At 71.8% G+C, this 57,671-nt stretch carries 48 protein-coding genes and 2 tRNA genes (1 of these 50 running past the window's edge); 26 read left to right on the forward strand and 24 right to left on the reverse strand.

Going from position 1 to position 57,671, the window contains the following annotated elements:
- Window positions 1-18: 18 nt before the first annotated feature.
- Complete coding sequence (locus ABGB10_RS25920; RefSeq protein WP_347663566.1) at window positions 19-438, reverse strand: hypothetical protein; 420 nt, start codon at window positions 436-438, stop codon at window positions 19-21.
- 190 nt (window positions 439-628) lie between these two features.
- Between ABGB10_RS25920 and ABGB10_RS25925 the strand changes: the two genes are divergently transcribed.
- Together ABGB10_RS25925 and ABGB10_RS25930 are read left to right on the forward strand one after the other, a co-directional pair.
- Window positions 629-2,671 carry a glycerophosphodiester phosphodiesterase family protein gene (locus tag ABGB10_RS25925; RefSeq protein WP_347663567.1) on the forward strand — a complete coding sequence of 681 codons (2,043 nt, stop codon included), beginning with the start codon at window positions 629-631 and terminating at the stop codon, window positions 2,669-2,671.
- A 175-nt stretch (window positions 2,672-2,846) separates the two neighbouring features.
- Window positions 2,847-3,221, forward strand: a complete 375-nt coding sequence (locus ABGB10_RS25930; RefSeq protein ID WP_347663568.1) for a hypothetical protein — start codon at window positions 2,847-2,849, stop codon at window positions 3,219-3,221.
- Between the two features lie 68 nt (window positions 3,222-3,289).
- Here the strand turns inward: ABGB10_RS25930 and ABGB10_RS25935 are convergent, their stop codons facing one another.
- From ABGB10_RS25935 to ABGB10_RS25945, 3 genes are all read right to left on the reverse strand, one after another.
- Window positions 3,290-4,240 (reverse strand): sporulation protein, encoded by a 951-nt coding sequence (locus ABGB10_RS25935; RefSeq protein ID WP_347663570.1) that lies wholly within the window; start codon window positions 4,238-4,240, stop codon window positions 3,290-3,292.
- A gap of 63 nt (window positions 4,241-4,303) precedes the next feature.
- A complete protein-coding gene (locus ABGB10_RS25940; protein WP_347663571.1) occupies window positions 4,304-5,203 on the reverse strand; it encodes a HEAT repeat domain-containing protein in 900 nt (299 codons plus the stop codon).
- A gap of 146 nt (window positions 5,204-5,349) precedes the next feature.
- Entirely contained in the window at window positions 5,350-6,507 is a 1,158-nt protein-coding gene (locus ABGB10_RS25945; RefSeq protein WP_347663572.1) for a nucleotide disphospho-sugar-binding domain-containing protein, read from the reverse strand.
- Between the two features lie 40 nt (window positions 6,508-6,547).
- Between ABGB10_RS25945 and ABGB10_RS25950 the strand changes: the two genes are divergently transcribed.
- On the forward strand, window positions 6,548-7,165 hold the full coding sequence (locus tag ABGB10_RS25950) for a TetR/AcrR family transcriptional regulator (RefSeq protein ID WP_347663574.1): 618 nt from the start codon (window positions 6,548-6,550) through the stop codon (window positions 7,163-7,165).
- Here the strand turns inward: ABGB10_RS25950 and ABGB10_RS25955 are convergent.
- Both ABGB10_RS25955 and ABGB10_RS25960 read right to left on the reverse strand, forming a co-directional pair.
- Window positions 7,162-7,371 (reverse strand): DUF397 domain-containing protein, encoded by a 210-nt coding sequence (locus ABGB10_RS25955; protein ID WP_347663575.1) that lies wholly within the window; start codon window positions 7,369-7,371, stop codon window positions 7,162-7,164. The two genes, ABGB10_RS25950 and ABGB10_RS25955, sit on opposite strands and share 4 nt — an antisense overlap.
- A complete protein-coding gene (locus ABGB10_RS25960; RefSeq protein ID WP_347663576.1) occupies window positions 7,368-8,237 on the reverse strand; it encodes a helix-turn-helix transcriptional regulator in 870 nt (289 codons plus the stop codon). Before ABGB10_RS25960 ends, ABGB10_RS25955 begins: the two co-directional genes overlap by 4 nt.
- A gap of 336 nt (window positions 8,238-8,573) precedes the next feature.
- On the opposite strand from ABGB10_RS25960, the gene ABGB10_RS25965 reads away from it, so the two are divergent.
- Both ABGB10_RS25965 and ABGB10_RS25970 read left to right on the forward strand, forming a co-directional pair.
- Complete coding sequence (locus ABGB10_RS25965; protein ID WP_347663577.1) at window positions 8,574-8,846, forward strand: DivIVA domain-containing protein; 273 nt, start codon at window positions 8,574-8,576, stop codon at window positions 8,844-8,846.
- Window positions 8,847-8,944: 98 nt separating this feature from the next.
- Window positions 8,945-9,181 carry a hypothetical protein gene (locus ABGB10_RS25970; protein WP_347663675.1) on the forward strand — a complete coding sequence of 79 codons (237 nt, stop codon included), beginning with the start codon at window positions 8,945-8,947 and terminating at the stop codon, window positions 9,179-9,181.
- A gap of 250 nt (window positions 9,182-9,431) precedes the next feature.
- Here ABGB10_RS25970 and ABGB10_RS25975 read toward each other — a convergent pair whose 3' ends face one another.
- Both ABGB10_RS25975 and ABGB10_RS25980 read right to left on the reverse strand, forming a co-directional pair.
- Window positions 9,432-10,208 carry a DeoR/GlpR family DNA-binding transcription regulator gene (locus tag ABGB10_RS25975; protein ID WP_347663676.1) on the reverse strand — a complete coding sequence of 259 codons (777 nt, stop codon included), beginning with the start codon at window positions 10,206-10,208 and terminating at the stop codon, window positions 9,432-9,434.
- A gap of 37 nt (window positions 10,209-10,245) precedes the next feature.
- A complete protein-coding gene (locus ABGB10_RS25980; protein ID WP_347663578.1) occupies window positions 10,246-12,249 on the reverse strand; it encodes a beta-galactosidase in 2,004 nt (667 codons plus the stop codon).
- Between the two features lie 284 nt (window positions 12,250-12,533).
- On the opposite strand from ABGB10_RS25980, the gene ABGB10_RS25985 reads away from it, so the two are divergent.
- The 7 genes from ABGB10_RS25985 to ABGB10_RS26015 all read left to right on the forward strand — a co-directional run bounded on the left by ABGB10_RS25985 (window position 12,534) and on the right by ABGB10_RS26015 (window position 20,625).
- A complete protein-coding gene (locus ABGB10_RS25985) occupies window positions 12,534-13,862 on the forward strand; it encodes an ABC transporter substrate-binding protein (protein WP_347663580.1) in 1,329 nt (442 codons plus the stop codon).
- 21 nt (window positions 13,863-13,883) lie between these two features.
- On the forward strand, window positions 13,884-14,840 hold the full coding sequence (locus ABGB10_RS25990) for a sugar ABC transporter permease (RefSeq protein WP_347663581.1): 957 nt from the start codon (window positions 13,884-13,886) through the stop codon (window positions 14,838-14,840).
- A complete protein-coding gene (locus ABGB10_RS25995; RefSeq protein ID WP_347663582.1) occupies window positions 14,837-15,718 on the forward strand; it encodes a carbohydrate ABC transporter permease in 882 nt (293 codons plus the stop codon). The genes ABGB10_RS25990 and ABGB10_RS25995 overlap by 4 nt, the downstream gene beginning before the upstream one ends.
- Entirely contained in the window at window positions 15,715-17,850 is a 2,136-nt protein-coding gene (locus tag ABGB10_RS26000; protein WP_347663583.1) for an alpha-galactosidase, read from the forward strand. Before ABGB10_RS25995 ends, ABGB10_RS26000 begins: the two co-directional genes overlap by 4 nt.
- Window positions 17,851-17,945: 95 nt before the next feature.
- Window positions 17,946-18,347 carry a YciI family protein gene (locus ABGB10_RS26005; RefSeq protein WP_282261540.1) on the forward strand — a complete coding sequence of 134 codons (402 nt, stop codon included), beginning with the start codon at window positions 17,946-17,948 and terminating at the stop codon, window positions 18,345-18,347.
- A 3-nt stretch (window positions 18,348-18,350) separates the two neighbouring features.
- Window positions 18,351-19,622 carry a sigma-70 family RNA polymerase sigma factor gene (locus tag ABGB10_RS26010; protein ID WP_347663677.1) on the forward strand — a complete coding sequence of 424 codons (1,272 nt, stop codon included), beginning with the start codon at window positions 18,351-18,353 and terminating at the stop codon, window positions 19,620-19,622.
- A 682-nt stretch (window positions 19,623-20,304) separates the two neighbouring features.
- Window positions 20,305-20,625 (forward strand): multidrug efflux SMR transporter, encoded by a 321-nt coding sequence (locus ABGB10_RS26015; RefSeq protein WP_347663584.1) that lies wholly within the window; start codon window positions 20,305-20,307, stop codon window positions 20,623-20,625.
- 62 nt (window positions 20,626-20,687) lie between these two features.
- Here ABGB10_RS26015 and ABGB10_RS26020 read toward each other — a convergent pair whose 3' ends face one another.
- Both ABGB10_RS26020 and ABGB10_RS26025 read right to left on the reverse strand, forming a co-directional pair.
- Window positions 20,688-22,496, reverse strand: a complete 1,809-nt coding sequence (locus tag ABGB10_RS26020; RefSeq protein ID WP_347663585.1) for an FG-GAP-like repeat-containing protein — start codon at window positions 22,494-22,496, stop codon at window positions 20,688-20,690.
- A gap of 415 nt (window positions 22,497-22,911) precedes the next feature.
- Window positions 22,912-24,273: a cellulase family glycosylhydrolase gene (locus tag ABGB10_RS26025; RefSeq protein ID WP_347663586.1), complete on the reverse strand. Its 1,362-nt coding sequence runs from the start codon at window positions 24,271-24,273 to the stop codon at window positions 22,912-22,914.
- Between the two features lie 376 nt (window positions 24,274-24,649).
- Here ABGB10_RS26025 and ABGB10_RS26030 point away from each other — a divergent pair, with 376 nt between their 5' ends.
- On the forward strand, window positions 24,650-25,612 hold the full coding sequence (locus ABGB10_RS26030) for a TIGR03557 family F420-dependent LLM class oxidoreductase (RefSeq protein ID WP_347663588.1): 963 nt from the start codon (window positions 24,650-24,652) through the stop codon (window positions 25,610-25,612).
- 176 nt (window positions 25,613-25,788) lie between these two features.
- Here the strand turns inward: ABGB10_RS26030 and ABGB10_RS26035 are convergent, their stop codons facing one another.
- From ABGB10_RS26035 to ABGB10_RS26065, 7 genes are all read right to left on the reverse strand, one after another.
- Entirely contained in the window at window positions 25,789-26,829 is a 1,041-nt protein-coding gene (locus ABGB10_RS26035; RefSeq protein WP_347663590.1) for a hypothetical protein, read from the reverse strand.
- Window positions 26,830-26,877: 48 nt separating this feature from the next.
- Window positions 26,878-27,678, reverse strand: coding sequence for an endonuclease/exonuclease/phosphatase family protein (locus ABGB10_RS26040; RefSeq protein WP_347663591.1), 801 nt, complete (start codon window positions 27,676-27,678; stop codon window positions 26,878-26,880).
- Window positions 27,679-27,686: 8 nt separating this feature from the next.
- Window positions 27,687-29,177, reverse strand: coding sequence for a phosphatase PAP2 family protein (locus tag ABGB10_RS26045; protein ID WP_347663592.1), 1,491 nt, complete (start codon window positions 29,175-29,177; stop codon window positions 27,687-27,689).
- Window positions 29,178-29,247: 70 nt separating this feature from the next.
- A complete protein-coding gene (locus ABGB10_RS26050) occupies window positions 29,248-30,249 on the reverse strand; it encodes a YihY/virulence factor BrkB family protein (protein ID WP_347663593.1) in 1,002 nt (333 codons plus the stop codon).
- Window positions 30,242-31,246: a diacylglycerol kinase family protein gene (locus ABGB10_RS26055; RefSeq protein ID WP_347663594.1), complete on the reverse strand. Its 1,005-nt coding sequence runs from the start codon at window positions 31,244-31,246 to the stop codon at window positions 30,242-30,244. Before ABGB10_RS26055 ends, ABGB10_RS26050 begins: the two co-directional genes overlap by 8 nt.
- Window positions 31,247-31,339: 93 nt before the next feature.
- A complete protein-coding gene (locus ABGB10_RS26060) occupies window positions 31,340-31,918 on the reverse strand; it encodes a Clp protease N-terminal domain-containing protein (RefSeq protein ID WP_347663595.1) in 579 nt (192 codons plus the stop codon).
- Entirely contained in the window at window positions 31,918-32,154 is a 237-nt protein-coding gene (locus ABGB10_RS26065; RefSeq protein ID WP_007457155.1) for an HTH domain-containing protein, read from the reverse strand. Before ABGB10_RS26065 ends, ABGB10_RS26060 begins: the two co-directional genes overlap by 1 nt.
- 309 nt (window positions 32,155-32,463) lie before the next feature.
- On the opposite strand from ABGB10_RS26065, the gene ABGB10_RS26070 reads away from it, so the two are divergent.
- The 4 genes from ABGB10_RS26070 (at window position 32,464) to ABGB10_RS26085 (ending at window position 38,505) form a co-directional block, all read left to right on the forward strand.
- Window positions 32,464-34,227, forward strand: coding sequence for an FtsX-like permease family protein (locus tag ABGB10_RS26070; protein WP_347663597.1), 1,764 nt, complete (start codon window positions 32,464-32,466; stop codon window positions 34,225-34,227).
- Between the two features lie 102 nt (window positions 34,228-34,329).
- On the forward strand, window positions 34,330-35,190 hold the full coding sequence (locus ABGB10_RS26075) for a universal stress protein (RefSeq protein ID WP_347663598.1): 861 nt from the start codon (window positions 34,330-34,332) through the stop codon (window positions 35,188-35,190).
- Window positions 35,191-35,254: 64 nt separating this feature from the next.
- A complete protein-coding gene (locus ABGB10_RS26080) occupies window positions 35,255-37,648 on the forward strand; it encodes a phosphoketolase family protein (protein WP_347663599.1) in 2,394 nt (797 codons plus the stop codon).
- Window positions 37,649-37,659: 11 nt separating this feature from the next.
- The gene (locus ABGB10_RS26085) at window positions 37,660-38,505 is read left to right on the forward strand and encodes a universal stress protein (protein ID WP_347663600.1); all 846 of its coding nucleotides are present in this window, start codon (window positions 37,660-37,662) and stop codon (window positions 38,503-38,505) included.
- Between the two features lie 40 nt (window positions 38,506-38,545).
- Here ABGB10_RS26085 and ABGB10_RS26090 read toward each other — a convergent pair whose 3' ends face one another.
- On the reverse strand, window positions 38,546-40,891 hold the full coding sequence (locus tag ABGB10_RS26090; protein ID WP_347663602.1) for a heavy metal translocating P-type ATPase: 2,346 nt from the start codon (window positions 40,889-40,891) through the stop codon (window positions 38,546-38,548).
- A 263-nt stretch (window positions 40,892-41,154) separates the two neighbouring features.
- Between ABGB10_RS26090 and ABGB10_RS26095 the strand changes: the two genes are divergently transcribed.
- Both ABGB10_RS26095 and ABGB10_RS26100 read left to right on the forward strand, forming a co-directional pair.
- The gene (locus tag ABGB10_RS26095; protein ID WP_347663603.1) at window positions 41,155-42,165 is read left to right on the forward strand and encodes a nitroreductase; all 1,011 of its coding nucleotides are present in this window, start codon (window positions 41,155-41,157) and stop codon (window positions 42,163-42,165) included.
- A gap of 97 nt (window positions 42,166-42,262) precedes the next feature.
- Entirely contained in the window at window positions 42,263-43,939 is a 1,677-nt protein-coding gene (locus tag ABGB10_RS26100) for a GAF domain-containing sensor histidine kinase (RefSeq protein WP_347663678.1), read from the forward strand.
- A 41-nt stretch (window positions 43,940-43,980) separates the two neighbouring features.
- Here ABGB10_RS26100 and ABGB10_RS26105 read toward each other — a convergent pair whose 3' ends face one another.
- A complete protein-coding gene (locus ABGB10_RS26105; protein ID WP_347663604.1) occupies window positions 43,981-44,619 on the reverse strand; it encodes a response regulator transcription factor in 639 nt (212 codons plus the stop codon).
- Between the two features lie 196 nt (window positions 44,620-44,815).
- Here ABGB10_RS26105 and ABGB10_RS26110 point away from each other — a divergent pair, with 196 nt between their 5' ends.
- A complete protein-coding gene (locus tag ABGB10_RS26110) occupies window positions 44,816-45,790 on the forward strand; it encodes a nitroreductase (protein WP_347663679.1) in 975 nt (324 codons plus the stop codon).
- 16 nt (window positions 45,791-45,806) lie between these two features.
- On the opposite strand, the gene ABGB10_RS26115 is transcribed toward ABGB10_RS26110, so the two are convergent.
- Complete coding sequence (locus ABGB10_RS26115; RefSeq protein ID WP_347663606.1) at window positions 45,807-46,799, reverse strand: NAD-dependent epimerase/dehydratase family protein; 993 nt, start codon at window positions 46,797-46,799, stop codon at window positions 45,807-45,809.
- Window positions 46,800-47,092: 293 nt separating this feature from the next.
- Between ABGB10_RS26115 and ABGB10_RS26120 the strand changes: the two genes are divergently transcribed.
- The 4 genes from ABGB10_RS26120 to ABGB10_RS26135 are packed head-to-tail and all read left to right on the forward strand — an operon-like array spanning window position 47,093 to window position 54,663.
- Window positions 47,093-48,025 carry an ABC transporter ATP-binding protein gene (locus ABGB10_RS26120; protein WP_347663607.1) on the forward strand — a complete coding sequence of 311 codons (933 nt, stop codon included), beginning with the start codon at window positions 47,093-47,095 and terminating at the stop codon, window positions 48,023-48,025.
- Window positions 48,022-48,744 carry an ABC transporter ATP-binding protein gene (locus tag ABGB10_RS26125; protein ID WP_347663608.1) on the forward strand — a complete coding sequence of 241 codons (723 nt, stop codon included), beginning with the start codon at window positions 48,022-48,024 and terminating at the stop codon, window positions 48,742-48,744. Before ABGB10_RS26120 ends, ABGB10_RS26125 begins: the two co-directional genes overlap by 4 nt.
- Window positions 48,745-48,751: 7 nt before the next feature.
- The gene (locus tag ABGB10_RS26130; protein ID WP_347663610.1) at window positions 48,752-51,919 is read left to right on the forward strand and encodes an FtsX-like permease family protein; all 3,168 of its coding nucleotides are present in this window, start codon (window positions 48,752-48,754) and stop codon (window positions 51,917-51,919) included.
- Window positions 51,916-54,663 carry an FtsX-like permease family protein gene (locus ABGB10_RS26135; protein ID WP_347663611.1) on the forward strand — a complete coding sequence of 916 codons (2,748 nt, stop codon included), beginning with the start codon at window positions 51,916-51,918 and terminating at the stop codon, window positions 54,661-54,663. Before ABGB10_RS26130 ends, ABGB10_RS26135 begins: the two co-directional genes overlap by 4 nt.
- Window positions 54,664-54,748: 85 nt before the next feature.
- On the opposite strand, the gene ABGB10_RS26140 is transcribed toward ABGB10_RS26135, so the two are convergent.
- A tRNA-Val gene (locus ABGB10_RS26140) sits at window positions 54,749-54,823 on the reverse strand.
- Between the two features lie 48 nt (window positions 54,824-54,871).
- A tRNA-Gly gene (locus tag ABGB10_RS26145) sits at window positions 54,872-54,944 on the reverse strand.
- Window positions 54,945-55,091: 147 nt separating this feature from the next.
- Between ABGB10_RS26145 and ABGB10_RS26150 the strand changes: the two genes are divergently transcribed.
- Window positions 55,092-55,334: a DUF6458 family protein gene (locus tag ABGB10_RS26150; RefSeq protein WP_347663612.1), complete on the forward strand. Its 243-nt coding sequence runs from the start codon at window positions 55,092-55,094 to the stop codon at window positions 55,332-55,334.
- Between the two features lie 105 nt (window positions 55,335-55,439).
- On the opposite strand, the gene ABGB10_RS26155 is transcribed toward ABGB10_RS26150, so the two are convergent.
- Both ABGB10_RS26155 and ABGB10_RS26160 read right to left on the reverse strand, forming a co-directional pair.
- Complete coding sequence (locus tag ABGB10_RS26155) at window positions 55,440-56,396, reverse strand: NADP-dependent oxidoreductase (protein ID WP_347663613.1); 957 nt, start codon at window positions 56,394-56,396, stop codon at window positions 55,440-55,442.
- Between the two features lie 49 nt (window positions 56,397-56,445).
- A complete protein-coding gene (locus tag ABGB10_RS26160; protein ID WP_347663614.1) occupies window positions 56,446-57,027 on the reverse strand; it encodes a TetR family transcriptional regulator in 582 nt (193 codons plus the stop codon).
- A gap of 102 nt (window positions 57,028-57,129) precedes the next feature.
- On the opposite strand from ABGB10_RS26160, the gene ABGB10_RS26165 reads away from it, so the two are divergent.
- Window positions 57,130-57,671: the 5' portion of a GNAT family N-acetyltransferase gene (locus ABGB10_RS26165; protein ID WP_347663615.1), read on the forward strand. 193 nt of this gene lie beyond the right edge of the window; 542 of the gene's 735 nt are visible here — the first part of the coding sequence; the start codon lies at window positions 57,130-57,132; the stop codon falls past the right edge of the window.

Genomic DNA, 57,671 nt, shown 5'->3' on the forward strand with positions numbered 1-57,671 from the left:
GGGGGCGGGTGGGTGGGGTTAGTCGTTGGATTTGTCCCTGATGGACTTTGCTGGGCCGGTTGCTGAGGTGGACTGATCGCTGGTGCCGCCGCCCATCGGGGTGCTCAGGCCGCCGGTGGTGGCGTCGCCGTTGGTGGTCGGGGCGGCCTTGCCCGGATGCCGTTCGGGTTGGCGGGCCACTCGGCGCACGCTCGCCGGCCCGGCGGTGCCACCGGTGGTGGTCACCGCGCCCTGCCCACCGACGGGGCCGCCGTCGCGCAGCACCTGTGGGTCGATCCGTTCCTTCGCCGGATCGAACGGGTCGTCGCGCTGGATCTGGCTCTCCACATCGGTGCGGGGCACGGTCACCTCGTCGAGGGCGCCCTTGCCGTACACGCCGCCGGCGATCCGGTCCTCGGCCTCGCGGGCGGCGTTCTGCCGCATGTCGTCCTCACGCACGTCCATCACCTCGCAGAAGCTGTGGAACTGACTGCGTGCCCGGTCACCGGCCAGCCAAACCCGACCTGACCAGCGGTCGTCCACGGCGGTTCACCGTCGCGCCGTCCGCTGGCCGCCTTCCCGCCGCGCGAGATGTCCATGCTGTCCGGCGACCGGTGGGAGATGCCCGCCGGCAGGAGGGGATGACAGCGTGCGCACAGTACGCCGTACCGCCGTCGCGGCTCTGGTGGCCGCGACGGTGACGACCGGGCTCGCGGTGCCCGCCCAGGCGAAGCCGCGACCGGACCGGACATTCGACGTGCAGGCCCACCGGGGCGGCCTGGGGCTGCGGGTGGAGAACACCCTCGCCTCCTTCGGCAACGCCCTCCAGCTCGGGGTGAGCACCCTCGAACTGGACGTGCAGATCACCGAGGACGGTCAGGCCGTCGTCACCCACGACCGGAAGATCAGCGGCGCCAAGTGCGTCGACACCACCCCGGTGACGCCCGGCGACCCGGAGTTCCCGTACGTCGGGAAGTACATCAACACGCTGACCCTGGCCCAGGTGCGCTCGTTGGACTGCGGGTCGAAGACGCTCGCGGACAAGCCGGGACAGGTTGCCGCCCCGGGTGCCCGGATGCCGTTGCTGCGTGAGGTCTTCGCGCTGGTCAACCGCTACCGGGCGAAGGACGTGAAGCTCAACGTCGAGACCAAGGTCGAGGCCGGGGCGCCCACCGAGACCGCGCCCCGCGAGCAGTTCGTCCGGGTCACCGCGGCCGAGATCCGCGCCGCCGGCCTGCTCAAGCAGGTCACCATCCAGAGCTTCGACTGGGGCGCGCTGATGCGCATGCGTCAGGTCGAGCCGAAGCTGCCGCTGGTCGCCCTGACCAACTACGACTTCCTGCAGACCGGCAAGCCCGGCGCCTCGCCGTGGCTGGGTGGGCTGGACATCGACGACTTCGGCGGCGACCCGATCAAGGCGATCCGCAGCTTCGGCGCCAGCGCCTTCTCGCCGGTGCACGGGATGCCGCAGAACGGCACGGTCACCGACCCGGGCTACCAGCCGTACGTCACCAAGGAGATGGTCGCCCAGGCGCACCGCTACGGGATCAAGGTGATCCCGTGGACCGTCGACGACGTGCCGACCATGGCCAAGCTCATCGACGACGGCGTGGACGGCATCATCACCGACTACCCGGACCGGTTGCGCGGCCTGCTGGCGCAGCGCGGCTACCGGCTGCCGAAGGCGTACACGTCGCCGTTCGACATCCAGGCGCACCGCGGCGGTCGGGCCACCCGGCCGGAGAACACCCTGCCGGCGTTCGCGAACGCGCTGTCCAACCGGGCCATCTCGACGCTGGAGCTGGACACCGGTGTGACCGCCGACGGCAAGCTCGTGGTGCTGCACGACCGCACGGTCAACGGGTCGCACTGCGTCGACACCAAGCCGGTGCGCCGCGGTGACCGCATGTTCCCGTACGTGGGCAAGCCCGTGCACGAGCTGACCCTCGCGCAGCTCAAGACCGTCGACTGCGGCACGAAGACGCTGCCGGAACTGCCCGCGCAGGTGCCCGCCCCGGGTGCCCGGATCCCGACCCTGGACGAGGTCTTCGCCCTGGTGAAGGCGAGTGGCCGCAGTGACATCGGGATGAACATCGAGACGAAGATCAGCCCGGTGGTGGACGACACCGAGCCGTACCGCAGCTTCACCCGCAAGCTGGTCGACGCGATCCAGCGCGCCGGCTTCACCAACCGGGCCACCATCCAGTCGTTCGACTGGCGCACCATCACCTACGCCCGCCAGCTCGACCGGCGGATCGGCACGGTCGCGCTGGTCTGGCAGTACGGCCCGGCCGAGTGCGCGACCCTCGCCGACGAGTGCTCGTTGCAGGCGGCGTACGGCAACCCGTCGGTGAAGAGCCCGTGGACCGGTGGGCTGGACTGGTGGAAGTACCAGGACCTGGGCAAGCTGACCCGGGCCGCCGGCGCTGGCACGGTGTCGGCCAACTGGCAGGTTCACGACCCGAAGCAGGGCACTGTCGCCTCGGCCGACTGGTACCTGCGGGAGAACCCGGCATACTTCCACGGACCGGACGTCCGGACCCTCCAGACGCGGGACGACCTGAAGGTGATCCCGTACACCGTCGATGACGCCACGGTGATGCAGCGGGTCATCGACCTCGGCGTCGACGGCATCATCACCGACGACCCGGACCTGTTGGTGAGCGTGGCCATCCGCAACGGCCTGCGCTGACCCGCTCGACACCCGATCGCCGGCCGGATTTTTCCGGCCGGCGATCGGTGTTACCTGCTCCGGGGCCTCGGGTAGTCGGGGGTTGTCCCCGCCACGAAAGCGAACCGTGCCGTGGCCGAAACGCGGTAGCGGGGCGAGGGAAGGCTACGACTCATCGCATCCTGAGGAGGACCAGATGAGCACGCAGGCTGCTTCCACCCGGCCGATGAACCGGCCCATGAACGACCCGCAGAACCCCGCGTCGATGCGGGACATGCAGACCCAGCAGATGCCGTCCATGCGGGACGGGCACCGAGACCCGATGCCGTCGCCGGGTACGGAGACCAAGCAGGCGTTCCTGACGACGGAATTCTGGGTCTACGCCGCCGCGGTCGCGCTCGTGGTCATCGCCGCGTTCTGGAAGGGCACCACCGCCAACGGGCTGAACATCAACAACCCGAACCAGGCGTGGCTGTTCCTGACCATCCTGACCGGTGGTTACCTGCTCAGCCGTGGTCTGTCGAAGGCCGGCTCCGCACGCCGGTCCGGCCGGGAGCGCAACAAGCACTGACGCGTCACGCGAAGAACAGTGGCCTCCGGGAGGACTCCCGGAGGCCACTGTCGTCGCTTGTCGACCCGCTACTCGTCGCCACCGAAGTCGCCGAAGTCGCCCTCGAACGCGTCCTCGATCATCTCGCCGGCGATCATGCCGCCGGCGACACCGAGCGCCGCGCCGGCCACCATGCCACCGACGCCCATGCCGCCACGACCGTGGCCGTGGCCGTGGCTCGGGCCGTACTGCGAGCGGAGGCTGCCGTAGCGGGACGTGGTCTCGCGCAGCCAGCCGTCGACGACCTGCGCCCAGTCGACGCGGTCGACGTCGGCGTGCGACACCTGGTAGCGGCCGAACGCGTCGTGCCCGGCGCTGAGGAACCCGCCGCGCTTGTCGCACTCCAGGATGACCTCGACGCCGCGCTGGCTGGTCACGAAGGTCAACTCGACCTCCCGGATGGTGTTCGCGTACTGCGGGGAGGCGAAGAACTCGATCTCCTGGTAGAACGGCAGCGTCTGCTGGACCCCACGGATGTGACCGCGCTCCAGGTCGGCACTCTTGAACTGGAACCCGAGCCGCTGGAACGCCTCCAGGATCCGCTCGTGCACCGGCAACGGGTGCACCGCCACCTGGTCCAGGTCGCTCTTGTCGACCGCGCGGGCCACCGCCAGTTCGGTACGCAGGCCCATCGTCATGCCGCGCAGGCGCTGCCCGTACACGTCGGTGATCGGGGTCTCCCACGGAATCGGCAGCTGGAACGGGATCGAGAGCTGCTGCTTCGGGGCGAGCTGCAACGGGCCGCTGACCACCATCCGGTGGAACTCCATCGTGCCCGCGTACTCGGTGTCGTGTCCTTCGACCTCGACTCGGGTGACCAGGCCGATCACCACCTGCTCGATGGCGGCCTCGGCGTCGCCACCGACGAGGTTGACCTGCCCGTCGAGGGTCAGGCCGGGCCGGGTGTTGGGGTTGGTCAGCACGGTGTCCACGCTGGGACCGCCCACGCCGAACGCGCTCAACATCTTCTTGAAGACCATCGGAACTCCTGTGCGACAGCCGACCGATCCAGGATGGAGTCGGACGTTGACTCGAAGGGCACCCTATCCAGATGCCCTGTGAGGTGGCTGTGAAGCGCGCCGGCGCGGTGGCTTTCCGTGCCAGATCGCCGATATGGCGGTATTCGTCGCGCGGGATACCGCCAGATCGGCGAATGCGGCCACCGAGCATGGATCAGGTCCGGGATCGAAGCCGTCGAGCAGCGGCAGCAGCGACGGGTCCGCCAGGTACGCGGCGGCCTGGAAGGTGAACGTGTGGACCTCGTCCTGCGCGAGCAGATCGCGTACCAGGGGAAGCGCCCTCGGGTCCCGCCGTCGGGCCAACCCCCGCGCGCCTTCTTCGCGTACCTCTGGGTGGGTGTCCTGGGTGCGGTCCCACAGCGTCTGCCGGACGGTGTGGCCGTCCGCGGTGCTCACCCAGCCCAGGCCGAGGGTGGCCCACTCCCGGACCTGCGGGTCGGAGTCGGCGCACAGGTCGACCAACACCGCCTCGCCGGCCGCCACCGGAGGATCATCGAGCACCGCCGGCACGGCGACCGCGACCTGAAAACGCACGTCGGTGTCGGGGCTGCCCGCGAGGGCCACCAGGGTCGGCAGGGCTCGGGCGTCGAAGGTGTTGCCGAGGGCCCGCGCGATCGACCAGTGCACCTCGGGGTCGGGCTCGTGCTCCGCCAGCAGGATCAGGGCGGTCGCCGCCTCCTCGCGCACGTCCATGTACAGGCTGCTGGCCAGGCCGAGCAGGTCGCAGGCCGCCGCGCGAACCACACGCTCGGGATCGGAGAGCTTCTCGACGGCCAGCCCGACGGCCTCCGCGCCCGAGTCGGTAAGGCGGCGAAGGAGGTCAGACCCGTCGTCGGAGTCGGAGTCGACTTCGCCCGACTCGACGACGGCACGCAACCGCTGCACCGCCTGGTCGAACAACTCCGCCACCTCATGCGACTCCACCGCCGGATGGTGCCACGCGCACCGGTCGGCGGCGGGGTCTTATCTCGCCATGATCGACTCGGTTTCATGGAAAACGCGGTGTCCCAAGGCGCCTGGGACACCCCGGCTTCCTTGCAGCCGAGTCGATCATGGCACCCGGGGCGGGTTCAGCCGATGACCTCGGCGCGCAGCCGCTCGGCGACCTCGTCAGGCGACGGCATGGCGGCGATCTCGGCGCTGAGGCGGCGCGCCGCCTCGGTGAACGTCGGCTCGTCGAGCAGCCGGCGCAGCGCCGCCGCGATGGCTGCCGGGTCGGCCTGGCCGGGCATCAGCGCGAGGCCCGCCCCGGACGCCGCGACCCGGTCGGCCTGGAAGAACTGGTCAGCACCCTGGGGTACGACCACCATGGGGATGCCGCGGGCCAGCGTGCCGAGGGTGGTGCCGGCGCCACCGTGGGAGATGACGGCGCTGACGTTCTCCAGCAGCTGCGCGAGCGGCACGAAGGGGCTGAACTCCACCCGGTCGGAGTCGAGCTGGTAGTCCTCCGGCTTGCCGTCGAGGCCGAGCGTGGCCAGCACGTCGACGTCGACGTCGGTGAGGGCCCCCAGCAGTGGGCCGACGACGGCGGGGTCGGCGAAGACCGTACCGAAGCTCACCAGGACCCGGGGCCGGCCACCGGCCGGTGGGGTGCCGCCACCGGCCGGGACGTCGGGCGACTGGTGGGGCTCGGGTCGCAGCGCGATCCGCTCCACACCGGACGGTACGGCGAAGTTGTCGAACTGGAACCCGGGCGGGCAGGTGTCCAGCAGCCACCGGCCGGCGGGGGTGTGCTCGGGTGCGGGCAGCCCGCGCTCCTCGTAGCGGGAGCGGACGACTGCGGTGAGGGCGTCGGTGAACTCGGCCGGCACCGACGGTCCGAAGGCGAGGGTCGCCAGCGGTACGCCGAGGCTGGTGGCGACCAACGGTCCCACGAAGTCGACCATCTCGCTGATGATCAGGTCGGGTTGCCAGCTCTTCGCCTGCGCCAACGCCTCGTCGGCGGTCAGGTCGACCCGCACACCGGCGAAGAACTCGGCGACCGCCTCCGGGGTGGGCTCGGTCGCCGGGTTGAGGCCGAGCTTGCGCCCCACCTCGGCGAAGAGCACGTCCGGCATGGGGCCGGCCGGCAGCACCTCGATCCCCTCGGGGGCGATGAGCGGGGTCATGCCCGCGGCGGTGACGACGGCGACTTCGTGACCCTGGCGACGGAACGCGCGGGCCAGCGGGAGGAGCGGGAGGAAGTGCCCGAAAGCAGGCACATTTGAGAAGAGGACTCGCATAGTCATCAGAATACTCTTCTGATGAACACCCCCGTATAGTGCCCTGATGGCCGCAGCTCACCCCCGCGCCAGCCGGCGCCAGGAGAGCGCCGAGCAGACCCGCAAATTGATCTTGGAGTCGGCCCAGCACCTGTTCCTCGCCCAGGGGTACGCCACGACGACCATCAACGACATCGCCGCGCGCGCCCGAGTGGCCGTGGCAACCGTGTACACCAGCGTCGGTGGCAAGCCGACCCTGCTACGGGCACTGATCGAGGCGGGTGTCAACGATCCCGAGACCACCCGCAACGTGGCGGCCGTCGCGGTCGCCACCGATCCCCGGGAGGTCCTGCGTCTGATCGGCGCCGGGACCCGGTACGGCCACCAGAACCACCACCAGCAGGTACGCCTCATGAAGGCCGCCGCCGGCATGACCCCGAGCGCGGCAACCGTGGCGCGGGACGCGGCGGCGACCTACCGGCAGGCCCTGCGGGTCGGCGCGGTCCGCCTCGACGAGCTGTCCGCCCTGCGGCCGGGCCTCACCGTCGAGCAGGCAACCCAGGTGCTCTGGTTCTACTTCGGCCTGCACTCCTGGCCACAGCTCGTCGACGAAGGCGGCTGGTCGTACGACGAGGCCGAGCGTTGGCTGGTCGAACGGGCCGCCGAGGCACTGCTCAGTCCCTAGCCGAACTCGCCGACCTTGACGCCGAGGACGAACGCCGCCCACCCGTCGGCGGGGTAGACGAGGGTTGCCGCGGCACGATCCTTGCTGTCCCGTACCGCCACTCGACCGGAACCGTCCAGGACGGGCCCCGCCTCGACGCAACTGCCGCCGTTGCTGTTGCTCCGGGTGCTGACGTGCCAGGCCACCGCCGGCAAGGCTGCACTCATGGCAGTTCCTCCTTGATCTTCGCGATCAGCTTGGCCGCCTCGCGCTGATCCAACGCGACATCACGAAGCCGATCGTACGCAAGGGCGTAGCGCTTCGACTTGGGAGATTCCATGAAGCGGCGCCCGCCCAGCGTCTCGGCATACGCAACCTCTGGGTATGGCTTGGGCATCCTGAAGAGCACGAAAGAGCCATCGAGGCCGGCATGCAGCCCGACTCTTGATGGCATCACACGAATATCGATGTTCGGCTGGCTGATCAGCTCACCCAGGTGGTGGAGCTGACCACGCATCACGGCAGGACCGCCGACAGGTCGGCGCAGCACGCTCTCATCGATGATCGCGGCCACACGGACGGTCGGCTCCCGTGTCAGCACGCGTTGGCGGTCAATCCTGAGTTGCAACCACTTGCCGACCGAGAAATCCGTCGACGCCTCCCCCTCCGCGTTACGGATCACCGCCTCCGCGTAGGCCGGCGTCTGCATGAGGCCTGGCATGAGGAAGGCATCCCAGGAACAGATTCGCTCCGCCCTGCTTTCGAGCCAGGGGAAGTCGATGAACGAGGCGTCGACCAACTCGTCGTAGTCGTCGTCCCACCGGTCCGTTCGCCAGGCATCCTCGGCGAGCTGGATGAAGCGATTCCGCTCGCGCCCATCGTGCTCGCCGTAGAGGTCGAGAAGGGACACCACTACACCTCGCCGAAAAGGCCACTCGGCACGCTCCCATCGAGCGATCGAGGAGAAGTCGCGCTCCAGGAACTCGGCGGCCTGCTTGAGCGTGATACCGCGATGCTCCCGCAGTTGCCGCATCTGCTGGCCGAGCCACTGGGCCCGCAGTGTCTGCACGAACGATTCACGCCTGGCGGGCATAGTTCCCCTCTTCTCGCGGACCCTCGAAACGAACTTCGTTGGTGTCGTTGCACCAATACCGAAGCCACTGGAAATGTGGCCTCCGGGTGAGGGTGATCGCCGGCCCCCGGGGACGCCCGGTGCAAACACGGCAACCGCGGCTGTGCCAACAGCCGAGAAGGTGACGAGAGACGGCCTCGCGAGTGGCAGTCGCATACCGGGCTCTCGTCGGGTCTCAACTGGAGCGTCGGGATGTGCGAATCCCGGCTCCGAACCGACTTGACGAATAACTACCACGGGAAAGGGCGCTCCCGCGACCCTGACCCGCCCGCCGATTCACGACGCGCGAGGTGATGAATGACCCGAGGCACGCTCTACGACGGCACGCTCCACGGCAGCGCTCGGCTGGCGCGGCTGCATCCGAGCCAGGTCCGCGACCGGCAGTTCCCCGTCGTCGGTTTCGGCCGACGAGGGCTGGACCCCCGGGAGGTACGACGGTTCCTGCACCGCGTCGCGTTGGAACTGGCGACGCTGCACCACGATGTCGCTCGACTGAGCGAGGAGAACGCGCGGATCAAGCGGGCGCTGCGCGACTGGCAGACCGCCTGGTCCGAGCGGCGTCAGGCGTGAGCCCGGGCTGGGAGCACCAGTACAGCGGGCTCTTCACACCGCTGCCGCGATTCGCCGTCGAGGCGTACACCGAGACGGCGGAGCCGACGCCCCGGTACGTGATCCATCTGCCGGTGGTGGTCGCCGACCTGGTCGGGGCCTTGGACCTGGCCCGGACGCTTGCTCGCGTGCTGGCCTCGATGCCGCAGATTGACGCCGGCGGCATCACTGTCTCGGCCGAGGACGCGCAGCACGTACGGCACTGGGTGTTCTGCGACCGCGTCCTGCCCGACCGCCACCGGTGCGCGCGGCAGGCCGACCACGACGAAGCCTGCTCGCCCGTCGACGATCCCTAGATCGACATCTACCCTCGTGGACGATGAGAACGGGGAGGCGGGCACGTGTAGCCATGGTCGCTGCGGCGGTCGGGCTGCTGGTGGTGGTCGGGTGCGTCACGGCAGTCGTGGTCGCGACGCGAGCCATGCCTCATGCGCTGCCGCATGGTCGACTCGGGTTCCTGGAAACCGCGGTGTCCAGGTGACCGGGACACCCCGGTTTCCAGGAAGCCGAGTCGATCAAGGTTTGGGCACGCGCGAGGTCGGGCTTCTAACCAACCTCCACGACGACCAGTTCGCCGACCTGTTCGCCGATCGTGGTGCGGGCCTCGGCCGGCAGCCCGCCGTCGGTGATCAGGACGTCGGCGGCCTCCAGTGGGGCGATGGTGGCGATGCCGATCGTCTCCCACTTGGTGTGGTCGGCGAGCACCACGAGCCGGCGCGCGGCGCCGATCAGGCATCGGTTGACCCCGGCCTCCAACAGGTTCGGGGTGGTGAAGCCGGTGCGAGGGCTGAGCCCGTGCACACCGAGGAAGAGCAGGTCGACGTTGAGCGCGCTGATCGCCGCCTCGGCGACCGGCCCGGTCAACGCGTCCGACGGGGTACGGATGCCGCCGGTCAACACGACAGTCTGGTCGGCGCGCGGGTTCTGGTAGAGCGCGTCGGCCACCGGGATCGAGTTGGTCACCACGGTCAGCCCGCGTACGTCGGAGAGCAGCGTGGCCAGCGCGGCGGTGGTGGTGCCGGCGGAGAGCGCGATGGCCATCCCCGGCTCCACCATCCGCGCGGCCCGCTCGGCGATGGCCCGCTTCTCCGCCTGCTGCCGGATCGACTTCGCCGCGAAGCCGGGTTCCTCGGCCGAACCCGGCCCGGCGAGCGTCGCGCCGCCGTGCACCTTGTCCACCAGGCCGCGCTCGGCCAGCACCTCGAGGTCACGCCGGATGGTCATGTCGGACACGCCGAATCGGCTGACCAGGTGACTCACCCGCACACCACCGCGCTGGCGGATCAGATCGAGGATGGCGGTCTGCCGCTGCTGGGCGAGCATCTGCGGAACCTCCTTCACGCCGTGGCCGTCGTCGGGGTCAGGCCTGATCGTCGGACCGATCCTCGCGGACGACCGCCACCTCACCGGCCGGCACCGTCAGCTCACCGGCACACCGCGCGCCGGTCAACAACTCGACGCCGCGCACCGGGATGCGTGCCGCCGACTCGGTGTGGTTGAGAACGAACAGCCAGGTGCGATCGCCGTCGCGTCGGCGTACCACCTCCACGCCCGTCGGTGCCGGCGCGGCCGGTCGGACACCGGCCTCGTCGACGAGCCGGGCGACCAGCCGGTCGGTGGCCGGCTCGTCCAGGCGGGTGCCGACGTACCAGGCGGCGCCGTCGCCGACCCGGTGCCGGGTCAGCGCCGGCACACCCGGCAACGGCCCATCGGTGTACGACGCGAGCACCTCCGCGCCCTCGGCGTGCAGCCACTCGGTCCACACGTCAGCGGTGCTCCCGTCGTCCAGTCGGATCTGCTCACCCTCGCGCAGCGGGAAGAACTCCTCGGTCCGTACGCCGAGCAGCTCACGGAACGCGCCGGGGTATCCGCCCAGCCTGATGTGGTCGTTGGCGTCCACGATGCCGCTGAAGTAGGTGACGGCCGCTGTGCCGCCGGCCTCGACGTAGCGGTGCAGGGCCTCGACGTCGGCGTCCCGGACCAGGTAGAGGGTCGGCGCCAGGACCAGCCGGTAACCGCTGAGGTCGGCCGACGGGTGGACGACGTCGGCGGTCACGCCGGCCCGCCACAGTGCGCCGTACAGGGCGTTCAGCCGATCGCTGTAGGTCACGTCGACGCTGGGGTGCGAATCCAGCTCGACGCCCCACCACGCCTCCCAGTCGAACAGGATCGCCACGTCGGCGTCCACCCGGCTGCCGCGTACCTCGGCGAGGGCCTTGAGGTCCGCGCCGAGCTGGCAGACCTCGCGGAACACCTTGGTGTCCGGCCCGGCGTGCGGCACCAGCGCGGAGTGGAACTTCTCCGCGCCGGCCCGGGAGGCGCGCCACTGGAAGAAGAGCACCCCGTCGGCGCCGCGGGCGACGTGCGCCAGGCTGTTGCGGCGCAGCTGCCCGGGCAGCTTGGCCACGTTGCGTGGCTGCCATTGGACGGCGCTTGTGGAGTGCTCCATCAGCAACCACGGGTCGCCGCCGGCGACGCCCCGGGTGTGGTCGGCGGCGAGCGCCAGCCCGAGGTGTGCCTGCGGGTCGGCCGCGGTCAGGTAGTGGTCGTTGGAGACCAGGTCCACGTCGTTCGCCCAGGACTGGTAGTCCATGTGCTTGACGCCCATGCCGATCATGAAGTTGGTGGTGATCGGCTGACGGACCAGTGCCCTCAGCACCTCGCGTTCGGCGCGCAGTTGGGCGCGCAGCTCGTCGGAGGAGAAGCGCAGGAAGTCCAACTGCTGCGTGGGGTTGGCGAAGGCCGTCACCGTGCGAGGCGGGTTGATCTCGGCCCAGTCGCCGTAGCGCTGACTCCAGAACGCGGTGCCCCAGGCGTCGTTGAGCCGGTCCAGGTCGCCGTAGCGCTCGCGCAGCCAGCCGCGGAACGCCTCGGCGCTGACGTCGCAGTAGCAGTGCGCGTTGTGGCAGCCCAACTCGTTGGAGACGTGCCACATCACCACGGCGGGGTGCTCGGCGTACCGGCCGGCGACCGCGCGTACCAGCTCCAGTGACCGCTCCCGGAACACCGGGGAGCTGGGGCAGTACGCCTGTCGTCCACCCGGCCAGAGGATCGCGCCGTCGGCCCGGCGGGGCAGCGTCTCCGGGTGTGCTCGGGCCAGCCAGGGTGGCGGGCTGGCGGTGGCGGTGGCCAGGTCGACCTGAATACCGCCGTCGTGCAGCAGATCCAGCGCCCGGTCCAGCCAGCCGAACTCGAACCGGCCCGGCGTGGGTTCCAGCAGTGCCCAGGAGAAGATGCCGACGGAGACCAGGTTGACCCCGGCCCGGCGCATCAACTCGACGTCTTCCGACCAGGTCTGCTCGGGCCACTGCTCGGGGTTGTAGTCGCCACCGAAAGAGATGCTGTCACCGTGCCATTGCCGCATGACAGCTGAGGGTGCACCGGGTCGAGCACGCAAGTCAACAGGTTCCAACATCGACTTTCTTTCCAACGTTTACCTCGTAACGGCCGTGTCACGACTGGGTTATCAGAGGCGAACATCCCTCTTGACAGTGGCCTGCGGACGAGTAGCTTGATGCCCCAATGGCCGTTCGTGTTCGCCAATGTGGATTCTCGGTGGATCCCGATGTGTGATCACGACGACGGATTCGCCTTCACCACCCCCTGATGGCCCTTGGACTAGCACCTCTTCATCCGCAGGAGGCACAGATGTCCCGTCCCCAATCCCAGGCCGAGTACCTGGCTCGGCTCGTACCGCCCTCCGTTGCCGGCCTCAACCGGCGCTCGCTGCTGGCCGGCGCGGCCGGCACCGGAGCGCTGCTCGGCACCAGCCTGCTCGCCGGCTGCGGCGACGACTCCGGCTCCGGCGGGTCCACGAAGGACGTGTCGCTCGGTTCGAACCAGTCCGACCCGAAGCCCAAGGACGTCCTGGTCAAGGTCACCGACGGGTTCAAGACCTCGTCCGGGGTCCAGGTCGCCATCAACACGGTCGACCACAACACGTTCCAGGAGAACATCAACAACTACCTGCAGGGCAAGCCGGACGACGTGTTCACCTGGTTCGCCGGCTACCGGATGCGCTTCTTCGCCCAGAAGGGTCTGGCCAGCGACATCAGCGACGTGTGGAGCAAGCTCTCCGGCTACTCCGACGCGTTCAAGAAGGCATCCACCGGCGACGACGGCAAGCAGTACTTCGTCCCGGCGACGTACTACCCGTGGGCGGTCTTCTACCGCAAGTCGGTCTGGCAGCAGTACGGCTACCAGGTGCCGAAGACCATCACCGACTTCACCAACCTCGGCGCGCAGATGAAGAGGGACGGGCTGATCCCGATCGCCTTCGCCGACAAGGACGGCTGGCCGGCGATGGGCACCTTCGACATCCTCAACCTGCGGATCAACGGCTACCAGTTCCACATCGACCTGATGGCCGGCAAGGAGGCCTGGACCTCCGACAAGGTCAAGAAGGTCTTCGACACCTGGGCGGGTCTACTCCCCCTGCACCAGCCGGACAGCCTCGGGCGCACCTGGCAGGAGGCCGCGCAGTCGTTGCAGCAGAAGAAGAGCGGCATGTACCTGCTCGGCCTCTTCGTCGGCCAGCAGTTCAGCAACGAGGAACAGGACGACCTCGACTTCTTCACCTTCCCCGAGATCGACCCGGCCATCGGCGCCAAGGCACTGGACGCCCCGATCGACGGCTACATGATGGCCCGCAAGCCCAAGAGCGCGGACAACGCACGCAAGCTGCTGGAGTACCTCGGCGGCAAGGAGTCCGCGGACATCACCCTCACAAACGACCCGGCCATCCTCGTCGCCAACAGCGGCGCGAACGTCGGCGGCTACACCGCGCTGCAGAAGAAGGCAGCCGAACTCGTCGGGTCGGCCACCGAGATCGCCCAGTTCCTCGACCGGGACACCCGGCCGGACTTCGCCTCCACGGTGATCATCCCGGCGATCCAGCAGTTCATCAAGAACCCGAAGGACATCAGCGGGCTCGTCTCGTCCATCGAGAACCAGAAAAAGTCGATCTTCACTGACTGACGGCGGAAGGGGGAGGACATCGTGTCCGACCTGCCCCTGATCCAAGCGGATCGCGCCGTGCCGCCGCCGGCCACGACCACCTCCACTGGTGGTCGTCGTCGGCGGCTACGGCTCCTGTCCCGCACCGACCGCGTGGTCATCACGCTGATGGTGCTCGTGCCGCTGCTGCTCGTCACCGGGTTCGTCTGGTTGCCGGCGGCGGCCACCGTGCTGCTCTCCGGCACCAACTGGGACGGCATCGGCCCACTCAACGAGATCGAGTTCGTCGGCGCGCGCAACTACAGCGACGTGGTGAACATCTACCCGCCCTTCGTGCCGGCGGTCCAGCACAACCTGCTCTGGCTGGCGGCGCTCTTCGTGGTCGCCACCCCGTTCGGCATGTTCCTGGCCGTGCTGTTGGACAAGGAACTGCGCGGCAGCCGCTTCTACCAGACCGCGCTCTACCTGCCGGTGGTGCTCTCGCTGGCGCTCATCGGCTTCGTCTGGCAGCTGCTGTACTCCCGTGACCAGGGCCTGATCAACGCGGTGTTCAACAGCAACGTCGACTGGTACGGCGACTCGAACGTCAACATCTGGGCGGTCCTGGTCGCCTCCGGGTGGCGGCACGTCGGGTACATCATGCTGCTCTACCTGGCCGGGCTCAAGGGCGTCGACCCGTCGCTGCGGGAGGCCGCGGCGGTGGACGGCGCCTCCGACGCCCGCACCTTCTTCCGGGTGGTCTTCCCGGTGCTGCGACCCATCAACATCATCGTGCTGGTGGTGACCGTGATCGAGTCGCTGCGCGCGTTCGACCTGGTCTGGGTGGTCAACAAAGGCCGCAACGGGTTGGAGCTGATCTCCGCGCTGGTCACCCAGAACGTGGTGGGTGAGGCGAGCCGGATCGGGTTCGGCTCGGCGCTGGCGACGATCATGCTGGTCGTCTCGCTGGTCTTCATCACCATCTACCTGGCGACCGTGATGAGGGAGAACCGGGAATGAGCGTCGACACTCCGGTCCGTCGGCGCAAGCTGACCCCACTGCGGCTGCTGCTGCACGGCTTCCTCATCGCCGTCTCGCTGGCCTGGCTCTTCCCGATCGCCTGGGCGGTGCTGACGTCGCTGCGCTCCTACGACTACACCGCCGCCAACGGTTACGTGTCGTTCGGCGGCTGGACCTTCGACAACTACGTCACCGCCTGGCGCACGGCGGAGTTCGGGCAACACTTTCTCAACTCGGTCTACATCACCGTGCCGGCGGTGCTGCTGACCCTCTTCCTCGCGTCCTGCGTGGCGTTCGTGATCGCCCGGTTCAGTTGGAAGCTCAACATCGTCCTGCTCGGGGTGTTCACCGCGGCCAACCTGCTGCCCCAACAGGCGTTGCTCATCCCGCTGTTCCGGTTGTTCACCGAGGTGCCGCTGCCGGAGTTCATGAGCGACTCCGAGTTGCTCTACGACAGCTACTGGGGCCTGATCCTGATCAACGTCGCCTTCCAGTGCGGGTTCTGCGTCTTCGTGCTCAGCAACTACATGAAGGCGCTCCCCCGCGACCTCTACGAGGCGGCGATGGTCGACGGAGCGAGCGTCTGGCGGCAGTACTGGCAGGTAACCATGCCACTGTGCCGGCCGGCCCTGGCCGCGCTGGCGACCCTGGAGGTGACCTGGATCTACAACGAGTTCTTCTGGGCCACCGTCCTGATGCGCACCGGCGACAAGTTCCCGGTGACCAGCTCGCTGAACAACCTGCGAGGCGAGTTCTTCACCGACAACAACCTGGTCTCGGCGGGCAGCGTCCTCGTGGCGATCCCCACGCTCGTGATCTTCTTTATGCTCCAGCGGCACTTCGTTCGGGGCCTGACCTTGGGAGCCTCAAAGGGATGACGATCCTGCACCTGCGCCGCGCGCGGACCAGCCTGGTGCTCGACGCGCGCGGCCCGGGGCTGCCCCGGGTCGTGCACTGGGGCGGCGACGTCGGCGACCTCGACGACGACGGCCTGCGCCAGCTCACCGACGCGACCGTACCGCCGGTGGTGCCGAGCAGCTTCGACGAGCCACCCGTGCTGTCCCTCCTACCGGAGGCGAGCGCCGGCTGGAGTGGTCGCCCAGGTGTGGCCGGGCACCGCGACGGCCGGGACTGGTCCACCTCCTTCCGCCTCGACGGGTGGGACGTGAACGACGACGGGCCCGGCGCGGCGGGGCTGAGCGTGCGGGCGTCGGACCCGGCCGCCAGGCTGGCCCTGACCATCGAGATCATGCTCGACCCGCACGGCCTGCTGACCGTCCGGCACCGGCTGCGCAACGACGGCGACAGCGCGTACGAGCTGCGGGAGCTGACCCCGGTGCTGCCGGTACCGCCGGTCGCGACCGAACTGCTCGACCTGACCGGCCGGTGGTGCCGGGAACGGTCCCCGCAGCGGCACCCGTGGCAGCAGGGCGCCTGGGTCCGCGAGGGCCGGCACGGGCGGACCGGGCACGACGCCACCCTGCTACTGGTCGCCGGCACCCCCGGATTCGGCTTCGGCCACGGTGAGCTGTGGGCGGTGCACACGGCGTGGAGCGGTGATCACGTCACCTTCGCCGAGCGCCGGCCCACCGGCGAGTCGACCCTCGGGGGCGGCGAGCTGCTGGCACCCGGTGAGGTCCGGCTCGGCCCCGGCGAGTCGTACGAGACGCCCCTGCTCTACGCGGTCTGGTCCGACACCGGGCTGGACGGGCTCAGCGAGGTGCTGCACACGCACCTGCGGGCCCGACCCGGGCACCCGCGCTCCCCCCGGCCGGTGACCCTCAACGTCTGGGAAGCGGTCTACTTCGACCACGACCTGGAGCGGCTGCGGGCCCTCGCCGACCGGGCCGCGCAGATCGGTGTGGAGCGGTTCGTGCTCGACGACGGCTGGTTCCGCGGCCGGCGCGACGACACCGCCGGCCTCGGCGACTGGTACGTCGACGAGGGTGTCTGGCCCGACGGCCTGCAACCGCTGATCGACCACGTGACCGGCCGGGGCCTTGAGTTCGGTCTCTGGGTGGAGCCGGAGATGGTCAACCCCGACTCCGACCTGTTCCGCGCGCACCCGGACTGGCTGTTGGCCGTACCGGGGCGGCTGCCGCCGGCGTGGCGCAACCAGCAGGTGCTCGACCTGGGCCGCCCCGAGGCGTACGACCACGTGCTGGAACGTCTCGACGCCCTGCTCACCGAACATCCCGGTATCAGCTACCTGAAGTGGGACCAGAACCGGGACCTCACCGAGGCCGGGCACCACGGCCGACCCGGGGTGCACACGCAGACCCTGGCCGTCTACCGCCTCTTCGACGAACTGCGCAGCCGTCATCCGGGCGTGGAGATCGAGAGCTGCTCGTCCGGCGGGGCCCGAGTGGACCTGGCCATCCTGGCTCGCGCCGACCGCATCTGGGCCAGCGACTGCAACGACGCCCTGGAACGGCTCAGCATCCAGCGCTGGACCGGGCTGCTGCTGCCGCCGGAACTGGTCGGCACACACATCGGACCGCGGCGCTCACACACCACCAACCGCGTGCACGACCTCGGCTTCCGGGCGGCCACCGCGCTCTTCGGCCACCACGGCATCGAGTGGGACATCACCTCGATCAGCACCGCCGAGCAGACCGAGCTGGCCGCCTGGGTGGCACTGCACAAGCGCCTGCGCCCGCTGCTGCACGCCGGCCGGGTGGTCCGGGTCGACCACCCGGACCCGGCCGTCTGGGCACACGGCGTGGTCGACGGCGACAAGACCCGAGCGGTGTACGCCGTGGCGCGGCTGGCCACCTCCGCGACGCAGTCCCCCGGCGCGGTCCGGCTGCCCGGCCTGGATCCGGAGCGCCGTTACCGGGTGCGGCCGGTGTCGGACGTGCCGTTGCCGGCGACCATCGACCGGTCCGCACCGGCCTGGCTGGCGGACGGTGTCGTCCTGACCGGGGCGGCGTTGGCCCGGGTGGGTTTGCAGATGCCCGCGCTGCACCCGGAGCAGAGCCTGATGCTGGAGGTCGCCGAGGCCGGCTAGAAAAATCTTTGCCCGGGGTGTCGAGAACGGGGCCGCCTGCTTCTACCTCAGGGTGAGAGCACCGAGGATGGTGCGCAGGTGTGAGGAGCGAGACGATGAAGTACATGCTGCTGATGCAGTTCAGTGCCGCCGGGACCGACTTCCCGAGCATCGACACCTGGACCCCGGCGGAGGTCCAGGCGCACATCGCGTTCATGGGCGAGGTCAACGAGAAGCTCACCGCCGCCGGGGAATGGGTCGACGGGCAGGGCCTCGGCGGTCCGCAGCAGGCCCGGATCGTCCGCGCCGGTGAGGGCGGTGCGCCCGTCGTCACCGAGGGGCCGTTCGCCGAGACGAAGGAGTTCCTCGCCGGGTTCTGGATCGTCGACTGCGACACCCCGCAGCGGGCGGTGGAGCTGGCGGCGCACATCTCCACCGCGCCCGGCCCGGGTGGCCGCCCGCTGAACATGCCGATCGAGGTGCACCCGGTGATGTCCGCGCCACCGCAGGAGCTGTGAACGCTGACCACCGATCCCCGCGTCGAGGACCTGCTGCGCGAACTTGCGCCGCAGGTCCTCGGCGTGCTCGCCCGCCGCTTCGGTGACTTCGCCACCGCCGAGGACGCGGTGCAGGAGGCGCTGCTGGCCGCCGCGACCCAGTGGCCGGCCGAGGGGGTGCCGGACAATCCACGCGGCTGGCTGATCCAGGTCGGCTACCGCCGGATGATCGAGCTGGTCCGCGGTGAGCAGGCCCGACGCCGCCGGGAGGACCTGGTCGCCCGCCGGAACCCGGACGACCAGCGGTACGCGCCGTCCGCGGACGAGGAGTTGACCGCCGAGCGGGACGACACCCTGGTCCTGCTGATGCTCTGCTGCCACCCGGCGCTCGCCCCGACGGCTGCGGTGGCGCTGACCCTGCGCGCCGTCGGCGGACTCGGCACCGCCGAGATCGCCCGCGCCTTCCTGGTGCCCGAGGCGACCATGGCACAGCGGATCAGCCGGGCCAAGCAGCGCATCCGCGCGTCCGGGCTACCGTTCCGGATGCCCGAGCCGGCCGAGCGCGCCGACCGGTTGACGGCCGTCCGGCAGGTGCTCTACCTGGTCTTCACCGAGGGGCATACCAGCACCACCGGCCCGGACCTGCGCCGGCTCGACCTCGCGGCCGAGGCGATCCGGCTCACCCGCGCGCTGCACGCGCTGCTGCCCGACGACAGCGAGTCGGCCGGGCTGCTGGCGCTGATGCTCCTCACCGAGGCACGCGGTCCAGCGCGGACCGGGCCTTCCGGCGAGCTGATCTCCCTGTCCGACCAGGACCGCAGCCGCTGGGACGCAACGGCGATCGCCGAGGGGGTCGCGTTGGTCACCCGGGCTCTGCCGCGTGGGCCGGTCGGCCCGTACCAGGTGCAGGCCGCCATCGCCGCGCTGCACGACGAGGCACCGAGCACCGACGCGACCGACTGGCCGCAGATCCTGGCGCTCTACGAGGTGCTGGAACGACTCGCCGGCAGCCCGGTCGTGGCGCTCAACCGGGCCGTGGCGACCGCCATGGTGCACGGGCCGGCAGCCGGTCTCGCCGCCGTCGACGCGCTGGCCGACGACCCCCGGCTCGCCGGGCACCACCGGCTGCCCGCCGCCCGCGCGCACCTGCACGAGATGGCCGGTGACCGCGAGCGGGCGATCCTGGACTACCGGGCCGCCGCCGCGCGCACGAACAGCCTGCCCGAGCAGCGCTACCTCACCATGCGAGCGGCAAGGCTCGCTGCCGAGCTCGCACCGGCGCAAACCGGGGACTGACCCGGACCGACCGACCTCGACGGATCCCGCCGGCACGGTCGGTGTGGTGCGTGCGTCGCCGGACGGTGGGCGGTCGGCGGTCGGCGGTCGGCGCGGTCCGCCGAGGAGACGAGCATGGCGTCCCCCGGACTGCCTATGGAGCTGATGTCGTAGACGATTCACCCGCCCGCCGAACATCCACGCTCGACCAGGACGCCCGATCACCGCGCCCACGACGCTTTCCAGCCGCACAGCCCACCGGTGCCCGAAGGGGGTCACCCGGCGGGCCTGGGCGTTCGCGGCCGGCAGCCCGCCAGCGCCGGCCAGTCGCGATGGCAGCGCAAGTGACCTTGGAAAGCGGCCAAACGGTCAAGCAGCCGGGCCGCCGGGCCGCCGGGCCGCCGCGCAGCCGGGCCGCCGCGCAGCCGGGCCGCCGCGCAGCCGGGCCGCCGCGCAGCCGCGCAGCCGGGCTGCCGGGCCGCCGCGCAGCCGGGCATGGATTCACGCCACGAGAGGGCGGCGCGGCTGAATCGTTTGCGACATCAGCTCCAAAGGGGCCCAGTGAGATGTGCCCGGGGTCGTCCGCCGTCCGGCGCGATGGGGCCACGCGACGACGGCGCCTGTTGGATGTCGAGCGGTGCCGGACGCCGACGATAACCTGACCACGGACATCCGCCGTCGAGCATTCAGGACTGAGGACCGCATGGCGTACGTGCTGCTGGGGATCGCCATCCTCGCCGAGGTGCTGGCGACCAGCCTGCTCAAGAGCACCGCGGGGTTCAGCCGGCTCTGGCCGACGGTGGGCTGCCTGACCGGTTACGTGCTGGCGTTCCTGCTGCTGGCGCAGGCGGTCAAGGAGATTCCGGTCGGCGTCGCGTACGCCCTCTGGTCGGGTTTGGGCACCGCGACCATCGTGGCGATCGGAGTGGTGTTCCTGGACGAGCCGGTCGGGCTGGCCAAGCTCGCCGGCATCGCACTGATCATCGCCGGGGTGGTCATCGTGAACCTCACCGGCGAGCACTGACCAGACCGAAGGTCCCCCGCCTCCATCAGGAAGCGGGGGACCCGTGGATCAGGCGGAGACGACTACTCCCCGTCGAACCTCATGTTGACCCACCAACCGAACGTCCGAGGCCGGTTGACCCACGAACCGAACGGCACGTCGAAGCCGCCGCTCGTGGTCGAGGGGAAGGTGTTCATGCTGAGGCCGTCGTCGGCGTACCTGTAGAGGACGGCCAGGTCGTCGCGCTTGTCGCCGTTGTAGTCGCCGGCGGCCAGCTTCATGCTGGCGAAGTGACCGAAGGTGGTCGACGACCAGGATTGGGCGGGCGCGTTGAAGGTCCCGTCCGCCTTGCCCGTGAAGGTGTGCAGGCTGGTGCTGCTGGAACCGACGTACTTGAGGACCGCCACGTCCCCGCGACCATCGCCGTTGAAGTCGCCGGCCATCAGCTTCATGTCGGCGAGTGCGGCAAACGGCTTCTCCTTCGGGGTGGACCAGGAGGTGTACGGGGTGCCGAACTTGCCGTCGGCCTGACCAGGCCAGGTAATGATCGACATGGCCCCACTGTTCGAACCGCTGTACGCGTAGAACAGGGAGGCGTCGGCCCGTCCGTCCCCGTTGACGTCCCCGGCGAAGACGGCGGTGCTGTTCCAGTTGCCGAAGGTGGTCGCCTCCCACACCGTGCTCGGGGCGTCGAACCCGCCGTCCGGTCGGGCGATCCAGTTGATCCAGGCTTCCTTACCGTTGCCCAGCTCATATCCGTAGAAGGCGGTCAGGTCGGCCCGGCCATCACCGTTGATGTCCCCGGAGGCCATCTTCATGCTGGTGATGTGACCCCAGCTGGCACCGGCCGTCCAGGATCGGAGCGGCGCGCCGTACTTACCGTCGGCCTGGGTGATGAACGTGTCGATGGCGAAGCTGCCATCGGCAGCGGTCGACAACGCCACGACGTCCTTGATGCCGTCGCCGTCGAAGTCGTCGTTGAAGACCTTGACCCGGTCCCGGTGGTACCGCTTCTCAGTGCTCTTCCACGAACCGATCGGGCTGCCGAACCCGCCCGTCGACGTCGCCGGGAAGGTGACCGGGGCGCCCTCTCCCGGGTCGTACGTGTACAGGAAGTTGACGTCCTCGTAGGCGTCGGTCGCCGCGCCCTGCGGGATGGTCGAGGTGAACCAGGACGCGAGGTCGTCGACGCGAGTGTCCACCGCGTCGCGACGGGTCTCCGTCTCGGCGTAGCAGCCGCCCTGCCACGAGCTGTAGTGCACGCCGACCAACTGCGGCTTGCCACTGACCATGCGCACGGTGGGGCCGCCGAGGTCGCCCCGGCAGATGCCGGTCTGCCCGGTGCCCAGGATGTTCAGGGTGGAAGCCCCGACCGCCTCGACCGCGAAGGCGCCGCTGTGCAACTGGTCGGGAACCCAGGCGGTCCCGGTGCGACCGAAGCCGGCACCGGTGAGCTGCTCACCGGCCGTGGGTGCGGCGCCGAGTGCCACCGGGGTCACGTCGACCCGGGTGTCCAACCGCACGAGGGCGAGGTCACGGTTGGGATGCGGCACGATCCGGAAGGCGGACACGACCGCGCCCGTCGAGGTGGTGAGGTTGGGTCGCCCGACGGTGACCGTCGTCGGCTTGGGCGGCTTGCCCGCGACCACGGCCTGACCGTCGAAGCTGAAGCAGCTCTTGGCGGTGAGCACCCACCAGGCGTCGACCACCGAACCGCTGCACGTGCGCTCCAGCGAGCCCACGTCGACCTTGGCGACGAAGGCGAACGACGCGTCGGTGACCGCGGTCCCGCCGGTGACAGCCTGGGCGGGCGAGGCGTTGAGGAGCCCCGCCACCAGTGTTGCGGCGAGCAAGCCTGCCTGGGCCGCTCGCCGTCGATAGGACGATGACACTGATGATCCTTTCTGGATCACAAGGCAGGGACGCTGCGCGGCACGCACCATTGGCGACGTGCGTCGGAACGCGGCGAGGACACGCCGTGCCGCGCTCACCTGGCCGGCTGTCGAGCACGGCGCGCTGGCTCCGGGCGTGTTGAAGCGAGTCGTGCCCGTCGATCGTGGGCACGACTGTGCACAGTCGTACATGAAGGACCCCCGTGGCCCCTGCGGGCTGAGCGGTTACCGGAAAGCAACCGCAGGCTCACCTTAGGGATCAATCAATTCATCCACCGCCCCCCATGGATATGGGGAATCCCACAGCACTTCGTCTTGCGGAATTCATCCAAAATACGCTATGCCTTCACCCTCCGCTGGCGGCGAGCGAGTGGCCGGGCCCGCGCGGATCCGGCCACTGTCACACGCTTCCTGGTCAGCCGGCGGTGCAGCTCACCTCCGGTCGGGCGTTGCTACCGGTCCAGCCGCCGATGAAACCGAAGCTGGCGCTGGCACCGGCGGCCAGCCGGCCGTTGTAGTCCACGTTTCGGGCGGTCACCGTGGCTCCGCTGCTGGTCAGCGTCGCGTTCCAGGTCTGGCTGACGCTCTGCCCGTTGGCGAACGTCCACCGGGTGGTCCAGCCCGTGATCGCGGTGGTGCCGGCGGTCACCCGAACCTCACCCTGGAAGCCGCCCTGCCACTGGCCGGTCACCGCGTAGGTCGCCGTGCAGCCGCCAGTCGGCGGCGGCGTGGTCGGTGGCGGCGTGGTCGGTGGCGGCGTGGTGGGCGGCGGCGTGGTGGGCGGAGGAGTGCCGCCGAAGACGCTCGCCTCCCGGGCGGTCTGCCGGATGCCATTGGCGCCGTTGAAGAGCCGCTGACCCCAGGTGGTCAGGTTCGCCGGGTTGAACGAGGTGGCCAGGTCGAGATACTCCACGCCGCCACCGTTGCCGCTCCACGACCAACCCAGCCAGCCGATCCCGTTCGCCTGGCTGTAGGCGAGGATGCTGTCCTCGTCCGGGTCCCCGTCGGAGTGGTTGAAGCCGAACTCACCGACCACGATGGGCAGCCCCGCCGAGCGGAAACGGCCCAGGTAGTCGCTGATCTCGGCGGCGGTGTCGAACACCCCGTACATGTGGATCGAGAAGACGGTGTTGCGGGCCGGGTCCGCGGCGAAGACCGACGCGGCGTTGTCCCGCATGGTGAACGACCAGTCCTGCCCCCAGTTCGGCGCGTCCACCATGATGGTGTGGGTCAGCCCACCGGTACGCAGACGCTTGATCGCGTTGGCGTTGTCGGTGGCCCAGGAGGCGTAGTTCTGGTTGCCGTACGGCTCGTTGCCGATGTTGACGATGACGTATCTCTCCTGGCCGGCGAGGACGTCGGCGAGACTGAGCCAGTAGTCGACCGCGCGGGCGAGGGTGATGGCCCCGCTCTGCTCGCCGTACCCGGTGGTGTCGTGCACCTCGAGCACGCAGATCAGCCGGTTGGCCTTGCACAGTGAGATGACGTTCGCGACGTCGGTGTTGGTGTTGCGGGTCCACCGGTCGCCGCTGGAGAGCACCACCCGCACGGTGTTCGCGCCGAGCGCCTTGACGTCGGCGAACGAGCTGGTCTGCTGTGGATACCAGGTGTGCGCGTGGTTGACGCCGCGCATGACGAATTCGGTGCCGTTGGCGTCGTACAACTTGCCGCCCGCGACGGAGAAGCCGGCGGCGGCGTGCGCCGGCTGGCCGAACGCCAGCACGGCGAGGAGCAACGCGAGCAGCGCCGCGCCGACGGCGGAGAGTCGAGTCTTCATGACCTTCCTCAGGGAGGACCCCCGGTGCCCGACAGGGGTGGGACGAGACAGGGGAAGGCGGCTGCAGCCCGGCAGCCGCGCCCGACTCCCGGAGCGCACGCATCAGCGTAGGACGATGGATGGGCCGTCGCAACCGGTTCAGTAGGAGAGCCCGAGGCCCGAACAGCCGCAACGGCCCACGCAGGCGCAGGCCGTTACGGGGCGATCATCCCCACCACAGGATGTGCGCCACAGCCGGCTCTTAACCGGTTAAGAGCGACGGTAGGTAGGTCGCCGCGATCCGTCAAGCATCACCCGGACCGAACCGGACGGGAGGGTTGACCGCTGCCGACCTGGGTATCCCGGGAACGATCCGTCAGTGGGAAGGGGAACCAGGATGGTAAGCGTCGGCTACACCCTGATGAGCGAGCAGGCCGGTCCCAAGCAACTGGTGGACCACGCCATACGAGCCGAAGCGGCCGGCTTCGACCAACTCGTGATGTCCGATCACTACTACCCCTGGCTGGACTCCCAGGGCCACTCGCCGTACGCCTGGTCGGTGCTCGGCGCGGTCGCCCACGCCACCTCCCGCGCGCAGCTGATGTCGTTCGTGACCTGCCCGATCCGCCGCTACCACCCGGCCGTCGTCGCACAGAAGGCCAGCACGATCGGGGCGCTCTCGGACGGCCGCTTCACCCTGGGCCTCGGGGCGGGCGAGAACCTCAACGAGCATGTGGTCGGTAGCTGGCCCCACGTGCAGCAGCGACACGAGATGTTCGAGGAGGCGTTGCAGATCATCCGGCCGCTGCTCAACGGCGAGACGCTGACGTTCTCCGGCAACCACTTCGACGTGCCCGACGCCTACGTGTGGGACCGGCCGGAGCGGCCGGTGCCGATGGCCGTCGCCGCGTCCGGTCGGCAGTCCGCGACGTTGGCCGCCGAGTACGGCAGCGGCATCATCTCCACCGAACCGGACCGGCACATCATCGAGATGTACGACGACGCCGGGGGCACCGGCCAGCCCCGCTACGGGCAGGTGGCCATCTGCTACGGCCCCGACGAGGCAGAGTGCCGCAAGATCGTGCACGACCAGTTCCGCTGGTTCGGGATGGGGTGGAAGGTGAACGCCGACCTGCCCGGGCCGGAGTCCTTCGCCGCCGTCACCCAGTTCGTCCGGGAGGAGGACGTCGCCGAGGGCATCTCCTGCGGTCCGGACGTGGACGTGCACGTCGAGGCGTTCCGCAAGTTCGTCGACGCGGGCTTCACCCACGTGGCGATCATCCAGGTCGGCGGGGAGAACCAGCCGATGTTCCTGGACTGGGCCCAGGATCAGTTACTACCTCGGCTGCGCGAGCTGTGAGCCACCCGACGACGATTGGGCAACCTCATGCGCTTCGGTAACACGGAGATCCGCCCGCTCGGTGGTGGCCTCGGCTGCCTCCTGATGATCCTCTTCTCGATCGTGGCGTCGGTGGTGCTGACCGTCCTGGTCAACCTGGTGTTCTGACGGCGTTCGCGCACCGACGACCACCACGGTCAGCGGCGCAGGCCCACGGCGCTGAGCACCTCCCGGGAGGCCACCCGGGCCGGGTCGAGCACCGCCCTGCGGGTCCAGCGGGCCGCCGGCGTGACGGTGGCCCGCCAGACCGCTCGCAGGCCACGCGCCGCCGGCACGACCGTCACCGACCAGACCCAGCGGACGCCCGACAGCAGCGGACGCACGGTGTGCCGCCACAACCAGCGCAGCCCTCGCCCGATCGGGCGCAGCAGCAGTCGGTAGACCAGCCGCAGCACCCAGCCGGCCGTCCGCCACGCACCGAGCACCGCGGCGACGACCAGCCGGCCGAACCCCGCGACGACCCACCAGATTCCGCGTACCAGCCCGACGAGCCCGGCGCTCAACGCCCTGGTGAGCATGCCGACGCCGCGCCACAGCAGACGGCCGGCGGGGGTGAGCGCCGCGCCCACCCATCGCAGCGGCCGCAGGACCACGTGCTCGGTGAGCCAGACCAGCGCCCGACCCAGGGCCACGAGAGGCGGGCGCAATCCTCTGCGGGCCAGCCACGCCAGCGGCGACCAGACGAGAGTGCGGCCCACCCACGCGAGACCACGCCCAAGCCACACCAGCGGCGACCAGACGAGGGTGCGGACCACCCACGCGAGACCCCGCCCCAGCCACACCAGCGGCAGCCAGACGAGAGTGCGCGACACCCAGGTCAACGGGAGCCAGAGCAGGTTGCGGGCGCACCAGGCCAGCGGGCGCCAGACCAGGCGGTGCAGGACCCAGATCAATGGGGCCACCAGCCAGTCGCGCAGGAACCGGCCAGCCGGGCTGAGCAGGTGCCGGTGCAGCAGCCGGCCGGCAGCCGCGATCAGCTCCCAGAGCAGGCGTACCGGCAGCACGAAGACCAGCGCGACACCGCGCGCGACAGCCGCGACGAGCGGGAACGCGACGGCGGCCGGCTCGGCCGTGCGCACGGCCGACGGGGCTCGGGCCTCGCGCGTCGCCGTCGGCGCGGCCGGGCGGTCGATCGGTGGTCCGGGCAGCGGCGGCCGGGTGGTGGGGCGGTCGGTCACGGTGGGCACGGTAGCCCCGCCGCGCCAGGCGTCGCGTGGCCCTTCCGGTCACAGGTCGATGGTCGCCAGGAGTGGATAGTGGTCGGAGGCCGTGTCCGCCGTTGCGCCGCGGATCACCCGGCAGTCGTGCACCCGCTCCGCCAGAGCGCGGGTGCCGAGCAGATAGTCCAGGCGCATCCCGGCGAACTCGGCCCCGCCGAACCGGGTGGGAACGGTGTGGCCGTCGGCCTCCGGCGCCCCGACGTTGCACCTCGGCCACAGGTCGACCAGGTCGGCGGCGAGCAGCCGGGCGATCGCCCGGGTGTCCACCGCGCCACCGCCCCGACGCAGGTGCCGCCGCCGGTAGAGGGTGGGCATGCCGGCCAGGTGAGCGGTGTGGTCGACGGTCGGGTCGAGCGAGTTGAGGTCGCCGGTGAGCAGTGTCAACGGGCCCCGGGTGCGTCGCATCGCGGCGACCAGCCAGTCCACCTCCATCCGCCGCCGCCCGCCGGAGTACGGATAGAGGTGGGTGCCGAAGACGGTGAACGGGCCGGCGGGGGTGCCCACCACGACGCGGGCGGTGGCGTGGTGGAAAGGCCGGCGCAGGGTCCCCGCGTCGACGACCCGGTACGGGGGCCGGACCAGCACGGCGACCGGCTGCCCGAAGCAGGACCGGGCCAGGTGGGGTGTCATCCCCACCCGGTCCGCCACGCCGGCCATCAGCCCGTCGCGGTCGAAGCCGCGCAGTTCCTGGAGGGCAAGCACGTCCGGTGCCTGCTCGTCGATGACCTCCACCACCCGGTCCAGCCGGTCGGGGCCGCCGCGGTCCCGACCGCCGGTGCGGATGTTCCAGGTCATCAGCCGCAGCACGGCGGCGCTCAGCCCGCTCGGCCGGCCCGCGCCAGCTCGTCGTCGAGGGTGCCCACGTCCTCCGACTCGATGGTCGGCTGGTTGCCTTCCTTCAGGTCGGCGTTGGGGCGGATCACGAGGTAGAGCAGCCCGATCCAGAGCGCGGACAGCAGGATCGCACCCATGAAGTCGCTCGGGTGGTGCATCCCCCGGTACATCCGGGAGGTGGCCACACCGACCGGCATGAGCACGGCCAACCCCACGAAGATCCAACGCCACCACCGGTCGGTACGCGGGAACACGATGAGGGTGATCGCCAGCCAGACGCAGATCGTGGCGGCGATGTGCCCGGACGGGAACGACGAGGTGGGCATCTGCCCGTCGAGGTTCTCCACGGCCGGACGGGGCCGGTCGACGGCTCGGGCCGACGCGAGGAACAGGGTCAGCTCACCCACCATCGCCAGCGCCACGAACAGCACCGGCCTCCAGCGCCGCCACACCGCCAGCACCAGCGGGCAGAACACCAGTGAGATCAGCAGGATGGCGTGGGTGTCCCCGAACTTGCTCCACCACCAGCTCACCTCGGTCAACACCTCGGTGTGCCGCTCGGCGAACCAGCGCGGCACGTCGGTGTCGAGGGTGTCGAAGAAGGTGCCCTTGGCGTAGTAGCTGACGTACATGCCGAAGCCGTACAACGCGCCGAACACGAGCACCCAGCCGACCAGCAGCTCGGCCACCGCGGAGCGGGGGTGGGCCAGCACGTGCTCCTCGGCCGGGGCGGGGGCGATGTCGTGCCCCGCCTCCGGCTCCAGGCCCTCGCTGAGCGGCGGCACCGGCCGCCCGTGTTCGCGACGCCACAACCGGAAGGCGTACGCGGTGACGCCCAGCCAGGCCGCGCCGAGCAGCCAACCGCCCAGCACGTCCGAGACGAAGTGCACGCCCAGCGCGATCCGGGTCAGACCGACCAGTGCCACCAGCACACCGACGCCGACGATCGCCGGCTTACGCCAACGGGGCGCCATCGCCGGAAGGAACACCAGCAGCAGCGCTCCGTACGCGACGAACGAGCCGAGCGCGTGCCCGCTCGGGAAGCTGTTGCCGGGGGCGCTGGCGATCGGCACGTCCACGATCGGGCGGAGCCGGCCGACCAACGTCTTCAGGGACGGGTCCAGGATCAGGCCACCGACCCCGGTGATGATCAGGTAGACGCCGAGCCGAGGCTGCCGCCGGATCAGCAGCCCGACCACGGCGATGGTGACCAACCAGATGAGGATCGGCCGGCCACCGAGGTCGGTCACCGCCTGGAGGACGGTGACGAGCGCGTGATGCGGGGCGACGAGCCCGTTGAACCACTCGGCGACGGCGTGGTCGGCGTCCTGTAGGGGGCTCCACCGCACCCGCACGAGCATCAACAGCAGCCCGAAGGCCACCCCGGCGCCGGTGACGGCCACCAGACCGGCGATGCTCCGTTCGGCGAAGTGCCCGATCGGGCGCCGTGCCACCTCTTTGACCGCGGTCACCCCGCACCTCCCTTGTCCGTCTGGCGAGGCGCTTTACCCGATCCGCGTCACGCGTACACGCGAGGCGTTGCTACAGGGCGGTCATGTCCCCGGTGTCGAGCAGTTCGGCCCGGTCGGTGTCGGGCTCCCACAGGTCCGGTTGGGCGGGCTCCCGGGCACCGATGCGCAGCGCCTCCAGTTGGGCGGCGAAGGCCAGCCCACCGAAGAGCGCCATGCCGGTCAGGTTGGCCCAGAGCAGCAGCGCCATCATGCCGGTCAGGGCGCCGTAGGTCTGCCCGAAACCGTCACTGAACCGCACGTACGCGGCGAGCAGCAGGCTGGCCAGCCACCACAGGGCGGTGGCGATGCCGGCGCCGAAGAACAGCCAGGACAGGCCGGGTTGGTTGCGGCGCGGGGCGTGTCGGAACAGCACGGCGACGGCGAGGACGGTCAGCCCGAGGCTCAGCGGGAAGCGGACCACGTCCCAGATGCCGTGGGCGAGCCCACCCCACTCGTAGTGCGCTCGCACCGAGTCGCCCAGGGCACCGCCGCCGACCAGGATCAGGAAGCCGGCGAGGGCGGGCAGCCCGGCCGTGACGGCCAGCACGGCGGCACGCAGGTACTTGCGCAGCGCCGGGCGGTCCCGTTCGACGCCGTAGATGCGGTTGGCGCCCCGCTCGATCTGGGCCATCGTGGTGGTCAGCGCGAACAGGCCGGTGAGCAGACCGAGGGTCAGTGCCAGCTCGCCGGCGTCCTCGACGCGCTCGCCCTCCCCGAGCAGCTCGGCGACCATCTGCGAGCTCTGGCCCGGGGTGAGCGCCAGGACGGTGTCGGCGACCACCTGGCCGCCCTCCTCGACGCCGAGTTCGCTGATCAGCCCGGTGAGGGCGATCAGGAACGGCACCACGGCGAGACAGAGTTGCAGTGCGAAGGCTCGGGAGTGGCTGAACCCGTCGCCGTAGCGGAACCGGATGAACGCGTCGCGCAGCAGGTGCCAGCCGCCCTGACGGCGCAGTGTGTGCCAGGCGTCGTCGGCGGACAGCTCCTCGTCGGCCATCAGCCGGGTCTCCGGCACGATCCGGGTGCTACTCACGGCGCGCTTCCTCGATCAGCTGCTCGCCCCGCTCTCCGGCGCCCTGCGCGTCGACGGCCAGGTCGGGGGCGCCCTCCGGCTGGGGGACGCAGAGCCAGAGCGCCTCCGGCCGGATCTCCGCCCGGAGCTGCCGGCCCGGGGAGATGAGATCGCCGTCCAGCTCACGTGGCTGGGCCCGGTTGCTGGTGATCACCACGCGTCGGCCTCGGAACACCTCCATCCGCGGCACCTCACCCCGGCGGCGGATCACCGCCCAGCCGAGCGCGAGCCAGTGCCGCAGGCTGTGCGGGGTGAGCACGGCGACGTCGAGCCAACCGTCGTCCGGCTCGGCCTCGGTGAGCAGGGTGACGCCGCCCTGGAGCCGGCCGACGTTGGCGATCAGGACCGAGCGGGCTCGGCGGCGTACCGGAGGGCGGTCGTCGATGCGGATCTGCACCCGCATCGGCCGGTCCCGGAGGTGGCGGGCGGCGCCCACCACGTACGCGGGCCAGCCGATGCGGGCCTTGGTGGTCTCGTTGGTGGCTTCGAGCATCTGCGCGTCGAAGCCCATGCCCGCCATCACGGTGAAGTACTTGTCCTCGACGGCGCCGACGTCGAGCAGTCGTCGGCCCCGCTCGACGGCGACCTGCAACCCGGCGGCCAGGTCGGTGGAGAGGCCCAGGTTGGCGGCGAGCAGGTTGCCGGTGCCCTGGGGCAGCACGGCCAGGGCCACGTCCGTGCCCACCAGCCCACTGACGCAGGACATCACGGTGCCGTCGCCCCCGCAGGCGAAGACCAGGTCGACGCCGTCCTTGACGGCCTGTTCGGTCTGGCCACGGCCAGGGTCCTCGACTGTCGTCTCGTACCACTGCGGCGCGGGCCAACCGGCCGCGGTCAGGGCGTCGTCGACGGTGCGGCGCAACTCGTCGAGATCGTCGACCTTGACCGGGTTGACCACCACGGCGGAGCGCAACCCGCCGTCGCCGCCCGAGGGCCGCCTGTCCTGTCCAGCATCCACGGCGCCAGTGTGCAGCACCCGGACGGCTTCAGCGACCCGGCGACCGGCCCGCGTCGGAAGCGCCACAGACAGGTTTCAACAGGGCCCCACCCGTCAGGCCGCAGCCCGCAGTGCGAGCTCCACCCGCCGGCGCAGATCGTCGAGGTCGACTCCGGACTCGGTGAGCACCAACGCGCCCAGCCCGTTGCCCTCCCTCAGCACCCCGAGCAGGATGTGCTCGGTGCCGATGTGCTTGTGACGCAGACGCAGCGCCTCCCGCAGGGACAGCTCCAGCGCCTTCTTGGACCGGGGCGAGAACGGGCCGCCGAGGTACCGCCTACGCCCCCAGCGGCGGCGCGGTGCCGGCACGGCCTCGCGTAGCGCGTCCGGGCCGAAGGACTGCTCGATGCGGGCCACTATCGCGGCCAGGTCGATGCCGATCTCCCGCAGGGCGGCAGCGTCCGCGTCGCCGAGGCCGGCGCCACCGCTGCTGGTGTGCTGGCGCACGTGTTCGCGCAGGTCGTCGGCGCGCACGCCGGCGTCGGCGAGCACGCGGCTGGCCAGGCCCGCGTCGTCGGCGAGCAGGGCGAGCAGCAGGTGCTCGGTGCCGACCGGTCGTTGGCCCTCGACCCGTGCCTCCTCCAGCGCCCGCCGCACCACGTCGCGCGCCCGGTCGGTGAACCGTTCGAACATCACGCCTCCCAAGACGAGTTGACCGCCGGTCGCCCGGCGTGCTTCTTGTGCACCGCCTGCCGGCTGACCTCGAGCGCGTCGGCGATCTCCTGCCAGGACCAGCCCTGTCGACGGGCGTTGTCCACCTGGACCACCTCGAGCCGCTCGAGCAGCCGGCGCAGCGCGCGGACGGCGCGCAGCCCGACCCGGGGGTCGGTGCTGCCGGCTGCCGCCGCGAGTTCTGTCGCCTGACTCATGCCGTCAACATACGTTGACAGCGCAACGGTTGTCAACCCTGGTTGACGAACGCCTGCCTGTTCCGCCCACTACGCACTTGACAGCGCCATAGCTAGCCGTTATCCATTGACGATCTAGACGAAGGGTGTGCTCTGGTGGTTCTGTGCTGTGACTGCGGGCCGACCTTGGAATGGCCGGAGGCGTGTGAGCGCCGACGGGCTGAACCTGATCCGACCGGACGGAAGGCGGAGGCGTGACCGGGTCGACGGTTTTGCGGGCGTGTGGTTCGAGCACGCGGTACGGCACCCCCCACGACGGGCGGAGCTGACATGGCCGGCCGCCTCCTACTCGTCTGTCGGCTGCTGATCCGCGACCTACGCCGCCGCCGGACCGAAACCGTCCTGCTCCTGACCGCAATCAGCGCCGCCGCCGCCACACTGACCGTCGGCCTCACCCTCAACGAACTCGCCGACCGGCCGTACCAGCACACCCGGACCGCCACCGCCGGCCCGGACGTGATCGTGACACCCCGGGTCACCGGCCAGGCCGCACTGGACGAGCTCGAATCAATGACCACCGGGGCCGGCGTCACCCAGCACAGCGGCCCCTTCCCGATCGCCTACCTGACGATGACGGCCCGCGGCAAGTCCGCGCACACCGTCGTAGCGGGCCGGGACAGCACACCCGCATCGATCGACCGGCCGGCCGTAACCGACGGCACCTGGGTACGCCCCGGCGGCGTGGTCGTCGAGCGCGCCTTCGCCGATGCCCTCGGCATCCGCACCGGCGACACGGTCGACATCAGCGGCCATCCGCTGCGTGTGATCGGAACCGCGGTCACCGCCGCGAGAGCGACCTACCCGTACGCCGGGTGGCACTACCCCGGCAGCGTCCTGGTCGAGCGCGGCGGCCTGGTCTGGGTCGACCACAGCGACATCGCCACGCTCGCGGGCGGCCGGCCACTGTCGTACACCCTCAACCTCAAACTCGCCGACCCGGCGGCCGCCAGCACGTACCCCATCGGCGACCAGCTCACCACCTGGCAGGCGATCAGCCACCTCAACGGTCGGTTGTACAGCGACGCGCAGATCGCCCTGTTCGTCGGCAGTTGGCTGCTCAACGGCCTTGCGCTGGCCGGCGTCGCCGGCATCGTCGCCGGCCGGATCATCGGCCAGCGTCGCCGGGTGGGGCTACTCAAGGCCGTCGGCGCCGGCCCGGCCATGATCGCCGCCGTCCACCTCGCCGAGTACCTCGCCATCGGGCTTGCCGCCGCCGCGACGGGCCTGGTCGCGGGCTGGTTCGCCGCACCCGCGCTGATCCGCCCCAGCGCCGGTCTCATCGGCTCCGTCAACGCCCAGCCGCCTGCGCTGCGCATGGTGGTCGCCGTCGTGGTCCTTGCCCTCGCGATCGCCGTGGCGGCGACTCTGCTGCCGGTGTTGCGCGCCGCCACCACCAGCACCGTTCACGCGCTGGCCGACGCCGCAACACCACCGCGGCGCCGGCGGTGGCGCATCTGGCTGTCGCGGCGGCTGCCCACCGCCCTACTGATCGGGGTGCGCATCAACGCGCGCCGGCCGCGTCGCGCCCGGCTGGTCACCGTGAACACTCTGATCACCACGACCACGCTCGTCGGCGTTCTCGTGGTCAACACCCAGGCGGTGCAGTTCGACCTCGGCTACACCGAACTCGCCAATCCCCGGGTGGAACGGAGCGAGCAGGCCATGCTCATGCTCACCGTCGTGCTGTGCATTCTCGCGCTCATCAATGCCGTTGTGAGCGCCTGGACCGCGGTCCTCGACGCCCGGCAGCCGCTGGCCATCGCGCGGACCCTCGGTGCCACGCCCGCGCAGGCCGGCCTGGGCCTGGCGGTAGCCCAACTGCTCCCCGCCATACCCGGCGTCGCCGTGGGGATCCCCGCCGGGATCGGGCTTGTCAGGTTCGTCAGCACCGGCGAGGTCCAGTACCCACCGGGCTCCTCGCTGCTCGCCATCGCGCTCGGAGTCCTGCTCGCCGTTGCCGCGCTCACCGCCGTCCCCGCGCTGATTGCCACACGCCGTCCGGTCGTGGACACACTCCGGTCCGCGCCGACCTGACAGCCGAGCCATCCGATCCCGCCCGCCACGGTGCCCATCCGACTACCCTCGGTCAGGGACAGCTTGGTCGTGCCGGGCGCGACGCCCGGGAGGTGATATCGGATGGCCGCACCGGCCGACGCAGCGGTGCTGGTGGGCCTCGGGTCGACCCTCGACCTCCCGGTCGTCGAGCAGGCCGCGCAGGAGGCCGCCGGCCACCACCGGCCACTGCATCTGCTGTACACCTTCGACTGGCAGGCGGCCTTCGCCGCGGACACCGTCGCCGCACCCCGCGACGAGGCCGAAAAGCTCATCACCAAGGCGGCCCAACTCGCCCACCAGGCCGAGCCGGGGCTGACCGTCAGCAGCGAGATCGTCGAGAGCGCCCTGCTGCCCACCCTGATCCGCCGGTCGGAGCTGGCCTTCCTGCTGGCGGTCGGCGACAGCGGAATGGCCGGCAGCGGTCAGTGCGTCCCCGCCGACACCCCCGCCGTGCAGTTGGCCGCCCGGGCCGGCTGTCCCCTGCTCGTGGTGCGCCGTGAGCCGCCGCCGCAGGGCCCGGTGCTGGTCGGGGTGGACGGCTCCCCCAGCTCCCATCTCGCGCTGCAATGGGCCCTGCAGTGCGCGGCCCGCAGGGAGAGCCGGCTGCTGGCGCTGCGGGCGGTGGAACACGACGAGGACACCGACGCGGTCACCGAGCAACTCCGCGAGGCGCTGAACCGGCACGCCGGCCGGCACAGCCCGGTCTCCATCGAGTGCCGTGTCGTCCGGGGTGATCCCGCCGAGGTGCTGATCGAGGCGTCCCGATCGGCGCAGGTGGCGCTCGTCGCCGCCCGTGGCGACGAACCGGGCCGAGCCATGTTGGGGTCGGTCGCCCAGTCTCTGCTCTACCACTCACCGGCCCCGGTCGTCGTCGTCCGTGGCCTGGCCGAGGAACCGCTGACCGGGCCCGACGCCCACCAGACGCAGGACCAACGGCCCTGACCCCGGGGCGTCCGCAGCGGCGAGGCTGAGATCCGGAAGCCCCCTACCCGCGAGAGGCAGCATCATGGACACCGCTCTCGACACGCACGGCGTTCTGACCGACGAGGAGCTACGCCGGCTCGACGCCTACTGGCGAGCGGCGAACTACCTGACCGCCGGGCAGATCTACCTGCTCGACAACCCGCTACTGCGCGAGCCGTTGACCGCCGACGACATCAAGCCCCGGCTGCTCGGGCACTGGGGCACCAGCCCCGGGCTCAACCTGATCTACGCCCACCTCAACCGGGTGATCGTGGCGCGCGACCTGAACGCCATGCTGGTCACCGGCCCGGGCCACGGCGGCCCGGCCATCGTGGCCAACACCTGGTTGGAGGGCACCTGGTCGGAGCGCTACCACGACGTGGCACGCGACGAGGCCGGGATGTCCCGGCTCTTCCGCCAGTTCTCCTTCCCGGGCGGCATCCCCAGCCACGTCGCGGCGGACGTGCCGGGTTCGATCCACGAGGGCGGCGAACTGGGGTACGCGTTGAGCCACGCCTACGGTGCCGCCTTCGACCACCCGGACCTGGTGGTGGCCTGCGTGATCGGCGACGGTGAGGCGGAGACCGGGCCGCTGGCCGGCAGTTGGCTCTCCAACGTGTTCCTCAACCCGGCGCGCGACGGCGTGGTGCTGCCCATCCTGCACCTCAACGGCTACAAGATCGCCAACCCGACCGTGCTGTCCCGGATCCCCGAGGCCGACCTGCTCGACCTGATGCGCGGGTCGGGCTACCAGCCGTACGTGGTGGCCGGTGACGACCCCGCCCAGGTGCACCGCGTCCTCGCCGCGACGATGGATCGCGCGCTGGACGAGATCGCGGAGATCCAGCGGCAAGCCCGCTCCGGGGGCGTTGTCGAACGCCCCCGCTGGCCGATGATCATCCTGCGGACGCCGAAGGGCTGGACCGGCCCCCGCGAGGTCGACGGCGCCCAGGTCGAGGGCACCTTCCACGCCCACCAGGTGCCGCTGTCGGGCGTCCGCGACAACCCCGCCCACCTGGTCGAGCTGGAGCGGTGGCTGCGCAGCTACCGGCCGGAGGAGCTGTTCGACGCGACCGGCGCGCCGGTCGACGAGTTGCGGACGCTGCCGCCGCACGGGGATCGGCGGATGAGCGCCAACCCGGTCACCAACGGCGGTGTGGTGCTGCGCGACCTGACCCTGCCGGACTTCCGCGACTACGCCGTGGAGGTCCCCGAGCCGGGCCAGCCGATGGTCGGCGCCACCGGTGCGCTCGGCCCGTGGATCCGAGACGTCATCAGCGCCAACCCGCAGACGTTCCGGCTGTTCGGCCCGGACGAGGTCGCCTCCAACCGGCTGGGTGCCGCGTTCGAGGTGACCGACCGGGTGTGGATGGCCGCCACGGTCCCCGGCGACGACCACCTCTCCCCCGACGGCCGGGTCATGGAGGTGCTCTCCGAGCACCTGTGCCAGGGCTGGCTGGAGGGCTACCTCCTCACCGGCCGGCACGGCGTGTTCACCAGCTACGAGGCGTTCATCCACATCGTCGACTCGATGCTCAACCAGCACGCCAAGTGGCTGAAGGTGACCCGGGCCATCCCCTGGCGGCAGCCGCTCGCCTCGCTGAACTACCTGCTGTCCAGCCACGTGTGGCGCCAGGACCACAACGGCTTTTCCCACCAGGACCCGGGTTTCATCGACCACGTGGTCAACAAGAAGGCCGAAGTCGTACGCGTCTACCTGCCGCCGGACGCCAACACCCTGCTCGCCACGATGGACCACTGCCTGCGCAGCCGGCACTACATCAACGTGGTGGTCGCCGGTAAGCAGCAGGCGCCGAACTGGCTGACGATGACCGAGGCGATCCAGCACACCCGACGCGGCCTCGGCATCTGGGAGTGGGCCAGCAACGACGGCGGCAGCGAGCCGGACGTGGTGCTCGCCTGCTGCGGGGACGTGCCCACCCTGGAGACGTTGGCAGCCGTCGAGCTGCTGCGCCAGCACATCCCGGAGCTGAAGGTGCGACTGGTCAACGTGGTCGACCTGATGCGACTCCAGCCGGACACCGAGCACCCGCACGGCCTGACCGACAACGAGTTCGACACCATCTTCACCGCGGATCGACCGGTCATCTTCGCGTACCACGGCTACCCGTGGCTGATCCACCGGCTCACCTACCGCCGCACCAACCACGAGAACCTGCACGTGCGCGGCTACAAGGAGGAGGGCACCACCACCACCCCGTTCGACATGGTGATGCTCAACGACCTGGACCGCTTCCACCTGGTCATCGACGTCATCGACCGGGTGCCCGGCCTGGCCGCCCGCGCCGCACACCTGCGCCAGCAGATGGTCGACGCCCGACAGTCGGCCCGCGACTACACCCGCCAGTACGGCGAGGACGACCCCCAGGTCGCCGAGTGGCGCTGGGTCCGCGAAACCGACCCGACCAACCCCTGAAGGAGGACGACGTGCGCGACGCGGAGATCCTGGTCGGCTACGACGGCTCCACCGACGCGTCGGTGGCCCTCGACTGGGCGTTGGCGGAGGCTCGGCACAGCGGCCAACCGGTGCGGCTGGCGTACGTCTTCGAGTGGTTGACAGTTGCCGGCTGGGTCGGTCCGGGCGTGGCGCCCGGGGTCTGGCCGGACGACACCGCCCGTCGGCAGGTCGACGACCTGGTCCGCAACGCGGCGGCCGACGCCGCCGCCGCGAACCCCGGCCTGACGGTCACCGGCGAGGTGTACGACGGGCCGCCGGCCCTGGTGTTGCAGGAACGCTCGGCCGAGGCGGGCCTGTTGGTGCTCGGCAGCCGGGGCCACGGTGGCTTCGGTGGTCTGCTGGCCGGGTCGACGGCGGTATCGGTGGCGGCGCACGCACACTGTCCGGTCGTGGTGGTCCGGGAGGGGACGGCCGGCGGGCCGGACGGCCCGGTGGCGGTGGGCGTGGACGGCTCGGACCCGTCGTTGGTGGCGCTCGGTTTCGCGGCCGAACGGGCCGCGCAACGGCAGGTACCGTTGCGCGTCCTGCACGCCTGGACACCGGGTCCCGGTGGGGCGGCCGGGGTCCCCGACGAGCGGGCCGCGGTGGAGCAGGCGGTGGAGCCGTGGCGGCGCACGTTCACCGAGCTGGACGTCACAGTTGACCTCGTCGCGGGCAGCCCGGCGGCGATGCTGATCGAGGCGAGCCGCGACGCGCGGCTCGTGGTGGTCGGCAGCCGGGGCCGGGGCGGCCTGGCCGGCATGCTGCTCGGCTCGGTGAGCCAGCAGCTGATCCAGCACACCCACTGCCCGGTCGCGGTGGTCCGGGAACGCTGAGGCGCACCCGGCGGCGCCCCGGGTCGAGTGCGGCCCGGGGTCAGCGCCGCTCGGACGCCGGGTCCGTCGGGTCGAGGGTGAAGAACTCCTCCTCTTCCTGTGCCAGGTGCAGGCGGAGCACGGCGTCCAACCCGTAGAGGGTGGCCAGCAGGTCGGGGACCTGGTCCGGGCGCAGCCGACCGTCGCCGGTCTGCCCGAGCTGGACGCCGAGCAGGTCGATCTGACGGCGGATCTCCACGTGCGCCCGGCTCATCGTCGAGGTTGCCTCACCGCTGCCCAGCGGCTCGGCCAGCGCGGGGTAGAGCTGCCGATCCTCGGCAGCCTCGTGCGGCAGCACCTGCTCGGTCAGACGGCGGTGCGTCTCGCGTACCGCCGGCAGGCACCTCGGCGAGGCCGGGTCGGTGGCGACCAGATCGGCGGTGTCGCGCAGCCCGGCCAGCACGTCGCGTACCGCCCGGTGTTCACCGGCGGCGCGGGCGAGCAGTTCCCGGGTACGTGGTGCGATCTCGCGGCGGCGCAGTCCACCCCGCAGGGCCCGCAACGCGTTGAGGATGACCAGCACGTCGATGCCCTCCTGGAGGAACGCGCCGACCACCGGGGGCAGCCGGCCGGCCGCCGCCGCGAGCATCGCCAGCACGGCCAGCCCCATCCCGACAGCGGCGCTCTGCACCGCGATCCGGCGGGCGTACCGGGCGATCTCCACCGCGTCGGCGAGCCGGTCCAGCCGGTCCACGGTGAGCACCGCGTCGGCCACGTCCGCCGAGGCGCTCGCCCCGGTCGCGCCCATCGCCACGCCCACGTGTGCCTCGGCCAGCGCCGGTGCGTCGTTCACCCCGTCGCCGACCATCACGGTCACCGCCCGGTCGGCCTCCAGCCGGACCCGGGCCACCTTCTCCTGCGGAGTGCAGCGGGCGAGCGTGTCATCCACTTCGACGGCCGCGGCGACCTGCGCGGCAGTGCTCGGCCGGTCCCCGGTGACCAGCACGATCCGCCGCAACCCGGCCGCGCGGAGCCGGCGCACGGTCCGGCGGGCGTCGGGGCGTACCGGGTCCTCCAGCAGGATCGCGCCGAGCGGCCCGTCGTCGTCGCTGACCCACACCGCCGACCAGCCGGCCAGCTCGGTGCGGGCCCGCGCCCGGTCCGCCCACTCGGGCAGTTCGCCGGCGAACTGACCGACACGGACCAACCGGCCGTCCACCCGGCCGCTGACCCCCCGGCCCGGTTCCTCGGTCACGTCGGTCGGCGCGGTCAGCGTGAGCCCGCGCTCCCGGGCCTGCCGGACCAGCGCGGCGGCCAGCACGTGCGGGGAGAGCTGTTCGACCGACGCCGCGAGCCGCAGCACCTCGTCCCGGTCGCCGCCGGGGGCGACGACCGTCTCGGCGGCACGCGGGCGGCCGGCGGTGAGCGTGCCGGTCTTGTCCACCAGCAGGGTGCGGGCCCGGCCGAGCAGTTCCAGCGAGCCGCCGTCGCGGACCAGCACACCGCGCCGGGCCACCCGGGACAGCCCGGAGACGATGGCGATCGGGGTGGCCAGCAGCAGCGGGCACGGGGTGGCCACCACCAGCACCGCGACGGCCCGGAGCACGTCACCGGAGAGCAGCCACGCCAGCCCGGCCAGGACCAGGGTGAACGGCACGAACGCGGCGGCGTACCGGTCGGCCAACCGGACCATCGGGGCCTTGTGAGCGGTCGCCTCCTCGGCCAGTCGGACGATCCCGGCGTACGTGCTCTGCGCCGCGTTCCTCGTCGCCCGCATCCCGAACGCGGCCCCTGCGTTCACCACGCCGCTGGCCACCGTCTCCCCCGCGGCCCGCTGGACCAGCCGCGACTCGCCGGTCACCACCGACTCGTCCAGGGTGGCCGGCTCGTCGGCGGTCCCGTCGACCGGCACCACGTCGCCGGGCCCCACGAGCAGCCGGTCCGCCGCCGCCACCCGATCCAGTGGCACCACCTCGATCGCGCCATCCGGCCCGCGTCGACGGGCGGTACGCGGGGCCCGGGCCAGCAGCGCCCGCAGGTCCCGGGTGGCGCGACGCTGCGCGTACGCCTCCAGCGAGCGTCCGGTCGCCAGCATCACCGCGATGACGGCCCCGGCCAGGTACTCCCCGACCGCGAGCGCGCCGGCCAGGGCCAGGACAGCGATCACGTCCACGCCGAAGTGCCGGTGCCACAGCGCCCGCAGCATCGACCAGGCGGCGGGAAGCAGCGCGGCCACCGTGACGGCCGCCCAGATCACCTCGGCCGCGCCGGCTCGGCCGGCGACCCGCAGCGCGGCACCGGCGAGTACCGCGACGCCGAGCCCGAGGAGCGGCGTCCACGCCCGCCACCGCCGGACGCGGCTGCGCGCCGGCTGCTGGTCGACGCACTCGGTCGACTCCGCTGCCATGTGCGCATCGTCGCAGCCCACCGCGTCGCACCGACCCCACACCGCCCTATTCGCCCGCCGTCCGACGGCCGGTGCGGGCGGACCGGTGAGCTGGTGGCCGGGCGGGCTGGGCCAGGTCGGGTGGGTCAGGCCGTCGCCGTCGTGGGCTGGCCGGGAGGGCGGGACGGCCCGGTACGACCGGGACCTACGGCCCCTGTGTCACCGCACCCGATACCCCAGGATGGAACGGCAACCCACCGCGCGGCACCGCATCGTGAGGCACGATGAGCAGAGACGGAAAGGTCGTGACCATGAGTCAGGAGAGCCAACTGACCACCGCGCTGGCGGAGGCCGCCGCCACCGCCGGCCACGCCCCCTCGGTGCACAACACCCAACCGTGGCGCTGGCGGGTGCTGCCTGACGCGCTCGAACTGCGCTCTGTCGCCGACCGACAGCTCGCCGCCTCCGACCCGGAGGGCCGGCTGCTCGCGATCAGCTGTGGCACCGCCCTGCACCACGCCCGGGTGGCGCTGGCCGCGCAGGGGTGGAGCGCCGTGGTGGAACGGCTGCCCGACCCGGACGACAGCGAGCTGCTGGCCCGGCTGACCGACCTCAGCCACACCACGGCCGACCCCGACGCCATGCACATGGTGCAGTGCATGCAGGTACGGCACACCGACCGGCGGCCGGTCAGCGACGAGCCGGTCCCGACCGCCGCTCTCGAGCAGATCACCCGCGCGGTGACCGGTGGGGGCGGCCGGTTGCAGATCCTCGACCGCGACCAGGTGCTGGAGCTGGCCGCCACGGCCGGGCACGCCGACACGGTCGAGTCCGAGGACCCGGAGCTGCGCACCGAGCTGGCGTACTGGACCAGCCGGGCTGGCTCGGGCACCGGCCTGCCGGCGGAGGTGCTGCCGGAGCAGCCCGCGCAGACCACCGTGCCGGGCCGCGACTTCGGCCGCCCCGGCAGCCTGCCCGTCGGTCCCGGCCACGACCAGGCTGCGGTGTACGCGATGCTGCACGGCGACGAGGACGAACGGGACAGCTGGTTGCGCGCGGGCGAGGCGCTCTCCGCCGGATGGTTGACCGCCACTCGGCTCGGCGTGTCGGTGGTGCCGCTCAGCGCGGTGGTGGAGGTGCCGGGCACCCGGCAGACCCTGCGTCAGCTGCTCTCCGGGATCGGCTTCCCGTACCTGGCGCTGCGGTTGGGCATCGCGGACCCGGCACACGCCGGCCCGCCACACACCCCGCGGTTGACCACCGCGCAGGTGGTCGACACCTCCGCCGTCCGCTGACGGGGGCTGGCGACGAGGGCACCGGCGTTACCATCCCCCGGTGACCAGCAGCGTGCCGCCACCTCGTCAGGACCCCTCGGCGACCCCTTCGCTCGGACTGAGCCCCCTGTCCCGGGTCCACCTCGACGAGCTTCTCCAGGAGATGCTGGACCGGGTCGGCGAGGTCGTCACCAGCCGGGAGCGGCTGCGTGCACTGCTCGACGCGGTGGTCGGCATCGGCACCAACCTCGATCTGCGCACCACCCTGCAACGCATCGTCGGGTCCGCCTGCGAACTGGTCGGGGCTCAGTACGGCGCGCTGGGCATCCTCGGCCCGGACCGGCTGCTGCACGACTTCATCGTGCACGGCATCACCCCGGAGCAGCACGCGAAGATCGGCGACCTGCCACACGGGCGGGGAGTGCTCGGCCTGCTCATCGACGAGCCCCGACCGCTGCGGATGCCGGACATCACCCAGCACCCCCGCTCCTACGGCTTCCCCGCCAACCATCCGCCGATGCACAGCTTCCTCGGCGTGCCGGTGCGCATCCGCGGCCAGGTGTTCGGCAACCTCTACCTGGCCGAGAAGCAGGGCGGCGTGCAGTTCACCGACGACGACGAGGAGATCGTCGTCGCGCTCGCCGCCGCCGCCGGCGTGGCCATCGAGAACGCCCGCCTCTACGCACTGGCACACCGGCGGGAACGGTGGCTCGCCGCCACCGCCGAGATCACTTCGGTGCTGCTCGGCGAGGTACGCCGGACCGACGCGTTGGCGCTGGTCGCCCGCCGGGCCCGCGAGGTCGCCGAGGCTGAGCTGGCCCTGGTGCTGCTCTACGACGCCGACGCCGCGCAGTTCACCGTGGAGGTGGTCGACGGCGCCGACGGGCAGGCCCAGGCGCTGGTCGGTACGGTCCTGCCGGCGGGCGACACCAGTTTCGGCGCGGCGGTCGCCGAGGGCCGACACGATCAGGTGGACGACCTCGCGCACGCCGCGCCGTGGCCGGCCCTGCTGCGCACCGGACCCGCGGTGATCTCACCCCTGGCGACCGCCGACACGCTGCACGGCGTGCTGGTCGTGGCACACCAGGCGGATCGCGGCGGCGCCCGCAGCGAGGACGACGTGGCCCTGCTGGGCAGCTTCGCCGGTCAGGCGGCCCTGGCCATGGAACGGGCGCGCGGTCAGGAGGAACGGGAACTGCTGGTGGTCCTGGAGGACCGCGAACGGATCGCCCGCGACCTGCACGACGTGGTGATCCAGCGACTCTTCGCCACCGGGCTGCAACTGCAGAGCGCCGCGCCGATGATGGGCCGCCCGGAGGTCACCAAACGGATCAACGCGGCCGTCGACGATCTGGACGCGACGATCCGTGACATCCGCCGGACCATCTTCGAGCTGCGGACGCCGATGACCGCCGCGCTGCGTACGGAGATCCGTGAGGCGATCGAGCTGGCCGCCGAGTCGTTGGGCTTCAAACCGCACCTGGAGGTGACCGGCCCGGTGGACAGCGCCGTGCCGGACACCATCCGCCCCGATATCGCCGCGGTGCTGCGCGAGGCGCTGTCCAACACGGTCCGCCACGCGCAGGCCACCCGGGTCGCCGTCGCCGTACGCGTCGACGCCGGGCGGGTGAGCGTGACGGTCACCGACGACGGGGTGGGCTGTGACCCGACCGCCGCCCGGGGTGGGCTGGTCAACCTGCGCGAACGCGCCGACCGCCTCGACGGCACCTTCACGATCCGCCCGGTCGAGCCGCACGGCACCGAGGTGAGCTGGGCCGTGCCGCTGCGCGACTGAGCGACGCGACTGAGCGACGCGACTGAGCGACGCGACTCGGGTCAGGGGGTCTTGCCGAGTAGACGGGTGGCCAGGACGGCGGCCTGGGTGCGACGCTCCAGGCCCAGTTTGGCCAGCACGCTGGAGACGTAGTTCTTCACCGTCTTCTCCGCCAGGAACATCCTGGCCGCGATCTCCCGGTTGGTGAGCCCTTCCGCCACGTACTCCAGGATTCGCCGCTCCTGATCGGTGAGCGACTTCAGCTCGCGCGGCTGCTCGACCCCGTTGCGGATGCGCTCCAGGACCCGGGTGGTGATCGCCGGGTCGAGCAACGACTGCCCGGCCGCCACCCGCCGCACCGCGTCCACCAGGTCGGTGCCCCGGATCTGCTTGAGCACGTAACCGGCGGCACCCGCCATGATCGCCGCGAACAGCGCCTCGTCGTCCTCGTACGAGGTGAGGATCAGGCCCCTGATGGACGAGTCGACCGCGCGGACGTCCCGGCACACGTCGATGCCGTTGCCGTCGGGCAGCCGCGCGTCGAGGATCGCCACGTCGGGCCGTAACGCCGGAATGAGGCGCGTCGCCTCCTGCGCGGAGCCGGACTCGCCGACCACCTCGATGTCGCCGCCGCTCTGCAGCAGGTCGGCCAGGCCACGGCGGACGACTTCGTGGTCGTCGAGGAGGAAGACGCGGATCATCCCTCGTTTCTACCCCCGTACCCGACGCACCGCACGGGCCGAAAGTCCCGACCGGGTCGGGCCGACGTCCGAGGGCGGTCGGTCCCCACCGATCGGGACGTCCGGCCCTGCTCAACGGCCGACCCGACGGTGCAGCGTGGAGGTACGCCAGCCGTCGCACCGTCAGCCGTCGGCCCGCCGGGAGAGGGGCACCGCCATGGACATCGGCTACACCGAGGCCCAGCTACGGGCCGCCGCCGTGGACGCGGTCCGGGCACCGTCGTTGCACAACACCCAGCCGTGGCGGCTGCGACTGCGCGACGGCGGCATCGAGGTGCTGGCCGACCCGACCCGCCGGCTGCCGGCGACCGACCCCAGCGGCTGGGGTGTCCGGATCGCCTGCGGCGCGGCGCTGTTCAACCTGCGGATGGCGCTGACCGTGACCGGAATCCCGGCTCGGGTACGGCTGCGGCCCGACCCGGCCGAGCCGGACCTGCTGGCCCGGCTGGTGCCGGACACCCCACGTCGCCCCTCCCCCGCCGAGCAGAGCCTCTACGCGGCCATCCCCCGCCGTTTCAGCAACCGGCTGCCGTTCTGGCCGGACCGGGTGCCGGCCGACGTCCGGTGGCGCCTGGGCGAGGCGGCTCGTGCCGAGCAGTGCTGGTTGGAGTTGCTGATCGGGGTGAGCGCGGTCTCCGCGTTCGGCGAGATCGCCCGCAGCGCACACCGGGTGCTGGAGCGGGACCCGGCGTACCGGGCGGAGAGCGAGCGGTGGCTGCGCCGGGAGCCGGCGCCGGACGGCGTACCCGCCTCGGCCGGGGGCCCGCAGGGCGAGCCGCAGGACGTCCTGCCGACGCGCGGCTTCGGTGGGCGCGACCGTGCCCCGGGACGCGACTTCGAGCCGGAACCCCTCGTCGGAGTACTCGGCTCGGTCGGCAACACGGCCGTCGACCAGGTGATCGCCGGCCAGGCCCTGCAACGGTTGCTGCTCGTCGCGACCGACGCCGGGCTCGCTGTCTCGATGCTCTCCCAACCGATCGAGGTGCCGGCGGCGCGGGAACAGCTGCGGTTGTCGCTGGGGCGGTTCGGCACGCCGCAGATGGTGCTGCGGATCGGCTACGGCCAGCCGGGCCGACCGACCCCCCGCCGCGATGTCGACGAGGTGCTCGACCTGCCGGCGGTGTCGACCTGAGCGACGGCGGAGGCGGTCACGCGGCGAGCAGCGCGGCCTCCCGGGTCGGGTCCAGTCCGATCGAGCTGCGCTGCGGTCGCCCGGCGCGCGGCGGCACCGCACCGACCTCGCGCAGCCACCGCCAGGTGTCGGCGACGGTCTCGGTCACCGGCCGGCAGGTCAACCCGGCGGCGAGGACACGGGTCACGTCCTGTTCCAGCAAACCCCGGTACGGGTGACCGATCGGCATCCAGATCGGCAGGTCGCTCCACGGCTGCACACCGGCGGCGAGGATCCGCGTCGGATCGGTCCAGCGCAGCCGGGCATCCGCACCGGTGGCAGCCACACACGCGTCGAGAAGCTCACCCATCGTGGTCTGCGCGGGACGACCGATCGCGTTGAACGTGCCGCCCAACCGTCGGGCGCCGGCGTCCAGCATCCATCCCGCCAGATCGCGGACGTCGACGTACTGCACCGGCAGGTCGGCCGGCCCGGGCGCGAGCACGTCACCGCCGCGCTCGATGCGCCGCAGCCACCAGGGCAGCCGGCCGATGTCCTCCCCCGGGCCCAGGATCAGACCGGCCCGGGCGACCAGCGCCCGGTCGCCGAACACCTCCCGTACGGCACGTTCGGCACCGGCCTTGAGCTGCGGATAGTCGCCGTCGACCGAGTCCGCGTCGGCGTCCACCACCGGGGAGTCCTCATGCAACCCGACGGTGGAGTGGTCGGTGTAGACCGACCCGCTGGACACGTACCCGTAGTGGCCGACCACGTCGGCCAGAACGCGGGCGGCGTCGCGGGCGGCGCGCGGCGCACCGTCCCAGGTGTCCACCACCAGGTCCCACCCACCGCCGGCCAGCGCCGCCAGGCCGTCCGGCGCGGTCCGGTCACCCCGCAACCGGTGTACGCCTGGCGGCACCACGCCGTGCAGCCCTCGGTTGAACACCGTCACCGACCAACCACGGCGTACGCCCTCGGTGACCATCGCGCCGCCCACGAATCCCGTACCGCCCAGCACCAGCAGCCTCATGCACGCCACCCTGCCGGCGCGGGCCGACCGATGGCACCCCGTTTCACCGGTAGCGGATCTGCCCGTGGCAGAACCGCAGGCCTCGCCCAGGATGCAGGAAAGCCGCCCAGGGGCATGGTCAACGCAGCCGCCGATTGCGAAACTGCTTCAATCTGCGTCAGCACCGGCAATCGAGGCTCTTGACGCATTTGGCAACCATGCGTGCCGTCCAGGTGACACCACGTACCCGATCGGTGGGCCCGACCGCTACCCGAGGCTGGCTCGACGTCGGCACGACCCGGACGGAGAAGGGAATGTCCAGCACACCGCTGTCCCTGCCGCAGCCATCCGCGCGGGCACCCGAGTTCGGCCGGGATGCGCTCATCGTCTGCGAGAACCTGGTGCGGATCTACCAGACCGGTTCGATCGAGGTGCAGGCGCTGCAAGGGCTGGACCTGGCCGTGCAGAGCGGTGAGCTGGTCGCCGTCGTCGGTGCCTCCGGGTCGGGCAAGTCGACGCTGCTCTCCATCCTGGCCGGCATCGACGCCCCGACCGCCGGACGGGTCCGGGTCGACAGGTGGAATCTGCTGGCGATGTCCCGCGCGGACCGGGTGGACTACCGGCGGCACACCGTCGGGTTCGTACGGCAGCAGACGGCGAGCAACCTGATCCCTTACCTGACCGCACGGGAGATGGTGGACCTGCCGATGACGGCGGCCCGCACCGCGAAGGAGGAGCGCCGGGAGCGCGCGGCCGAACTGCTGGACAGCCTCGGTGTCGCCGACTGCGCCGATCGCCGTCCCGGGCAACTCTCCGGAGGGCAGCAGATGCGGGTCGCGATCGCGGTGGCGCTGGCCAACCAGCCGCGGGTCCTGCTCGCCGACGAGCCGACCGGCGAGCTGGACGCCGCCACGTCCGCGGAGGTCTTCGGGGTGCTGCGGGACGTCAACCGGCGGTACGGCGTCACAGTTGTCGTGGTGACCCACGACCCGGCGGTCAGCAGCCAGGTCGAACGGACCGTCGCGATCCGGGATGGGCGCACCAGCAGCGAGGTGCTGCGCCGCACCACCACCGACGCGGCGGGCGGCACCCACGTGATCGCCGAGGAGTACGCCGTGATGGACCGGGCCGGGCGGGTCCAGGTGCCCCGCGAGTTCCGCCAGGCGCTGGCGCTGACCCGACGGGTCCGGCTGGCCCTGGAACCCGACCACATCACGATCCGCCCCGACTCGGGAAGCGACGAATGAGTAGCGAGCCGCTGCTGCGCGTGCGCGACGTACACCGGCGCTTCCGCACCGGGCCGACCGTCGTGCACGCCCTGCGCGGCGTGTCGTTCGACGTCGCCGCCGGTTCCATGGTGGCGCTCGTCGGCCGGTCCGGCTCGGGCAAGACCACCCTGCTCAACGTCGTCGGCGGCCTGGACCGCCCGGACGCCGGCACCGTACACGTCAACGGCACCGACGTCACCGCGCTCGACGAGGACGGCCTGTCCCTGCTGCGCCGCGAAAAGGTGTCGTACGTCTTCCAGAGCTTCGGGTTGATCCCGGTGCTGTCGGCCGCGGAGAACGTCGCCGCCCCGCTGCGGCTGGCCCGCGTCACCCCGGCCGATCGCGAGCGGCGGGTCGAGTTGCTGCTGGAACTGGTCGGTCTGGCCGACCACGCCCGGCAGCGGCCCGCCGAGCTGTCCGGCGGCCAGCAGCAGCGGGTGGCGATCGCCCGCGCGCTGGCCGCCTCGCCCCGGCTACTGCTCGCCGACGAGCCGACCGGGCAACTGGACGCCGAGACGGGCCTGTCGGTGATGGCCCTGCTACGCGGGATAGTGGAATCCGAAGGCGTCACCGTACTGGTGTCGACGCACGACGCGGTGATGATGGCCCTGGCCGACCGGGTCATCCGCATCCACGACGGGCGCCTCGACGAACAGGCGCCCGGGCAGCCGTACGAGCCCGCGCCGGACGCCGGGTGACGCGACGATGCTGAGGCTGGTCAGCCGGCGCGCCCGCGCGCAGTGGCCGTTGCTGGCAGCCCTCCTCGGGGTCGTCACCATCGGCGCGACCCTGCTGGGCACCTGCACCCTGCTGGTCACCCGCACCGCCGAGCGGGCGCTGGAGATCGCCATGGCCCGCGCCGAGCCCGCCGCCGTCGACGTGACCGTCTACACCGGCACCGTCGAGGGCCCGGACACGCCGTCCGTCGTCGCCGACACCCGCACCGGGGTGGCCTCCACGCTCACGCCGTTCCCGGTGACGACAACCGCGCGGGCGTCGACGGTGCTGCGGGCGCTGCCACCCACACTCGCCAAGGGCACCACCGTCGGGGCCCAGGCGTACCTGTCCGGGCTGGACGATCTGCCGGCCCGAGCCGAGCTGGTCACCGGGCGCTGGCCACAGCACCCCGGCGACGCGGTGCTGCTGGAGTCCACCGCCCAACTGCTCGGCCTCACCCCCGGTAGCCGGGTGCACCTCGGTGCCGAGCTGGCCCACCCGCCCGTCCCGGCCGTCGACGTGACCGTCGTCGGTGTGGTACGCCCGCTGGCGGGGCGCGGCTGGGAACGCGACCCGCTGAACGCGGCCGGCTCCGCCATCGGCTACCGGGACGGCCGCTTCATGCAGCCGGTCAACGCCTACGGCCCGTTCCTCGTGGACCTCGCCGACCTGGTCACCACCGGAGCCACCGTCGACCGGATGGAGATCACCGCCCATCCGGACCTGTCCCACGCCAACCGCCGCGACCTGGAGGCCGTGGCCGGGGGCGTCCGCGATGCCGACCGCCGGCTGGCCGGCACCCTCGGCGACCGTGTCACGCTCGCCCGTGTCGCCTCCGACCTGCCGCTGACCCTGCGGGCCGCCGACGACCAACGGCACGTCACCGCCGCCGTCGTGCTCGCCATCGCCGTCCTCGGCGGCGTCCTGACCGCGACGGCACTCGTCCTCGCCGGCCGGCTGACGGCGGGCATACGCGCCGACGAGACCGCCCTGCGGTCCGCCGTGGGCACCAGCCGTCGCCGACTCGCCGCCACCGCGACACTCGAGGCCGGGCTCGTCGCCGCCGTCGCCGCCGCGCTCGCGATACCGGCCTCGTCGGCCCTGCACGCCGGCCTGACCCACCTGCCGCCGCTGGACGACGCCGGCCTGACCGTCCGGCCGGCCATCGCCGGTGCCCAGGTCCTCGCGGTCGCCGGCGGCGCGCTGGTGCTCGCCGTTGTCCTCACCGTCCTGGCGATCCGGCCCGTCCCGGCAGCCGGCGACCGGCGCACCCGCCGCGAACTGCTGGCCCGATCCGGCGCCGACCTGATGCTCGCGGTGTTCGCCGCCGCCGGGTGGTGGCAGCTGTACGCGCAGCCCACCACCGCCGACCCACGCGCCGACGTGGTCCGGGTGCTCGCGCCGGCGCTGCTGCTCACCGCAGGCGCCGCCCTCGCGCTCCGGGTGGTACTTCCCACCCTGCGCGGCGCCGACCGGCTGGCGTACCGCGCGCGTGGGCTGGCGCTTCCACTGGCGGTCTCCGAGGCCGCCCGCCGACCCCAGGCGGTGGCCGCCGGGCTGCTCGTCGGGCTCGCCTGCGCGGCCGCAACCTTCGGCCTCGCCTTCGACACCACCTGGCACCAGTCGCAGCGCGACCAGGCCGCGCTCGCCGTCGGCACCGACCTGACACTCGCCCTCAGCACGGCGCCGGTGGCCGGAGACGGCGCGGTCGTCAGCGCGGCCACCGCGGGGGCGGTGAGTCCGGCCCTCGACCGTGGTACGGCCGTCGGTCAGTGGCTCGGCACCGCCGGCGATGCGCCGCGCCTGGTAGCCGTCGACACCACCCGCGCCGACGCGCTGCTGCGCGGTCGGCTGGACGGCGACCGCGGATGGGCGGACGTGGGTGCCGCGCTGGCACCACGCACCCGGGTCACCGGCCTCGCCGTTCCGACTGGTGCCCCGCTCGTCCTGAGTGGGACCGCCACCGGCGGCACCTCGCCCGCCGTGACGCCCCGGCTGCTACTGCAGGACGCCACCGGCCTACGCACGTCCTGCACCGGTCCCGCCGTACCGCTCGACGGCCGGGAGTTTCGGCTGCCCGCCTGCGCGACCGCTGACGGGCTGCGCCTCGTCGCGGTCGCCCTACCGGTCACCGCCGACGCGGTCGGCGGATCCGTCGCGGTAGCCGTCACGCTCACCGTGCCGCCCGCCGGGTCGGCGCAGAGGTCCACTGACGAATCGGACTGGACCGCCACGTCCGCGCCACCGGTCCCGAGCAGGTTGCGGGACCCGACCGTCATGGTGGCCGCCACGTCGACGGGAACCGCGCTGCGGATGGCCGCGACCGTCGACCTCGGCGGCGCCGAGGACGCCGCCCGGACCCTCGTCGCCACCGCCTTCCCGGACCCCGGCCCGGTGCCCGTCGCCGTGTCCGCCCGCTTTGCCAGCGAGGTCGGTGCCGACAGAGGCAGCCAGCTCAGCGTCACGGTCGGCACCACGCCCGTCCCGGTCGTCGTCACCGAGGTCGTGCCGACCGTACCGTCCGCCCCCGGCGCCGGCGCCGTCCTGGCCGACCTGGACACGCTGTCCCGCGCACGCGTCCTCACCGGTGACCTGACGTTCCCGGTCGACGCCTGGTGGGTCGGCCACCCGGCCGGTCCCGATGCCGCCGAGCGGGTCACCGCCCTGCACCTGGGGGCCGTCACGACCCGCGAGGCGGAGACCGCCCGCCTCACCGGCGGCCCGCTGGGCGCCGGGCTGCCGGCCGCGCTCCGGCTCATCGTCCCGGCCGCGGCCCTGCTGCTGCTCGCCGGCGTCGTCCTGCACGTCACCTGCGACCTACAGGTCCGCGCTGTCGAGGTGGCGCGGCTACGCGGCCTGGGGATGTCCCGGCGCGACATCCGAGCGGTGCTGCTCGGCCAGCACGTCGGCGTTCTGCTGCCCCTGCTCGCGGCGGGTGCGGCCGTCGGCGCGCTCGCCACCCGGGTCGTCGCTCCGCTGCTCGTACGCTCCGACACCGGCGCCGCGCCCGTCCCGGCCGCCCAGCCGCACTGGCCGTGGCCAGCCGAGGCCGCACTGCTCGCCGTACTGCTGGCCGGATGCCTGCTGGCGGTCGCCGTCGTGGTCACCGTCCAGGTCCGCCGGGCCGACGCCGCGCACCTGCGGGTGGCGCCGTGAACCGGTGGGCGACCCGCCGGTGGCCGGCGCCGCACTGGCCCAGCATCCGCGGCCGTGGCCGTACCGATGCCGGCCCGCTGCTGCTCACCGCCACTGTCATCGCGGCCGTCGCGCTGCTCGCCGGGGCCGTGCCGGCGCTGTTCCGCGCCGCCGCCGACGACGCCGTCCAGGACACGGTCCGCCGCGCCGGCCACGACGCGAACGTCCTCGTACACGCCGACTGGGAACGCGACGACGGCCCGACCGGCGGGCGGGTCCGGATGCCCCGCCTCGCCGACGACGTCGACGACTTCCGTACCCGGGCGACATCCGCGCTCGGACCCGACCTGGACGCCGCGCTGCTCCCGCCCGTCGCCGTCGTCAACGGCCCGATCCTCAGCATCACCGACGGCACGGTGCCGCGTACCTTCCAGTTCACCTACCTGTCCGGTGACCTCGGCGGCCCGGACGTGACCTGGATCGCCGGCAACGCGCCCGGCCCCACCGTCTCCGACCAGTACGTCGAGACCCCCTACGACGGACCGCCCTGGCCGGTGCAGATCGGCCTCTCCGAGGCGGACGCCGCCGCACTCGACCTCGGCCCCGGCGATCGAATCCCGGTCAAGGACGGCCAGGGTCGTGACAAAGACGTCCGGATCAGCGGGATCTACCGACCCGCGGACAGCGCCGACCCCGCCTGGCGACTCGCACCGGCGCTACTGCGCCCCGTGCCCGGCGCGGACGGCGAGGGGACCACGCGGTTCGCCGGCCTGCTGTCGCCCGAGTCGTTACCGGATGCCCGGCTCGCCGTCGACGAGGACCAACTGCGGCGCACCATCCACTTCGCACCCGTTCCCGACGCGCTCACCTGGGACGCCACCGCGCCGCTCGCCAGCCGGGTGGTCAAACTCAAGGCAACCTCCGGCTCATCAAGCGAACGCGACCAGTCCCTGAGGTGGGAATCGCAGCTCGACACCGCCCTGCGTGCCGCCCGTACACAGATCAGCGCCACCTCCGCGCAGGCCGCCGTCCTGCTCGCCGGGGTGCTGACCGCCACGGTACTGGTCCTGCTACTCGCCGCCGACCTGCTGGTCCGCCGCCGTGCCTCGGCGCTGAGCGCCGCCCGGCAGCGTGGCGCGGCGCTACCCGACCTCGGTGCGGAACTGATCATCGAGTCCACAGTGGTGTCCCTGTCGGCCGCCGCCGTCGGGCTCGTCCTCGCCCGCGCGGCTGCTCCCGGCGTCTCGTGGACCTGGGCCGTGCCCGTGGTCCTGGCCGGTGCCGTCGCCGGGCCGGCATTCGGCATCCTCGCCGCCGCCCGCGCCAGCCGCGACCGGCGCCAACCCGCCAACCCGGCCGCTCGGCGTTGGATCCGGGCGACCGGCCAGCTACGCCGCGCCGCCGTGGAGGCCGCTGTCCTGATCGCCGCGGTCGCCGCCTTCGTCACACTGCACCAGCGGGGGCTCCTACCCGTCGGCTCCGACGGCGACACCGGTGAGCTGACCGGCGACCTGATCCTGCCGATCAGCGCCCTCGCTCTGGGCGCGCTCGTCGGCGCGCTCGTCCTGCTCCGGCTGCTGCCTCTCGGGGCGCGAGGCGCGCTCCGCCAGGCCCTACGCTCGCGCCGCCCGCTGGCCGTGTTCGGTGCCGCCCAGGCGGCCACGACGGCCGGACGCGCGTTACCGCTGCTGGTTCTGGTCAGCACCACGGCGCTCGCGTCGTTCGCGCTCATCCTCGGCACCACCGTCACCCGGGGTCTGGCCGACGGCGCGTGGAGCACCGTCGGCGCCGACGCCCGCCTCGACGTCGGCGCCGGGGCCGCCACGCCCGCACTCGCCGAACGCATCGCCGCCGAACCCGGGGTGGGGCAGGTCGTCGTCGCGCAGGTGACCGACTCGGCACGCGTCTTCACCGAATCGACACCGCTCACCCCTCGCCTGGTCATCGTGGACGCCGCCGCGTTCCAGCGCCTGCTGGCCACCACCCCGCTGCCCGACGCGCCGGCGCTGGCCCGGCTCACGGCACCCGGTCCCGGGGACGTCCCGGCGCTGGTCCGATCGAGCGACGGCGAGCTGCGGACCGGCACTCGGCTGCAACTATCCCGAGACGACGCCCCGGCGATCCGTCTCGCCGCGGTCGGTACCGCTCCCTCCGTCGGCGGCGCCGGCGACGTCGTCATCGTGGACGCCGCGGCCCTCGCCGACGCCGGACTGCCCGCCGTTCCGAACACCGTCTGGGTGACCGGCCCCGGCGCGGCGCGGGCCGTGTCGAACAGCGGCGTCGCCGCCGACGTCGTGCTGCGCGCGGACGCCCTGCGGGCGCAGCGAGTGGCTCCGCTGACCGCAGGGCTACTACGGCTGGCGTGGACGGCCGCCGCGGTGCTGCTGGCGCTGGGGCTGCTCGGCCTCGCGCTCGCCGCCGCCGCAGGTGCGTCGGAACGGTGGCAGACCCTGACCCGGCTGCGGACCCTCGGCCTGCGGCCACGCGACGTCCGCTGGGTCGCCGCCGGAGAGCTGCTGCCGCCGGTAGTGGTCGCCGCGGTGTGCGGTCCGCTACTCGGGGTCCTGCTCGCACGCCTGACGCTCGGCCCACTCGACCTGTGGCTGCTCACCGGCCAAGCCGTCGAACCGGCGGCGGTCCTGCCGTGGTGGCTGCTCGGCCTGGTGAGCGTGGCGCTGCTGGCGGCGGCCGCCACCGTCGTACCTGTCGAGTCGGCGCTGCGGCGACGCGACCGGCTGAGCGAGGTACTCCGCGCCGGTGAGTGACCGGCTGCTGGCAGGTGGGAAGCCGAAAAAGCCGAGGCCCGCTACCGGATAACCGGTAACGGGCCAGCTGACCTGCTTGCATAGATGGTGGGCGATACTGGGTTTGAACCAGTGACCTCTTCCGTGTCAAGGAAGCGCGCTCCCACTGCGCCAATCGCCCGTGGTGACCGCCGAACCCGGCAGCCAGGCCCCGATGGGGCAGATCGAGAGCGGACGACGGGATTCGAACCCGCGACCCTCACCTTGGCAAGGTGATGCGCTACCAGCTGCGCTACGTCCGCACGTCCCCGACTCGCGTCGGCGACAGGTGAACTCTACCCGATGCCAAGATCGCTTGGCGCGGCACCCTGGGCGGCGGCGGTTGCGCTGGTCGCCACCGGGGTACTGAAGGGCTCGACAGCGCACCACACCCCCTTAAGGAGGCTGTCGTGGGTATCGGCACCAGCATCTTCCTGATCGCGCTCGGCGCGATCCTCACCTTCGCACTGGACGCAAGCGTCGGCGGCATCAACCTCGACGTGGTCGGTTGGATCCTGATGGGCGCCGGCGTGCTCGGCCTGATCATGACCACGCTGATCTGGGGCCGGCGCCGCCAGGTGGTCACGACCACCGAGCAACCGGTGGAGTACCGCCAGGTCGAGGAGCGGCGGGACATCGCCCCGCCGATGTGACACGACCACTTCCATCGCTGGCGGAGCCGCCAGACCACCGTGATTCCGGGCCGGCCGCCTTGCTGAAGGCGACCGGCCCGACCGCGCCTGGTGCCGCCGGCGGATTCAGAACTCGATGACCAACCGGCCGCGTACCCCTCCGGCTTCCAGGAGCTGATGCGCGCGGGCCGTCTCCTCAGGCGGGAACCGGCCAGCGACCCGCAGGGTCAGCGCGCCCTCCTCGGCGAGCCGCCGAAGCAGGTCGAGCTTGTCGCGACGCCCGTCGTACTCGTGCACGTACGCGGACACCATGCCGATCCTCCGCTGGTCGGCCTGCGCCCGCAGCGCCGGATCGGGCCCGCCGCGCAGCAGCGCGACCGCACCACCCGTGCGCACCGCCGGCAACAGCGCGCCGCCGAACAACGCGGCGTCGACAGCGGCGTCCACCCCGTCCGGGGCGTGCTCCCGGAAGCGGTCGGCGACACCCGGACCTCGGATCACCGTCACGTCCGCGCCGAGCGCGGCGACCAGGTCGACGTCACCCGGCGCCGCGTCGGCCAACACCCGGTGACCGGCGGCCTTGGCGAGCTGCACCACGTAGCCGCCGACGGCACCGGCCGCGCCGGTCACCGCGAGGGTGCTGCCGGACGCCAGTCGCAACTGATCCAGGGCGTGCAGGGCGGTCAATCCGTTCAACGGCAGAGTGGCCGCCTCGGCCGGTGACACGCCCGCCGGAGCGGGCACCACCCAGGCCTCCGGGAGCACTACCCACTCGGCGTACCCGCCGCCGGCCGCCCGGGTCGGATTGACCATGGCCATCACCGAATCGCCCGGGGCGAGTGCGCCACTGGTGCCGGAGCCCACCTCGTCGATGGTGCCGGCGATGTCCTGGCCGGGCAGCAGCGGGTCGCTGCCGCGCAGTCGCACCGGCGTCATACCGGCCCGGATCAGGGTGTCCGCCGGGTTGACCGCCGCCGCGCGTACCCGGATGCGGACCTCACCGGGGCCGGCGTGCGGCGTCGGAAGCTCGACCACCCGCAGCACCTCGGGCCCGCCGTAGCGCAGCAGTCCGACCGCTCTCATATTCGACCGACTCCTGATTCTGGTAACGGCCGACCACCGTGTCCGGCGGTCAGTCCAAGCAGGTGAGCGCGACCTCGGCGTACCGCGTCAGCGCCGCCCGGTCCGGGTTGATGGCACCCATCACCCGCAGGCCCTGGAGGCTGGTCACCAGGAAGCCGGCCAGGTCGGTGGCGCTGCGGTCGGACGCGATCTGGCCCCGCAACTGCGCCTCGGCCAGCAGGTCGTAGAGCGCCAACTCCAGGGACCGGGTGGTCGAGCGGAGCCGATCGGCGACCCGTACGTCCTGGTGGGCCCGTTCCATTGACGCGCCGACGATGAGACAGGAGAGGTGCCGGCCGTCGCCGGTGATGTCGTCCACCGCGCCGATGAACACCTCCCGGATGACCGCTCGCGCGTCGTTGCCGGAGCGCAGCAGATCGACCATCGGCGCGGCGTACCGCTGCCGGTACAGGTCCAGCACCGCGAGGTAGAGCCCGTCCTTGCTGCCGAACGCGGCGTAGATCGAGCCGCTGCCCAGGCCGGTCGCCTCCGACAGGTCGCGCATCGAGGTGCCCTCGTAACCCTTGCGTCGGAACACGTCCATGGCGGCCTCGACGGCGGCGTCGAGGTCGAACTCACGGGTGCGGGCCACGCCTGAACGCTACCCGCGATCTGGAACGATCGACAAAGTATTGCCGGTCACAGCCGTTTTCGCTGGCCGAGGGGTGTCCGGCTCCGCGTTACGATCCAGCTCATGGAGTCTCTGGACACGGTGCTGGCCGCGCACCGGGCGTACCTGCTCGGTTGGAACATCGGCCCGGTCGGAGGTCCGGATCTCCCGACCTACCGCAGCGACGTGCCGCACCCGACCCTCAACGGCGTGCTGCGCGTGGCCGGGCGCACACCGCAGGACGCGCTCACCGAGGCGCGGCAGCGCCTGCACGGCGTACCCCGGGTGTGGTGGGTTGGTCCGGACAGCGACCGCGGCACGGCCGACGGCCTGGTCTCCCTCGGCGCCGCCGAGATCGCCCGCCTGCCGATCATGACCGCGGTGATCGACGAGGCGGCGGACGATCCGACCCCGGCCGGCCTGCACATCGCCGAGACCACCGATCTGGCCGCGTTCGTCCCTGCCTATGCCCGGGTGTCCGGAATCCCGACGGACGGCGTGGCGGCGACGATCGAGCGGGAGAAGGCGTTCTCCGGTGACGGCACGGTGATCAGACTGGCCGGCCGGCTGGACGACGGCCAGGTCGTCGGAACGGCCGTCGCCTGGCTCAGCCACGGCCTGGTCAC

The organism is Micromonospora sp. B9E7, assembly GCF_039871815.1.
GTDB lineage: Bacteria > Actinomycetota > Actinomycetes > Mycobacteriales > Micromonosporaceae > Micromonospora.

Excerpts from the sequence above, each read along its gene's own strand:
- ABGB10_RS25930 (WP_347663568.1), top strand. The coding sequence starts at position 2,847 with ATGAGCACGCAGGCTGCTTCCACCCGGCCGATGAACCGGCCCATGAAC.
- ABGB10_RS25935 (WP_347663570.1), bottom strand. The coding sequence starts at position 4,240 with ATGGTCTTCAAGAAGATGTTGAGCGCGTTCGGCGTGGGCGGTCCCAGC.
- ABGB10_RS25945 (WP_347663572.1), bottom strand. The coding sequence starts at position 6,507 with ATGACTATGCGAGTCCTCTTCTCAAATGTGCCTGCTTTCGGGCACTTC.
- ABGB10_RS25950 (WP_347663574.1), top strand. The coding sequence starts at position 6,548 with ATGGCCGCAGCTCACCCCCGCGCCAGCCGGCGCCAGGAGAGCGCCGAG.
- ABGB10_RS25955 (WP_347663575.1), bottom strand. The coding sequence starts at position 7,371 with ATGAGTGCAGCCTTGCCGGCGGTGGCCTGGCACGTCAGCACCCGGAGC.
- ABGB10_RS25960 (WP_347663576.1), bottom strand. The coding sequence starts at position 8,237 with ATGCCCGCCAGGCGTGAATCGTTCGTGCAGACACTGCGGGCCCAGTGG.
- ABGB10_RS25965 (WP_347663577.1), top strand. The coding sequence starts at position 8,574 with ATGACCCGAGGCACGCTCTACGACGGCACGCTCCACGGCAGCGCTCGG.
- ABGB10_RS25975 (WP_347663676.1), bottom strand. The coding sequence starts at position 10,208 with ATGCTCGCCCAGCAGCGGCAGACCGCCATCCTCGATCTGATCCGCCAG.
- ABGB10_RS25980 (WP_347663578.1), bottom strand. The coding sequence starts at position 12,249 with ATGCGGCAATGGCACGGTGACAGCATCTCTTTCGGTGGCGACTACAAC.
- ABGB10_RS25985 (WP_347663580.1), top strand. The coding sequence starts at position 12,534 with ATGTCCCGTCCCCAATCCCAGGCCGAGTACCTGGCTCGGCTCGTACCG.
- ABGB10_RS25995 (WP_347663582.1), top strand. The coding sequence starts at position 14,837 with ATGAGCGTCGACACTCCGGTCCGTCGGCGCAAGCTGACCCCACTGCGG.
- ABGB10_RS26000 (WP_347663583.1), top strand. The coding sequence starts at position 15,715 with ATGACGATCCTGCACCTGCGCCGCGCGCGGACCAGCCTGGTGCTCGAC.
- ABGB10_RS26005 (WP_282261540.1), top strand. The coding sequence starts at position 17,946 with ATGAAGTACATGCTGCTGATGCAGTTCAGTGCCGCCGGGACCGACTTC.
- ABGB10_RS26015 (WP_347663584.1), top strand. The coding sequence starts at position 20,305 with ATGGCGTACGTGCTGCTGGGGATCGCCATCCTCGCCGAGGTGCTGGCG.
- ABGB10_RS26025 (WP_347663586.1), bottom strand. The coding sequence starts at position 24,273 with ATGAAGACTCGACTCTCCGCCGTCGGCGCGGCGCTGCTCGCGTTGCTC.
- ABGB10_RS26030 (WP_347663588.1), top strand. The coding sequence starts at position 24,650 with ATGGTAAGCGTCGGCTACACCCTGATGAGCGAGCAGGCCGGTCCCAAG.
- ABGB10_RS26060 (WP_347663595.1), bottom strand. The coding sequence starts at position 31,918 with ATGTTCGAACGGTTCACCGACCGGGCGCGCGACGTGGTGCGGCGGGCG.
- ABGB10_RS26065 (WP_007457155.1), bottom strand. The coding sequence starts at position 32,154 with ATGAGTCAGGCGACAGAACTCGCGGCGGCAGCCGGCAGCACCGACCCC.
- ABGB10_RS26070 (WP_347663597.1), top strand. The coding sequence starts at position 32,464 with ATGGCCGGCCGCCTCCTACTCGTCTGTCGGCTGCTGATCCGCGACCTA.
- ABGB10_RS26075 (WP_347663598.1), top strand. The coding sequence starts at position 34,330 with ATGGCCGCACCGGCCGACGCAGCGGTGCTGGTGGGCCTCGGGTCGACC.
- ABGB10_RS26080 (WP_347663599.1), top strand. The coding sequence starts at position 35,255 with ATGGACACCGCTCTCGACACGCACGGCGTTCTGACCGACGAGGAGCTA.
- ABGB10_RS26090 (WP_347663602.1), bottom strand. The coding sequence starts at position 40,891 with ATGGCAGCGGAGTCGACCGAGTGCGTCGACCAGCAGCCGGCGCGCAGC.
- ABGB10_RS26095 (WP_347663603.1), top strand. The coding sequence starts at position 41,155 with ATGAGCAGAGACGGAAAGGTCGTGACCATGAGTCAGGAGAGCCAACTG.
- ABGB10_RS26105 (WP_347663604.1), bottom strand. The coding sequence starts at position 44,619 with ATGATCCGCGTCTTCCTCCTCGACGACCACGAAGTCGTCCGCCGTGGC.
- ABGB10_RS26110 (WP_347663679.1), top strand. The coding sequence starts at position 44,816 with ATGGACATCGGCTACACCGAGGCCCAGCTACGGGCCGCCGCCGTGGAC.
- ABGB10_RS26115 (WP_347663606.1), bottom strand. The coding sequence starts at position 46,799 with ATGAGGCTGCTGGTGCTGGGCGGTACGGGATTCGTGGGCGGCGCGATG.
- ABGB10_RS26120 (WP_347663607.1), top strand. The coding sequence starts at position 47,093 with ATGTCCAGCACACCGCTGTCCCTGCCGCAGCCATCCGCGCGGGCACCC.
- ABGB10_RS26125 (WP_347663608.1), top strand. The coding sequence starts at position 48,022 with ATGAGTAGCGAGCCGCTGCTGCGCGTGCGCGACGTACACCGGCGCTTC.
- ABGB10_RS26130 (WP_347663610.1), top strand. The coding sequence starts at position 48,752 with ATGCTGAGGCTGGTCAGCCGGCGCGCCCGCGCGCAGTGGCCGTTGCTG.
- ABGB10_RS26155 (WP_347663613.1), bottom strand. The coding sequence starts at position 56,396 with ATGAGAGCGGTCGGACTGCTGCGCTACGGCGGGCCCGAGGTGCTGCGG.